This is a genomic window from Pseudomonas sp. H11T01 (assembly GCF_048515765.1).
Classification (GTDB): domain Bacteria; phylum Pseudomonadota; class Gammaproteobacteria; order Pseudomonadales; family Pseudomonadaceae; genus Aquipseudomonas.
Map to the genome: position 1 here is coordinate 223,743 of NZ_JBLYED010000004.1, position 55,917 is coordinate 279,659.

The window sequence follows — 55,917 nt, forward strand, 5'->3', positions numbered from 1 at the left end:
CCCAACACCACCAGCATGGCGGCAACACCATCGCTGATGCCCTTGCTGAAGTTCCCGGTTTTGAAGGCTGGCGTGATGACCTGATGGATGATCACCGAGGTTTGCGCATCGGTCAGGCGCTCTTCCAGACCGTAACCGACTTCGATACGCAGCTTGCGCTCATCCCGAGCGACGATTAGCAGTGCGCCATTGTTCTTGTCTTTCTGACCAATCCCCCAGTATCGCCCCAACTGATAACCGAAATCTTCGATGCTGGTGCCTTGCAGGTCAGGCAGGGTAACCACCACCACTTGCTCGCCAGTGGCCTGTTCGTGGGCTGTGAGCTGTTGCGTCAACTGCTCGCGCACGGACGGCTCGATCATTTGGGCGTTGTCCACCACCCTTCCGGTCAATGCCGGAAATTTCAGTTCGGCCTGGGCCGTGACTGCAAATACCCAGAGCAACAGCACCAGGCCAACTCTCAACACGCGCATTGGAACCTCATCCGTGGTAACGCCTGGCATGATCCCGGTGCCGCACTACCGACAACCGGGAACCCCGCGCAAATCAGAACTTTACTTGCGGCGCTTTATCAGCATCCGGGCTGGTCGCTTCAAAGTTCTCGCGGATCGGCAGATCGCTGTACATCACGGTGTGCCACAGACGACCGGGGAAGGTGCGGATCTCGGTGTTGTATTTCTGCACCGCGAGGATGAAATCACGACGCGCCACGCTGATTCGGTTCTCGGTGCCTTCAAGTTGCGATTGCAGGGCGAGGAAATTCTGGTTGGCTTTGAGGTCCGGATAGCGCTCGGAAACCACCATCAGACGGCTGAGGGCGCCGGTCAACTGGTCCTGAGCCTGCTGGAATTGCTTGAGTTTTTCCGGGTTGTCCAGGGTTCTAGCATCGACCTGGATCGAGGTGGCCTTGGCACGGGCTTCGACCACCGCTGTCAGGGTGTCCTCCTCGTGTTTGGCATAGCCCTTGACCGTTTCTACCAGGTTGGGGATTAAGTCAGCGCGGCGCTGGTACTGGTTCTGCACTTGCGACCAGGCAGCCTTGGCCTGTTCGTCGAGGGTCGGAATGGTGTTTATTCCGCACCCGGCGAGGAATGTGCTCATCAGCATCAATACCGTGATCTGCCAGCCCGAGCGATAGCGCTGTTGTACATTCATGTTGGTGACGCTCCCTTGTACAACCCTTATGGAATAGAACCGGTGACCCTTTAAATCGAGCTCTTGGGACATAATCTGCCGCCACCACTGGATTGCATCGAGCCAATCGGCTAAAAGATGCCCAGTGCGAAAACAACGCTCAGAAACATACGTTCAGAAGTGTGCTGCATTTAACCGAACAACAATAGTCGCTCCCTAAATTTTGGCTGACCGGCGTGTATCCACCGCCGTTTGGGCCTTTGAGAAAACTATTCATGAAGAAGCTGTGTTTGCTGGGCCTTGTCATGGGTCTGGCCAGTCACCCTGTCTTGGCCGACACAAAGTCGGCATCCATTCAGAACAAGGATGCTTTCGTCGCCAATCTGATGAAGCAGATGACCCTCGACGAAAAGATCGGCCAGTTGCGCCTGATCAGCATCGGGCCGGAAATGCCCCGCGAGATGATCCGCAAGGAAATCGCTGCCGGGCGCATTGGCGGTACGTTCAATTCGATTACCCGCCCGGAAAACCGTCCAATGCAGGACGCGGCCATGCGCAGTCGGTTGAAGATCCCGATGTTCTTCGCCTATGACGTGATTCACGGCCACCGGACCATTTTCCCCATCAGCCTGGCCCTGGCCTCGAGCTGGGACATGGACGCCATCAGCCTGACCGGGCGCATTGCCGCCAAAGAAGCCAGCGCCGACGGCCTCGACATCACGTTCGCACCGATGGTCGACATCTCCCGCGACCCGCGTTGGGGGCGCACTTCCGAAGGTTTCGGTGAAGACACTTATCTGGTCTCGCGCATCGCCAAAGTGATGGTCAAAGCCTTCCAGGGCGCTTCCCCGAGCGCTGCGGACAGCATCATGTCCAGCGTCAAACACTTTGCCTTGTACGGCGCGGTCGAGGGTGGTCGTGACTACAACGTCGTCGACATGAGCCCGGTCAAGATGTACCAGGACTACCTGCCACCTTACCGCGCGGCCATCGATGCCGGTGCCGGCGGAGTGATGGTTGCCCTGAACTCGATCAACGGCGTGCCGGCCACCGCCAATATGTGGCTGATGCAGGATTTGCTGCGCAAACAGTGGGGATTCAAGGGCCTGGCGGTCAGTGACCACGGGGCGATTTTCGAGCTGATCAAGCATGGCGTTGCCAAGGACGGTCGCGAAGCCGCGAAGCTGGCGATCAAGGCCGGCATCGACATGAGCATGAACGACACCTTGTATGGCAAGGAACTGCCGGGGTTGTTGAAATCCGGGGAGATAGCCCAGAGCGATATCGATAACGCGGTACGTGAAGTGTTGGGCGCCAAATACGACATGGGCCTGTTCAAAGACCCGTACCTGCGCATCGGCAAGGCCGAGGATGATCCGGTCGACACCAATGCCGAAAGCCGCCTGCACCGCAGCGAAGCCCGCGACGTGGCTCGCCGCAGCCTGGTGCTGCTGAAAAACCAGGGTGAAACCCTGCCGCTGAAAAAGACTGCCAAAATCGCACTGGTCGGCCCGCTGGCCAAAGCCCCGATCGACATGATGGGCAGTTGGGCGGCCGCAGGTAGACCGGCCCAGTCGGTCACCCTGTTCGATGGCATGACCCGCGCGCTCGGCGATCAGTCGACACTGATCTACGCCCGTGGCGCCAATATCACCTCCGACCCGAAAATCCTCGGTTACCTGAACTTCCTCAACTTCGATGCCCCGGAAGTGGTGGACGATCCGCGTCCGGCGGCCGAGATGATCGATGAAGCGGTCAAGGCCGCGCAGCAGGCAGATGTGGTCGTGGTGGCGGTCGGCGAGTCCCGCGGCATGTCCCACGAGTCCTCCAGCCGCACCGACCTGAACATCCCGGGCAACCAGCGCGAGCTGATCAAGGCCATCAAAGCCACCGGCAAACCGTTGGTGCTGGTGTTGATGAACGGCCGTCCGCTGTCGATTCTCGACGAGAAGGAACAGGCTGACGCGATCCTCGAAACCTGGTTCGCCGGCACCGAAGGTGGCAACGCGATTGCCGACGTGCTGTTCGGCGACTACAACCCGTCCGGCAAATTGCCAATCAGCATCCCGCGTTCAGTGGGGCAGATCCCGACTTACTACAACCACTTGAGCATTGGCCGTCCGTTTACCCCGGGCAAGCCAGGCAACTACACCTCACAGTACTTCGATGACACCACCGGTCCCCTGTACCCGTTCGGTTACGGCTTGAGCTACACCGATTTCAGCCTGTCCGACATGGCGTTGTCGGCCACCACCCTGAACAAAACCGGCAAGATCGAAGCCAGTGTGGTAGTGAAAAACACCGGCAAGCGTGATGGTGAAACCGTGGTGCAGTTGTATATCCAGGACGTCACCGGCTCCATGATTCGTCCGGTCAAGGAGCTGAAAAACTTCCAGAAAATCATGCTCAAGGCCGGCGAAGAGAAAGTCGTGCACTTCACCATCGAAGAGAACGACCTGAAGTTCTACAACACCCAGCTGAAATTCGCCGCGGAACCGGGCATGTTCAACGTGCAGATCGGCCTGGATTCCCAGGACGTGAAACAGCAGAGTTTTGAGTTGTTGTAAAAAGCGTTAACGGGCGAGCCCTGATACCCAACGCAAATCTAGTGTGGGAGCGGGCTTGCTCGCGATGACGATTTAACATTCAACAATGATGTTGACTGCCAGTGCGCTATCGCGAGCAAGCCCGCTCCCACACTAGACCAGGGGTGTTTGACAGGTTGTTTTACCCCCGCCGATCCAGCAGATTCACCACCACCCGATCGACCCATCCCCAAACCCGCTGTTTAACCCGTTTCCACAGCGGTCGGTTTTGCCATGCCTCAAGGCTGACGACCTGGCTCTTGGCAAAGTCCGTTTCGAAGCTCGCCGCCACCGCGCGCGTCAGCTCATGATCGAGCGCCTCCAGATTGGCTTCGAGATTGAAGCGCAGATTCCAGTGATCGAAGTTGCACGAGCCGATGCTCACCCAATCATCGATCAAGACCATTTTCAGGTGCAGAAAGCACGGCTGATACTCGAAGATCTTCACGCCAGCCTTCAGCAGACGCGGGTAGTAGCGATGCCCGGCGTAACGCACTGACGGGTGATCGGTGCGCGGCCCGGTGAGCAGCAAACGCACATCGACGCCACGCGCTGCGGCTCTGCGCAGCGAGCGGCGGACTTTCCAGGTCGGCAGGAAGTATGGCGTCGCCAGCCAGATGCGGCGCTGGCCGCTGTTCAAGGCGCGAATTAGTGATTGCAGGATGTCCCGATGCTGACGGGCGTCGGCATAGGCGACCCGGCCCAAGCCCGGGCCTATCGCCGGTACCCGGGGCAGCCGTTGCAGGCCGAAGGTCGAGGCGGGCTTCCAGGCCCGGCGATGACGGTTGGCGATCCATTGCCGGTCGAACAGCATCTGCCAGTCGAGCACCAGCGGGCCGACTATTTCCACCATCACTTCATGCCATTCGCTGATGTCCTCGCCTGGGGTCCAGAACTCATCGGTGGCGCCAGTGCCACCCACCACTGCCAGGCTTTGATCGACTAACAACAGCTTGCGGTGATCGCGGTAGAGGTTGCGCACCCAGCGCCGCCAACTCAATCGATTGTAGAAACGCAGCTCGACGCCAGCCTCGATCAATCGGCTGCGCAAACTCAACGTGAAAGCCAGACTGCCATAGTCATCGAACAGGCAGCGCACACGAATGCCGCGTTCGGCTGCCTGCACCAGCGCCTGAACCATGGCTTCGGCGCAGGCACCGGCCTCCACCAGATACAACTCAAGTTCTACCTGCCGCTCGGCGCGGGCAATCGCCACCAACATGCGCGGGAAAAAATTCGGCCCATCGATCAGCAGCTCGAAGCGGTTGCCTTCGCGCCAGGGAAAAACCGCGCCGCCCATGTCAGCGCGCCGTGAAAATCAGCACCGCACCCACCGGTACCGAGAGACTGATCGCCGACAATCCCGCGGTATTGCGTAGCGCCGTCAGGCCTGGCGCCAGATCGAAGTCCTCGGCATTCAGCACCAGCGGCTCAAGGGTGACAACCTGGAAACGTCGGTCATCCAGCCTTGTAGCCAGCAACTCTGCGTTGTAGTTCTGTTCCTTGCCATGGAGCTTTACCGTCAGCGGCAGCCGCAGTTCGAGCTGTGCGCCGGGGGCCAGATCACTGATGGGTTGTAGATTGAGTTGCGCGCTGATCAGCGCCTGCGGGAAGGACTTGATCTCGAACAGGTCCTTGCGCATGCGCTCATCACGCAACGGGATGCCGCTATTGACCGACTCCAGCTCGACCTGCACTTGCGCCATGCCCTTGGCATCAACCGTGCCGTGCAGCACCAGAAAGCGCTGAACTTCGGAGATATGGGCGTTCTTGGTGGTGATAAAGGACAGTCGTGAAGACTCTCCATCCAGATACCAATTTGCCTGGACAGGCAGGGTCGCGCAGGCCGTCAGCAGCAAAGCGCACAGTTTGAAGAACGAAGCGTTGGGCATAACAACTCATGGGTAAATAAACCTGAGCTGAACCTTAACTGGCCGCAGGCGAGTTGCAAACTATCTATTAACCCGCCAAGTCCGAGCGTGCCCCCCTGTGGCGAGGGAGCTTGCTCCCGCTCGAGTGCGTAGCAGTCGCAAAACCTGCAAATGCGGTCTATCTGAAGCATCGCCTGGTTTTGGGAGCGCTGCGCACTCCAGCGGGAGCAAGCTCCCTCGCCACAAAAGCGCGGTGTTCAAGGCAATAGTCGACAACCCTGGCGTGTACCAATCCAAGCGGCGGTATTGGTTCGGCCCATACCACTGGCCGTCACATGCTTGCTCACCGCGTCATCAAAAAAAGCGCTGGTTGGCAGATATTGCTTCACATAGGCAGCGCAATACTCCACCGGATTGTTCATCACATACCGGCAAGAGCAGTACTCCTTGGCGGTGTAGGCGCTGATAATGTCCGGAAACGCCTGCAACGCCAGCCGCTCCTGCCAGCCCCAACCCAGTAGCGCCACCACCAGCAAAATCAGCAGACTGCTGAACGGCCTGCGGCGGACAAACCTTTGGCGGCTCATGGCTGCACCTGCGGGGCAAAGGCGGCCAAGGCGCGTTTGAGCAGTTCGTTGTGCCGGTAACTGCCGTCACGATCATCGCCATAGCGCACGATCACCAGATTTTCACTGGGGATGACATACATCGCCTGCCCCCAATGCCCCAGCGCGGCGAAGGTATCGGCGGGCGCGTCTGGCCAGGGTTTGGCAGCGCCATCTACTGCGCGATTAAGCCACCATTGACCGCCCGGCACAGCGTCATCCTGGTTCGCTTGATAGTGAGCAAACGGTTGGCGATTGAACTCGACCCAGTCCTTGGGCAGCACCTGCCGATCGCCCCAACGACCGTCGCGTTGCATCAGCAGACCGATCCGCGCCAGATCGCGGGCGGTGAGGTAGGCATAGGACGAGGCAACAAAAGAGCCGCTGGCATCGGTTTCCCACACCGCGTTGCGAATGCCCAAGGGTTCGAACAACGCGGTCCACGGATAATCCGGATACTTCGCGCCCAGCATGTTTTTCAGTGCGCCAGACAACAGGTTGCTGTCACCACTGGAATAGCGAAATGCCTGACCCGGCGCGCTGAACTCTCCATGATCAGCGGCGAACGCGGCCATATCGCTGCGGCCACGGGTGTAGAGCATGGCCACCACCGATGACTTCAGTGGGGCATATTCGTAGTCTTCCTGCCAATCCAGACCTGACGCCCAGTGCAGCAGATCAGCCATGGAAATCGCCGGATGCTTTTGCAACGGCGGATAGAATTTCGCCGCAGCGTCCTGCAATGCAAAACGCCCCTCGCCATACGCCACGCCCAACACGGCGGCCATCAGACTTTTGCTGATGGACCAGGTGAGATGCGGTGTATCGACGCGGGTCGGCCCGGCATAGCGTTCGTAAATCAACTGACCGTCGCGGATTACCAGCAAGGCATCGGTGCGGATGCCTTTGTGGGTGATGTCGTCGCGGGTCTCAAAGGTGTAATCCTCCAGGGCTTGCGCCGGACCGGTGATCTGTGGGCCTTGGGACCATGTTTCAGTGGGCCAGTTTTCGGCGACGACTTGAGCACTTATGAAGAGCAGCGCAAGCAGCAGGGTCGAGCCTTTGAACATGGCGGGCACTCAGGAGGATGAACCTGCTGAGCCTAGTTGAGATAGATGACAGTTTTGAAAGTACCCGCAACTCCAAAGACGACACTAAACCTGTGGCGAGGGAGCTTGCTCCCGTTCGGCTGCGCAGCAGTCGCAAATCAGGCTAAAGCGATTTGTCTGATAAAACGCAGTTGCAGGTTTTGGGATTGCTACGCAATCCAGCGGGAGCAAGCTCCCTCGCCACAGGAAATTCATCGCCTTCAGCGCGCCAACGCTTTCGCTAGTCGCTTGGCCCGCGCCCCGGTGGCCAGGTCCAGCACCGCCCGATCACGCAGCCACAGCTCCGCCCATTGCGCCGGGCCATCGTTGAAGGCGTCATTCAACTCAGCCTTGAGGGAATCAAACTGCGCGAACAAACCACCCAGCAACACATGCCCGGCATTCGAGTTCGGGCTCTGCCGACTGACTTCCGCACACCCGGCCAGCAGTGCCAACAGCCTTAATTGCAGACTCTGCGGCCAGTCGCAGTCCTGACCGACGCCATACAACCAGGCGCTCATGGCACTGAGCACATAGATGTCTTCCAGCGTGCGGAACGGTTTGACGTAAGCATCCCAACCATCCCCCGCCAGCAACTCACAGAGGGCATTGTCGAGAAACAGACGACCGTGGCTGATGTCCGACATCAACGGGATGGCCGGCAGTTTTTCCAGGCGTACGCCGGGCTCACCGGGGTAAACCACCGCCAGACTCAAACGCGCCGATTCACCTGGTGCCTCGCAGCGCGCCGCAATGAGCAGCCAGTCCGCCGCGTCGCCGGCGGTAACGAAATCCTTGTGCCCGCTCAGCCGCAGGTCATCGAGACGGGTTTGCATGTCCGCCGGGCGCAGGCTGCGCTGCTCGGTCGCGCACAAGGCGCCCAGGCTCGGCGGCGCACTGGGCCACAGCATACGTAACGCGGCCTGATAGCCCACCAGAAACGCCAGCCCCGGCGTCGCCATCAACCGACCGCCGCGCACCGCCAGTTCGAACGGCGTCACGCTGCCCAACTGCTGTAACAACACCGAATAGCCTTCTGCCAGATCCGGGTTGGCGGGCAGACGTTCGCAGCGGTTCAACAAGGCTTGCCAAGGCATAAGAGGGTCCTCTGGGGGGCTGTCATATAAGCATCACCAAAGCTTAATGGCGATGACACCGGGGCTACATAGCCTGACTTTGCACAACAAATTTGCATAAAGAAAGTCGATCGGCTGCAACCCAAGACGGGTGAGTAGCCCGTACGGAGATTCGCAATGACTCAGATCGCCCGCATCAGCGACACCGGCAATGAACGCCGCCTGCAAGCCGAACGCCTGATCGGTGTCGAGGCCTTGCAGGAAGCCCAAACCTTGCGCTTCAACGTTTTCAGCGGCGAATTCAATGCCAAACTGAAAGGCGCGGAGCTCGGTCTGGACATGGATGACTATGATGTTCATTGCGCCCACATCGGCGTACGTGACCTGAACACGGGTCGTCTGGTTGCCACCACCCGCTTGCTCGACCATCAGGCCGCCAGCAGTCTGGGGCGTTTCTACAGTGAAGAGGAATTCAGTCTGCACGGCCTCGTGCACCTCAAAGGCCCGATCCTGGAAATCGGCCGCACCTGCGTTGACCCGGCATATCGTAATGGCGGCACCATCGCCGTACTTTGGGGCGAACTGGCTGAAGTGCTCAACGAAGGGGGTTACAGCTACTTGATGGGCTGCGCCAGCATCCCGATGCAAGACGGCGGGATTCAGGCCCAGGCGATCATGCAACGCCTGCGCGAACGTTACCTGTGCACCGAACACTTGCGCGCCGAACCGAAGAAGCCACTGCCTGCCCTCGACATCCCGTCCAACGTGATCGCCGAAATGCCGCCACTGCTCAAGGCTTACATGCGTCTGGGGGCGAAAATCTGCGGCGAACCCTGCTGGGACGAAGACTTCCAGGTCGCCGACGTGTTCATCCTGCTCAAGCGTGACGAGTTGTGCCCACGTTATGCACGGCACTTCAAGGCGGCAGTCTGATGAGCCGGTTGCGGGTGTACGCGCGGATTGCGCGGGTGTTGGTGGTGGTCACGCTGGGGTTGAGCATGGCCAGCGTGTTCGGCCTGTTCGAGCGCATGGGCATGGCCAATTCCATGGTCCGGCGTCAGCGCTGGTCACGGTTTTTCATGGCCCGGCTGGGCAATGCCCTGCCCTTTCGCGTGACCGTTCACGGTGAACTGCCGCAACAGCCAATGCTGTGGGTCAGCAACCATGTGTCATGGACCGACATTCCATTGCTTGGCATGCTGACACCGCTGTCGTTCCTGTCCAAGGCCGAGGTTCGCACCTGGCCGGTCGCCGGCTGGCTGGCGGCCAAGGCCGGCAGTCTGTTTATCCGTCGCGGTTCGGGCGACAGCCAGTTGATCCGCAAACAGATGAGCCGTCATCTGGAGCAGGAGCATCCGCTGCTGATGTTCCCGGAGGGCACCACCACCGACGGCCGTTCGCTGCGCACCTTCCACGGCCGCTTGTTGTCCGCCGCCATTGACGCCGACGTTGCACTGCAACCGGTGGCCATTCGGTACTTGCGTGATGGACAGGTCGATCCATTGGCGCCGTTCATTGGTGACGATGACCTGCTGTCACACCTGATGCGTTTGTTCGCCAATGATCAGGGTAAGGTGGAAATTCATCTGCTCAAACCGATTGCCTGTCACGGCCAGGAACGCGCCGCCCTGGCCTTCCAGGCACAGCAAGCGGTGCAAAAAGCGTTGTTTGGTGAAATTGTCGAGCCTGCGCAACCGCGTCGTGCCGGCGAGCTGGTCGCTGCCTAAAAAAAGATCGCAGGCTACGCCAGCTCCTACATTTAAATGGTGTACACCCTGTAGGAGCTGCCGAAGGCTGCGATCTTTTGATCTTATCTATATGCGCTGCGCCGCAAAATCCTGAAGCTGCGGATAGAACAACCGAAAGTCCTCGCTCAACGGTTCATACAACTTTTCCAATTCCTGCATCGCTCCTGCCAACTCCTCCGGCCGCGTCAAGCGCCGCGAAATCCCCCGCAGCACTTGCTCCAGCACCACAAAATCCCGGTAAGAACCCAACCAGTCATTCGCCGCCATGTGGGGAGCGATCTCGGCCAGGCGCCCTGGCAATCGGGGTTCAGCGGCCAGCACTCGGTAAACGTCCGAGGTGAAATGCTCCAGCGGCCGGTCAGCATACAACGCCCAATCCCGGGCCAGGCAGTGATCGAAAAAAACATCGAGCACGATGCCGGCGTAACGCCGCCGCGTAACCGAAAACCGCGACAGCGACACGTCCACCAGCGGATGGCGATCGGTAAACATGTCGATGCTGCGGTGCAATTGAATCGCGGCCTCGATCTCTGGATCGAACTGTCCTTGCAGCCGACCTTTGACGAAGTCGCCATACAGGCTGCCGAGCAGTTGACCCGGGCGCTGACCGCCAAGGTGTAGATGTGCGAGATAGTTCATAGAGCGCAGCTTAGCACCACGCCGACAATATCGTTATAACCCGATATATCGATTTACGCTGATCTCAGATCAAAATCATATTGGTATATCGCGAAATACCGATTTAAAGTTCGCCCCATCGCGATATAACGTTTTACCCACCCCGAGCACTGCCATGACCATCGACCTCGACGAAATAATAAAAGCCCTGGCGCACCCAGTACGGCGAGAAATCCTTCACTGGCTCAAAGACCCGACGGTCGAGTTTCCCGACCAGAGTCACAGCAACGAGCACGGCGTCTGTGCCGGACAGATCGATCAACGCTGCGGCCTGTCGCAATCGACCGTGTCCGCGCATTTGGCGATCTTGCAGCGTGCCGGTCTGATCAGCAGCCGGAAAGTCGGCCAATGGCACTTCTTCAAACGCAACGAGGAAACCATTCAGGAATTCCTCCGCGCCATTAGTAAAGAGCTCTGACCCAGAGCTTTACAAAGGACTGCACAATGCCCCTCTCGCTACTTATTCTGGCCCTGAGCGCCTTCGCCATCGGCACCACCGAGTTCGTCATCATGGGCTTGCTGCCTGAAGTGGCGGCTGACCTCGGCGTGTCGATTCCCGGCGCCGGCTGGCTGGTGACCGGCTACGCCCTGGGCGTGGCCATCGGTGCGCCGTTCATGGCACTGGCCACCGCCAAACTGCCACGCAAGGCTGCACTGGTCGCGTTGATGGGCATCTTCATTATCGGCAACCTGCTGTGTGCGCTGGCCAGTGATTACGACGTACTGATGTTCGCCCGGGTCGTGACTGCTCTGTGTCACGGCGCCTTCTTCGGTATCGGTTCCGTAGTAGCTGCTGGCCTGGTGCCGGCTAACAAACGCGCTTCGGCGGTGGCCTTGATGTTCACTGGCCTGACCCTGGCCAACGTTCTCGGCGTACCGCTGGGCACCGCACTGGGCCAGGAAGCCGGCTGGCGTTCGACCTTCTGGGCCGTGACTGTTATCGGTGTGATCGCGCTGATCGGCCTGATCCGTTTCCTGCCCGCCAAACGCGATGAAGAGAAACTCGATATGCGCTCGGAGCTGGCCGCCCTGAAAGGCGCCGGGATCTGGTTGTCGCTGAGCATGACCGCGTTATTCGCAGCGTCGATGTTCACCCTCTTCACCTACGTTGCACCGCTGCTGGGTGACGTCACTGGCGTCTCGCCAAACGGCGTGACCTGGACATTGCTGCTGATCGGCCTTGGCCTGACCGTCGGCAACATCATCGGCGGCAAGCTGGCGGACAAACGCCTGGCCGCCACCTTGATCGGCGTCTTCATCTCGATGGCGGTGGTCTCCACTGTACTGAGCTGGACCAGCGTCGCGGTGATCCCGACCGAAATCACCCTGTTCCTCTGGGCCAGCGCCTCGTTCGCCGCCGTTCCGGCCCTGCAAGTGAATGTCGTGACCTTCGGCAAGGCCGCACCGAACCTGGTGTCGACCCTGAATATCGGCGCCTTCAACATCGGCAACGCACTCGGCGCCTGGGTTGGCGGCAGCGTGATTGCCCACGGTTTCGGCTTGACCAGCGTGCCTCTGGCCGCTGCAGCACTGGCGGTCCTCGCACTGCTGGTGACCCTGATTACTTTTCGTCAGAGCGGCAATGCCGAGCTGGCCCCTGCTACCAACTAATCATCAAGAGGGTTGTATCCATGACCACTATTTTCGATCCCATCACACTCGGCGACCTGGAGCTTTCGAACCGCATCATCATGGCGCCGCTGACCCGCTGCCGCGCCGATGAAGGCCGTGTGCCGAACGCGCTGATGGCTGAGTACTACGTACAACGCGCTTCCGCCGGGCTGATCCTCAGCGAGGCCACTTCGGTCACGCCGATAGGCGTGGGCTACCCGGACACTCCCGGTATCTGGTCCAACGACCAGGTGCGCGGCTGGAGCAACGTGACCAAAGCGATCCACGGTGCTGGCGGCAAAATATTCCTGCAACTGTGGCACGTGGGTCGGATTTCCCACCCGTCTTACCTGAACGGCGAAGCACCGGTCGCTCCGAGTGCCATCCAGCCTAAAGGCCATGTCAGCCTGGTTCGTCCGTTGGCCGACTTCCCGACCCCGCGAGCCTTGGAAACCGCTGAAATCGCCGACATCATCGACGCTTACCGTGTGGGTGCCGAAAACGCCAAGGCCGCCGGTTTCGACGGTGTGGAAATCCACGGCGCCAACGGTTACCTGCTCGACCAGTTCCTGCAAAGCAGCACCAACCAGCGCACCGACCAATACGGTGGATCCCTGGAAAATCGTGCGCGCCTGTTGCTGGAAGTGACTGACGCTGCGATCGAAGTCTGGGGCGCCGGTCGCGTCGGCATGCACCTGTCACCACGTGCCGATCTCCATGACATGGGCGACGACAACCTGTCCGAGACTTTCACCTACGTCGCTCGCGAACTGGGCAAACGTGGCATCGCCTTCATCTGCTCCCGCGAGAAAGACGCCGGCGACAGCCTCGGCCCACAACTGAAAGAAGCCTTCGGCGGCCCGTACATCGCCAACGAGCGTTTCACCAAAGACAGCGCCAATGCCTGGCTCGCCAGCGGCAAGGCCGATGCGGTTGCCTTCGGTGTGCCTTTCATCGCCAACCCGGACCTGCCGGCGCGCCTGAAAGCCGATGCACCGCTGAATGAAGCGCGTCCAGAACTGTTCTACGCCAAGGGTCCGGTCGGCTACATCGACTACCCGGTGCTGTAAACCGTATTCAGGACGCGTCTGCGTAAAACCAAAAAGCCCCGACTCGAAAGAACCGGGGCTTTTTTAGTGGTCGGCGATCAGGATTTTGAAGCCAGGGCTTTTTCCACCGCTTCAATAAACTCCGGACTGTCGGGTTTGGTCAGGCTGGAAAAATTGGCAATCACCTTGCCCTGGCGGTTGACCACGTACTTGTAGAAATTCCACTTCGGCGCACTGCTCTGCTCGGCGAGGATCTTGAACAAATGGGTCGCGTCGGGGCCTCGAACTTTTTGCGGCTCGGTCATGGTGAACGTTACGCCGTAGTCCACATAACAGACTTTGGCCGTTTCGGCGCCGTCCTTGGACTCTTGCTTGAAATCATTGGAAGGAACGCCGACCACCTCCAGCCCTTGTTCCTTGTAACTCTGGTACAAGGCCTCAAGGTCTTTGAACTGTGGAGCGAAGCCGCAGAAACTGGCGGTATTGACCACCACCAGCGGCTTGCCGGCGAAGCGCTCGCACAGATCGACGGATTCCTTGGCATGTAATTTCGGCAATGAGCCTTGCAACAGCGACGGACACCCGGCAGCCAGTGCCGAACCGCCGAAAGCCACGAGTAGAGTTGGAACCGCAAACCAGCGCATCAGCATTGTTCAGTGTCCTTGTCAGGTCGTCAGACGGCGAAGTTACTCGTCCTTGAGCCGAGCTAGTAAGTGGCTTTCTGTAGGAGCAGCCGGTCGACGCTCGATTGGTCCGGGCGGCGTTCCGACGATGACGGTCTCAAGTACGCCATCGCCGGCAAGCCGTGCTCCTACAGGTGTTGCGGCGAAGACGGGGCAGCCCCTCCTAACAAGTGCCCATGCCCAGTTGCATCAGTGCCAGGCCGCCCTGATGCCAGCCCCACCAGGCCAACGCCAGGAGCAACGCGCCGACACTCAAGCCCACGCACCATGGCCAGAACCTGTTCACACCGCACTCATCTGTGTTTGCAGACGCGCAACCGGTCGTTCACGCACCGGCCAGTTCAACGCAGCAGCCAACACACTTAAGAGAATCGCCACCTGCCAGATCAAGTCATAGCTGCCGGTTCGGTCGTAGACAACCCCACCCAACCAGCCACCCAGGAACGAGCCCAACTGGTGAAACAGGAAAACGATACCACCGAGCATAGACAGATTCCGCACACCGAACAGTGTCGCCACCGTGCCGTTGGTCAGCGGAACGGTCGACAGCCATAAGAAGCCCATGGCCATGCCAAACAGGTAGGCGCTCACCTGCGTGACCGGCGCCCACAGGAATAGGCCAATTACCACGGCACGCAACAGATACAGCCCGGTCAGCAGGCGCGGTTTTGACATCCGTCCGCCGAGCCAGCCAGCGGTGTAGGTCCCGAAGATATTGAACAGGCCGATCAGCGCCAACACCGTGGTGCCCGTGGTTGCCGGCAGATGCTGATCCACCAGATAGGCCGGCAAATGCACGCCGATAAACACCACCTGAAAACCACAGACAAAAAAGCCGAACGCCAACAGCCAAAAACCAGAGTGCGAGCACGCTTCATGCAAGGCCTCGGACAAGGTCTGCTCATGGCCCGATACGGGCAACGGGTTGTCCTTGAGCATACTCACCAGCGGCACGATCAGCGCCACCAGCAAACCCAGCACCAACAGCGCCGCGGACCAGCCAAGCCAGCCGATCAACCCAAGCGTGCCGGGCAACATGGCGAACTGGCCGAAGGAGCCGGCAGCACTGGCGATCCCCATGGCCATGCTGCGTTTTTCTGGAGGCACGGCACGCCCGACCACGCCCAGAATGACCGAGAACGAAGTACCTGACAGGCCGATCCCGATCAACAAACCGGCACTCAGCGACAACGACCAGGCCGAGTCGGACAACCCCATGAACACCAGCCCCAAGGCGTAAAACACGCCGCCGATCAGCACCACTTTCGCCGCACCGAAACGGTCGGCCAGCGCACCGGTAAAGGGTTGCGCCAGACCCCAGATCAGATTCTGCAAGGCAATGGCGAACGCAAACACCTCCCGCCCCCAGCCAAATTCAGTACTCATCGGCGCCAGAAACAGTCCGAAGCCATGCCGCACACCCAAGGACAACGCGAGGATCAGCGCACTCCCGAGAAGAACCCAACCGCTGGTACGCCACATCGATGTCATTCTTATTCTCCACTAACGGGTATATACCCGCTTATGATCGGACTTATTGCCTTCAGGCAAGCTCATCCAGCAAGGCCAGCAAGGTTTCCCGCTTCTGCGCCCCCAGTTTCTCAATCAAACGCTGTTGCGCCGCTTCCCACGCCGGCAAAGCCGCCGCCAGTCGCTCTCGCCCGGTTTCGGTGAGCAGCACGACGCGATTGCGATGATCTTCACCTTCGACCAGCGTGACCAGACCTTCGCCCTCCAGCACCCGCAGATTACGCCCCAAGGTGCTGCGGTCCAGGCCCATGGCGTGGGCCAGGGTCGAAATGCTCGGTTGGTCCAGACGTTGCAAATTACACAGCAAAGAATACTGCGCAACATTGATCCCGAAGCCGTCGAGAGCGCCGTCGTAATGCCTGCTGACGCCTCGAGCGGCGCGACGCAGGTTGGTGCATAAACACTGGGAAGGAAGCATAGTGCGTGTATATACCCGCGGTTAAATGAAAGCAAGTTTTGAGCGATTACTACCGCACTTCTGTACCGTCTGATCGATAGCAATCGCGAGCAAGCCCGCTCCCACATTAGTTCTGCGCCGTTCACGCCATCGTGGACTGACACAGATCAAGTGTGGGAGCGGGCTTGCTCGCGATGACGGCAGACCAGTCAGAAAATACCTGTCAGACCAACGCCAACCCAACCAACACCGCAACCTCCAACAATTCCAGCATCGCCCCCGCCGTATCACCGGTAGTCCCGCCCAACCGCCGCATCATCACTTGCCGCAACCAGAAGAACACCACCACCGCCAGCACCACGGCAAACACACCACTGAACCCTGCGATCAGCACACAGACCAGCGCACTCAGCAGCAATACCTGCTTGCCGGCCACACGCGGCAGATGATCCGCCAACGCTTGTCCCAATCCACCGGCGCGCACATAAGGCGTGGTCAGGAACAATCCGAGCAAGGCGCTGCGGCCGATCAATGGCGCCAGGATCAACAAGACGCTGTGCTGCTGCTCGATCAACGCCAGCAACGCGGCGAATTTGAGCAACAGCACCAACACCAGCGTCACGACCGCAATCGGCCCGCTGCGTGGGTCCTTCATGATCGTCAGAGTGCGTTCACGATCACCAAAACCACCAAGCCAGGCATCAGCGCTATCGGCCAGGCCATCCAGATGCAAACCGCCACTGAGCAAGACCCAGGCCGTCAGCAGCAATGCGGCGTGCAGCAATAACGGCGATCCAGCGAGCACCCCGTTCAATACCCACAACAGCGCACCGAACAGCAACCCGACCAGCGGATAAAACAGCAAGGAACGGCCCAGCTCCTGCGGCTGCGGCATACCCGGCAGACGAATCGGCAAGCTGCTGAGAAATTGCAGGGCGATCCAGAAAGGCAGCATGTTCAGACCTCTTCACTCAAGGTCGCATTGGCCTCGACCCGCAGCGAAAACAGCGCACCGTGGCCGACTTCAACGTTGAGCAATTGCTCGCGAGGCAAACCTCGAGCCTGAGCCAGCAGCAAACGCATCACGCCGCCATGGCTGATCAACAATACTCGTTCACCGGCATAGGCGTGGTGCAGCCGCTCAACCGCCGCCAGCACCCGCGCCGAAAACGCTATGACCGGCTCGCCCTCTGGTGGGGTGAATCCGTAAGGATCAGACCAGAACATACCCAAGGCTTGGGCGTCGGTTTCCATCAGTGCCGCTGCACTCTGCCCTTCCCAGGCACCGAAATGCAGTTCTTGCAGGTCTTTTTCCAGCTGCACCGGCAACCCGAGGCGCTCGCCCAGTTCCTCTGCGAAGCGTGCGCAACGTTGCAACGGCGAGCTGACCAGCCGATCCCACGGCCCCTTTTCCAGCACCGCCGCGCGCATCTGCTCCCAGCCTTTGGCCGTCAACGCATCATCCAGACTGCCACGCAAGCCACCACCGAGTTCGGTTTCGCCGTGACGCAGCAGGTCCAGGTGCATCATGCCGGACGATCCGCCACGGCCGCTTCAGCGAAGGTCGCCATCTGACCGTGCAGGTCGCAAGCCAGTCGCAACAACGGCACCGCCAACGCGGCACCACTGCCCTCGCCCAAGCGTAAACCGAGATCCAGCAACGGCTCGGCCTTTAAGGCCTCCAGCACATGACGATGACCCGGCTCGGCACCGCGATGACCGAACAGCAACCAGTCGCGACAGGCCGGATTCAAGCGCACCGCGACCAATGCCGCGACACTGCAGATGAAACCGTCCACCAGCACCGCCACGCCTTCCTGCGCGCACGCCAGGTAAGCACCGACCAGCGCTGCGATTTCGAAACCACCGAGGTTGAACAGAGTTTGCAACGCATCACCGCGCTGAGCGGCATGCAACGTCAGGGCTCGCTCGATGACCTGCGCTTTATGGCTGACACCTGCGGCATTCAGACCAGTGCCCGGCCCAGCCAGATGCGCCACCGGGCAATCGAGCAACGCGCAAGCCAAGGCGCTGGCGGCGGTGGTGTTGCCGATGCCCATCTCGCCGCCGATAAACAGTTCAGCCCCTGCCGAAATGGCACGGCGCACGCTGTCACGTCCGGCTTCCAGGGCCAATTCGCCTTGGGTTTGAGTCATGGCCGGGCCGTTGACGAAGTTCTGTGTACCAGCGCCAATCTTCAGATGACGCACGCCCGGAAGATTCAGCGAAGGGGTGACGGTGCCCAGATCGACCACTTCCAGCTGCGCGCCCAGCTGCCGCGCCAGTACGCTGATAGCCGCACCGCCGCTGACGAAGTTGTGCAGCATCTGCCCGGTAACTTCCTGGGGGAACGCAGACACACCTTCGGCGACGACACCGTGGTCACCGGCAAAGATCGCAATCCATAGCTGATTCAGGCTCGGTTTGACCCGCCCCTGCAACCCGGCCAATTGCACCGCAACGCTTTCCAGTTGCCCAAGAGAACCGGCCGGTTTGGTCAGTTGCTGCTGACGAGCCGCCGCCTGCTCGTAAGCTTGGGTGTCGATCGCTTTGCACGGATTCAGCCACCAGGAGTTACTCATAACGCAGTTCCTTTCAAAGTCAGGGGCAGGCCGGCGACGGTCAGTACGACACGCTGACAGCGCTCAGCCAGGGCTTGATGCAACCAACCGGCTTCATCGACATAGCGGCGAGTCAATTCGCCCAGCGGCACGACACCGAGACCGGTCTCGTTGCTGACAAAAATGATTTCACCCGGCAACGATGCCAGGCTCTCCAGAAGCGCTTCACGCTCGGCCGCCAGACGCTCGGGGTTGTCCAGCATCAGCAGATTGGTCAGCCACAAGGTCAGGCAATCCACCAGCAGGCAACGCTCGGTGCTCGCGGTTTCGCGCAGCACACGGGCCAGCTCCAGCGGCTCTTCGATCAAAGACCATTCAGCGGGACGGCGGGCACGGTGATGAGCAACCCGCTCGTTCATCTCGCCATCCAGCGGCTGGCTGGTGGCGATATAAGTCACCGCCAGGCCGCTGTCGGAAGCGAGTTTTTCAGCCAGACGACTTTTGCCGGAGCGAGCGCCGCCGAGGATCAGTTGCAGCATGTTTGAAATCCTTAATTTAGCGGTGAGGCCGCTGGCCTCATCGCGAGCAAGCTCGCTCCCACAGGGATCTGGTGAACGCTGGAGATCCAATGTGGGAGCGAGCTTGCTCGCGGTGGGGACATAACAATCGGACTAAATCCCACAGAGTTCACGCAACAGACCCGTATTCAAATGCTGCTCGACCAAATCAGCCAACCGCTCAATGTCACGCTCGCGCAGGCCGTGGTAATCCACCTCCTGCACATCCTGCAAACCTGCCCAACGCAAGAGCGCACTGCAGGCCGCCGGCGATTCGAACAAGCCATGCAGGTAGGTGCCGAAAATCTGCCCGTCGGCACTTTGTGCGCCATCACGGCGACCGTCGTCCAGATGCACGGCAGCCAGCTCCAGCGCGGCGCCGGTAGTGACGCCGGCATGAATTTCATAACCGCTGACGGGCGCGTCTTCCAGGGCCAAACGGCCACGGACGTTGCGCAATTGCTTCTCTTCTTCAAGGACCGTGGCAAATGCCAACAGGCCCAGACCGTCACTCGAGCCTGCCGCCCCTTCAAGGCCCAACGGGTCGTGCAGGTGCTCACCGAGCATCTGCAAACCGCCGCAGATCCCCAGCAGTTTGCCGCCGTAACGCAGATGCCGAGCGATGGCCGTGTCCCAGCCGTTGGCGCGCAGGTACGCGAGGTCGCTGCGTACGCTTTTCGAGCCGGGAAGAATAATCAGGTCAGCGCTCGGAATCGGCTGGCCGGGGCCGACGAATTGCAGATCGACTTGCGGGTGCAAGCGCAGCGGATCGAAATCGGTGTGGTTGCTGATGCGCGGCAAGACCGGCACAACGACTTTCAGCACCTGCTCGACCTTGTCGGTCTGACGTTGATCAATGCCGTCTTCGGCTTCCAGGTGCAGGTCCATGACATACGGCAACACGCCGATCACCGGCTTGCCGGTGCGCGCTTCGAGCCAGTCGAGACCGGGTTGCAGCAAGGCAATATCGCCTCGAAAACGGTTGATGATGAAGCCTTTGACTCGTGCCTGTTCGCTGGCCGACAGCAACTCCAAAGTCCCCACCAAATGGGCGAACACCCCGCCGCGATTGATATCGGCGATCAGCAGCACCGGGCAATCCACCGCTTCGGCAAAGCCCATGTTGGCGATATCGCCAGCACGCAGATTGATCTCGGCCGGCGAGCCGGCGCCCTCGACCATCACCACTGGGTAAGCGGCACTCAAGCGTTGATGAGAGGCCAGCACCGCCTGCATGGCGATGGCTTTGTAGTCGTGATAGGCCACGGCATTCATGCTGGTCACCGCGCGACCATGAATGATCACCTGTGCGCCGGTATCGCTGTTGGGCTTGAGCAGCACCGGGTTCATATCAGTGTGCGGTTCAAGATTGGCGGCCTGAGCCTGCACCGCTTGGGCACGACCGATTTCGCCGCCGTCCGCCGTTACCGCGCTGTTAAGCGCCATGTTCTGCGGTTTGAACGGCACGACGCTGACGCCCTGGCGGGTCAGCCAGCGGCACAGCGCCGTTACCAGCGTACTTTTACCGGCGTCCGAAGTGGTGCCTTGCACCATCAGCGTGGTCATGGCGCTTCCTTGGTGTAGGCCTCGAAGGCTTGCTCGAGGCGCAGCCAATCGGCTTCATCGGCCGGCAAGCCGAAACGCAGGCTGCTGTTGTGGGTGAACAGGCGCAGCAGAATGCCGCGTCGGGCCATGAACTCGTGCAACTGTTCAGCGCGGGCGGTGATCAGCCATTGGAACAAGGCGCAACCACCTTGCGGTTTCAGGCCATAGCGCTCAAGTACTTGCGCCAAACGCTGACTGGCCTCTTCGCTGCGCTGGCGTTGCCGGGCATGCCCGTCCGTATCGCGCAGGCAAACCTGCCCCACCACCCGCGTCGGCCCGCTGACCGCCCATGGTCCGACCTGCTCGGCCAACAACTTGAGCAGTTTGCGCTCGGCCAGCACGAAGCCAAGCCGTACACCGGCGAGGCCGAAAAACTTGCCGAACGAACGCAAAACGATCAACCCGACCTGATTGGCATGCGCGGCCAGGCTCAAGTGCGGTGTGTTGTCCATAAAGGCTTCATCGACCACCAGCCAGCCACCGCGCTGCGCCAATCGCGCATGCCAATCTAGCAAGCGCCCCGGGGTCAGGCTCAGGCCAGTCGGGTTATTCGGGTTGACCACCACCAGCACGTCGAGGTGGTCGACAAAGAAGTCAACTTCCTGTTCCAGCACTTCCCGCACGATGTAGCCACCACGACGCCAGGCCTCGGCATGCTCGGCGTAACAGGGCGAAAGCACGCCCACCTTACCGGCGCGGCGCAAACGCGGCAGCAACTGAATCGCTGCTTGCGAACCCGGTACCGGCAGCACTTGAGCCGCACCGTAATACTCGCAGGCCGCCTGTTCGAGACCATCATCGGTTTCCGGCAAGCGCGCCCAGGCCCGCAGCGGAATTTCCGGTACCGGCCACGGCCAGGGCGCGAGGCCGCTGGACAGGTCCAGCCAATCGGCTTCGGCAATGCCGTAGTGCAGCGCTGCCTTGCGCAACCGCCCACCGTGCTCAAGCATAGAACTCAGCTCCCACGCAGAGAATCAGCAGCCACAACCACACACCACGCTGCACCAATTGCCAGCCTCGGTCGATAGAGTTGGCGTCAGCCGGCGCACCCTCACCGAGTTGCGGACGCTGATGCAGTTCACCGTGGTAGATCGCCGCCCCGCCCAACTCGACGCCCAAGGCACCTGCGCCCGCCGCCATCACCGGACCGGCGTTCGGGCTGTCCCAGGTGGAGCCCTGAGTCCGCCAGCATTTCAATGACAGACGGGTTTTGCCCAACAGCGCGTAGGTCAGGGCAACCAGACGGGCAGGAATATAGTTGAGCCCATCGTCGATCTTCGCCGCAGCCCAGCCAAAGCGTTCGAAACGTTCATTGCGATAGCCCCACATCGCGTCCAGGGTATTGCTCAGGCGATACAGCACCACGCCCGGCGCTCCGGCGACGGCAAACCAGAACAACGCGGCGAACACTGCATCGCTGCCGTTTTCCAACACCGATTCGGTGGCGGCCCGGGCGACTTCTGTTGAATCCAGCTCGCTGGTCTGACGGCTGACCAGATAACTCACTCGCCGCCGTGCTTCGTCCAGGTCATCGCTGCGCAACGCTTGAGCGACCGGCTCGACATGCTCGCCGAGGCTGCGCAGGCCAAGGGCGCAATACAGCGCAAGAATCTCGACCAGCCAACCGACATAGGGCAGCCAGGAAAAGGCCGTCACTAACAGAGTCAGCGGCAGAACCGCCAGCACCCAGGCGGTGACGCCATGGCTGCGCCAGCCACGGCCGCCGGAGTTGAAACGTTGCTCGATGCGATCAGCAAAACGGCCGAACGCCACCAGCGGATGCCAGCGTTTGGGTTCGCCCAGCAGCGCATCCAGCGCAACCGCAGCGACACTCAACAACGCCACACTCATTGACTCACTCCCCAATAATTCTCATACAGCAATTCACTCAGCGGACGCGGCTGCGCCCAGCCTTCGAGCACCAGCATGGGCGCCGGATAAAATGCTTTCACCGGTCCCAGACACAACACCGCCAGCGGCTTGGCCCCGGCCGGCAAGCCGAGCAGATCAGCCAGAGCCTGGGGTTCGAACAACGACACCCACCCCATGCCCAGACCTTCGGCGCGGGATGCCAGCCAGAGATTCTGAATGGCACAGGACAACGAGGCCATGTCCATTTCCGGCAAGGTCCGGCGACCAAAGATATGCCGCTCGCGATCATCCATCAGCGCGGCGACCAGCACTTCGGCGCAGTCGTTGATGCCTTCGACTTTCAACTTCATGAATTCGTCGGACCGTTCGCCCAGCGCCTCGGCGGTGCGCACGCGTTCCTCTTCCACCAGTTGCTGGATCTTGCCGCGCAATGGACGGTCGGTGATGCGGATAAACCGCCACGGCTGCATCAGGCCAACACTGGGGGCTTGATGGGCGGCTTCGAGCAGGCGTCTGAGCAGTTCAGGCTCGACGGTGCCGCCAGCGAAGTGGCGCATGTCGCGGCGCTCGCCGATGACTCGGTAGACCGCCGCGCGTTCGTGCGCAGAAAATGCGTTGTCAGTCATGTTGGATCAGGCGCAAACAGCGCGGCCACTGCCGACGGGTTGGAAGGAAAATAGAAGTGCACGTAGGACGCGGTCATTCGACCGTCACGATAAACCGCTTCTGCACCCCGTCCACCATTAGGGCTCAGGCCACGGGCAATCGGCTCCAGCTCCGTACTGGTCAGCGAATGGTGATAGGTGTGACCGCGCAACGAACCTTCCGGCAGATCAACCGCCTGCAAGGCCAACGCCGCCAGACGCTTTTGCATCACCGCGTCGCCCGCCAACAATCCCACCAGTTCGGCGCGTTGCCCCTCGACATCGGTCAAGGAGTCGAGCAAGTACAACATGCCGCCACATTCAGCCAGCAACGGCTTACCGGCAGCATGGTGTGCGCGGATCGTAGCCAGCATCGTGGCGTTTTCCGCCAGCGCCACATGATGCAATTCCGGGTATCCGCCCGGCAGGTACACGCTGTCAGCCTCAGGCAATTCACGGTCATGAATCGGCGAGAAGAACAGCAACTCGGCGCCCATCGCCCGCAGCAGGTCCAGACTCGCGCCATAGGTGAACGCGAACGCTTCATCGCGGGCCACGGCAATCCGTACTCCGGCCAATAAGGGTTCCGCGACTACAACGTCAGGCGCAGCGAACTCGACCGCAGGCGGCAACGCCACTTCGCAACTGCTGGCCAAGGCGTCGGCCGCCGCGTCGAGGCGCAGGTCCAGATCATTCAATTCGCTGGCCTGCACCAGGCCCAGGTGACGGCTCGGCAGTTCGATCCCGGTTTCCCGGGACAACGCACCATACCAGCGCAGGCCCTCGGTCAGGCTGCCTTCGAGCAATTGCGCATGGCGCAAGGTGCCAACACGGTTGGCCAGCACACCGGCAAACGGCAAGTCCGGCTGATAACGCGCCAGGCCCAAGGCCAGGGCGCCGAAGGTCTGGGCCATGGCCGTGCCGTCGATCACTGCGAGCACCGGCACACCAAAGTGCCGCGCCAGATCGGCGCTGGACGGCGTGCCGTCGAACAGGCCCATGACCCCTTCGATCAGAATCAGGTCAGCCTCGCCCGCCGCTTCCCACAGCAAACGACGGCTTTCTTGTTCGCCGACCATCCACATGTCCAGTTGATACACCGGCGCACCGCTGGCGCGCTCGAGAATCATCGGGTCGAGGAAGTCCGGACCACACTTGAACACCCGAACCTTGCGTCCCTGATTGCGATGCAAACGGGCCAGCGCGGCGGTCACGGTGGTCTTGCCCTGACCGGAAGCCGGCGCGGCGATCAATACCGCCGGGCAATGACGTGCATCACTCATGCTTGAATACTCACAGCTCGATGCCTTTTTGCGCTTTGATCCCGGCCTGGAACGCATGTTTGAGCACGCCCATTTCGGTGACCGTATCGGCCAGGTCGATCATCTCTGGCTTGGCGCCGCGGCCGGTGACCAGCACATGCTGCATCGCCGGGCGAGCCTGCAAGTCGCTGAGCACCTGGTCCAGGTCCAGATAGCCGTGCTTGAGGGCGATGTTCAATTCGTCGAGCACCACCAGGCCGATGGCCGGGTCTCGCAGCAGTTCACGGGACACTTCCCAGGCTGCTTCAGCCGCAGCGATGTCACGCTGACGGTCCTGGGTTTCCCAGGTAAAGCCTTCGCCCATCACGTGAAAGCGCACTTGCTCGGGAAAGCGTCGAAAGAACAGCTCCTCACCGGTGCTGTTGCGACCCTTGATGAACTGCACTACGCCGCATTGCATGCCGTGACCCATGGCCCGGGCAAGCATGCCGAAGGCGGAACTGCTTTTGCCTTTGCCGTTGCCGGTCAGCACCAACAACAATCCGCATTCGTTTGGTGAGTTGGCAATGCGCTCGTCGATGACGGCTTTTTTGCGCAGCATGCGCGCCAGATGGCGTTCGTCACGATCGGGGGATTCAGTCATGGCAGCTCTCCACTAGGGTGGATAATGGGGGGCAGGAATAGAAATAGACGGCATTAAGCCTGGCATCGCCCACCGTGATGCCGTTGGATGAATCAGGCCGGTCTCCGGGCTCATGAGTGGGTTTACCCCGGACCGCACGCCTTCCCATGTCGACACTCGACACAGTGGCACAAAGCACAGTCTTGACTCATTTACCGTTGCGGGGGCAGCGCCGGGATCGCTGCCCGTTCTGTTAAAGAACGCGCACTCACCGGCTTCCCTGTTTCACTCTGTCGACCGTCGGCCACAGAGCACCTGAAACAAGTCGCGAAGGTTAGAGGGTTGGGGGTGGAGCGTCAATTAAACCCGGGACGTTCAACCACGATTGTGTGCCGTCGATCAAAAAACTGACGCCAATCTTGTGCCACACTGAAAGCAGTGATATCAAAGAGCCACAACACTAACATTACAAGAATAAGGGTGAGCAACATGCAAGGCATGATCATCAGCAATCCGAAACTGGAGTTCCTGCGCCCGGTGCTGGAGCGTTGGTTTGACTGTATCGATCGCTACAACCAGATGCGAGGCGATAACGAATCCCCTTATTGGTTCGATGAACGCGCCAACATTGGCCTGCTCTCAGCTGCCGCCTGGATGGCGGAAATGGTGACTCTGGAACAAGCCGCGACCAAGAAACAGCAGGAAGACGGCAATCGCAACGGGCGGGCCGACCTCTTCATCGCCACCCAGGAAGAACGGGTCTACATCCAGGCCACCCAACGCTGGCCACGGGTCAATAACCTGAATCTCACGCAAGCATTGGTCGACATCGTTAGCGATGCGAAGAAAATCAGCTACGCCAGTGACCTGAAGCTGGGTTGCCTGTTCGTGGCGCCACAAAAGGCCCAACAGAGCGCCACCCCGGAAGAACTCCAGGACATGGTCGACGACCTGCAAAAGGAACACACCTGCGCTGTGGCCTGGTATTTCCCCTATGGCTACCGCAAGTTGCGCAACGAATCCGGCAATTATTATCCCGGCATTGCCGTACTGCTCAAAGAGGCACGCGGCTGAAACGTTGAACCAACCGGCAGCGATGCTCCTCTACTGATTACATCAGTGCAGTCATAGGGAGTTCAGCATGCTCAAGCCTCAACTTGCCCTCCTCATTGTCCTCACCGGAGGGCTTGCAGCCTGTGGTGAAACCGCCACGCTGCAAGTCTCGGACGGCACCGGGCCATCGCCAAAGCTGCCGGAACCCAACAACACTCTTGTCCCGACCGTCAACGTTGCCCCGGCAATCGGCTGGCCCAAAGGTGTCAAGCCGACCACCGCGCCTGGCACTCAAGTGGCAGCGTTTGCCGAAGGGCTCGATCATCCGCGCTGGCTTTACGTGCTGCCTAATGGGGATGTGCTGGTGGCCGAAACCAACTCGCCACCCAAACCGGATGATGGCAAAGGTATTCGTGGCTGGATCATGGGCAAAGCCATGGCCCGCGCCGGTGCCAAAGTACCGAGCCCCAACCGCATCATCCTGCTGCGGGACAAGGACCACGACGGCGTCGCCGAAACCCGTACGGTGTTCCTGGAAAACCTTAACTCGCCGTTCGGCATGACCTTGGTTGGCAATGACCTGTACGTGGCCGACACCGATCAGTTGCTGCGTTTTCCCTACCAGAGCGGCGAAACCACCATCAGCGCACAACCGACCAAAGTGGTAGACCTGCCTGGCGGCACCTTGAATCACCACTGGACCAAGAACGTGATTGCCAGCAAGGATGGCAAGAAGCTCTACGTCACCGTCGGCTCCAACAGCAATGTCGGAGAAAACGGTCTGGAGCGGGAAGAAGGTCGCGCAGCGATCTGGGAAGTCGACCGTGCGACGGGTAAGCACCGCATCTTCGCTTCGGGGCTGCGTAACCCCAATGGCATGGCCTGGGAGCCGCAGAGCGGGAAACTCTGGACCGCAGTCAACGAACGGGACGAGATCGGCAGCGATCTGGTGCCGGACTACATCACTTCGGTCAAGGACGGGGCCTTCTACGGTTGGCCCTTCAGTTATTACGGCCAGCACCTCGACGTGCGCGTCACCCCGCAAAACCCGAAGCTGGTGGCCAAAGCCATTGCCCCGGACTACGCCGTTGGCCCGCACACCGCGTCGCTGGGCCTGACCTTCGCTGAAGGCAGCACGTTGCCAGCGCCGTTCACTCAAGGCGCATTCATCGGCCAGCACGGCTCCTGGAACCGCAAACCTCATAGCGGCTACAAAGTGATCTTCGTACCGTTCAGCGCCGGCAAACCGACCGGACAACCGATTGACGTGCTGACAGGTTTCCTCAATGCAGACGACAAAGCCATGGGCCGCCCGGTGGGCGTGGTAATTGATCAGCAAGGGAATTTGTTGGTGGCGGATGATGTGGGGAACAAAGTTTGGCGGGTGTCGGCTAAATAAAAATGACCTACAGTTTGCGGCACAACGTCAGCCCATCACCTAACGGCAACAGCGACAAGTCGACACGCGGGTCATCCTTCAAGGCGCGGTTCAGCGCCTGGATAGCTCGGGTATCTTCACTCTCGGGATTCACCTCAAGCACCCGCCCGCTCCACAACGTGTTATCGAAAATCGCCAGCCCACCACTTCGCAACAGACGCAAGGCACTCTCCAGATAGGCCGGATAGTTGGCTTTGTCGGCATCAATGAAGATCAAGTCGAAACAGCCACCCTGCCCTTGCTGCTCGATCTGAGCCAGGGTTTCCAGCGCAGGTGCCAGGCGCAATTCAATCCGCTGCGCCACACCCGCCTCCTGCCAGTAACGGCGGGCGGTGGCGTTGTAATCGCCCGGGATATCGCAGCAGATCAACGTGCCGTCTTCCGGCAAGACTGAAGCCATGCACAAAGCGCTATAGCCGGTGAAAGTACCGACTTCCAGCAAGCGCCTGGCACCGGTCAGCTTGACCAATAGCGCGAGGAATTGGCCCTGCTCGGGCGCCACCTGCCAGCGGGCCATGGGTAACGCCTGGGTTTCGTCACGCAAACGGCGCAACAACGGCGTCTCGCGCAGGGAAACATCCAGCAGGTAGCTGTAGAGGGAATCGTCAAGATTGAGAGTGCGAGCGGTCATGACAACCTCTGCAAGCTGTGGCCTAAGGGTTGTGCGCCAGACGTTCCGGCTGCAATACCCGCTTGGCGCTGAGATAGGCTTTCTGCCAGTAGGCTTTGGACAGGCTGTCCAGCTTCACCGTTCCGCCGGTGGCCGGCGCGTGAACAAATCGACCTTCGCCGACATAGATCCCGGCGTGGCTGACTTGCGAGCCGCCATTGGTGGCAAAAAAAATCAGGTCACCGGTCTGTAGTGCGTTTTGGTCGACATCCTGCGCACTCATGCCGATCATCTCATGGGTCGAACGCGGTAGCGTGACACCGGCTACATCGCGATAAACATAACCGATCAAGCCGCTGCAATCGAAACCCGAATCCGGCGTATTACCACCCCAACGATACGGCGTCCCCACCAGGCCCAGCGCACGGAATAGCACGTCTTCGGCCGCAGGCGAAAAGGTTTGGGGGGAAGCGAAAACAGGCGTCCGAATCACCGGAGCAGGCGGCGGAGTGCGGCTGGCGCAAGCACTGAGCAGTGCAGCGAACACGAGAAGTGCGAGGCGGGCCGACGTCGACATATGCAGAACAATCCTGATCCGGATGCGGCTTTCTCTGCCGTGAGGCTGAAAACAAAACCGCGTAAGCAGGGCTTACGCGGTTAGTTGTTCAACAATATGTCAGGATTCTAGCGTCTACCTGTCAAACTTCAAGTAAGACTTTAAGTTGGCCTTACAAATAGCCTGATTACTGGCGAGCCATGACTGTGGTCGGGGCCATTGCAAGAGCACGCTTGGCTTCGATGAAGGTCTTGCTCCAGTAGCTATCACCCAGGCTATCGACTCGAACGCCACCGCTACGGCGGCTGCTGGAGTGGATGAACTGGTCATCACCGAGGTAGATCCCGGCGTGGCTGACACGGCCACGGCCATTAGTGCTGAAGAACAGCAGGTCACCTGGTTTGAGATTGTTGCGAGCGACCAGCGGTGCGTTCACGTTGATCATTTCGCGAGTGGAACGCGGCAAATTCACGCCGGCCTCTTCACGAAACAGATAACCGATGAAACCACTGCAATCGAAGCCTGCCTCGGAGGTGCCGCCAAAACGGTAACGGGTACCGATCAGGGACATGCCGCGTTCGAGGATGCTGTCGGCCAGAACAGGCAGCTGATAAGGCTTGTTACCAGCGAAATCGGCCAGTTCTTTTTCGGTTGCCAGCTCTTCCTGGTAAATAGCGGAAGACTGAGCAGTAACAGAGTTTTTAACCTGTTGTTGTTGCTCTTGCTGAGACACTGGAGAGTGAGCAGCGCAACCAAACAACAGGGTGACGAGTGCGAGAGGCACGAGGGGTGCGAAGCGCTTTAGCATGGGCACGACCGTGGCTGATAGTTCTAAAGAAGCCGAGACTATGCCTTCTATCATCCTCATTTGCAAATTCAATCGATGCAAATGTGACTTATCGGTTTCTCGTTTACATCTAAGGCCTTAAGCCCAATATAAACGCTCGAGCGCCCTGGAAGCATCCTCGACGCGCGCTTTCTGGTGCCTGAAAAGTGCCAAAAAAGCGCTGCAGGCCTTGGTTTTACCAGCCCAGGGTTTCTTTCAGAAAGGGAATGGTCAGCTTGCGTTGCGCCTGCAACGAAGCCTGATCGAGGCGCTCGAGCAGCTCGAACAACGCACTCATGCTGCGGGTGCCGCGAGTGAGGATAAAGTGCCCGACTTCATCGGTCAGGTGCAGACCTCGACGCGAAGCACGCAATTGCAGAGCACGCAGCTTGTCCTCATCGGACAGCGGACGCATCTGGAAAATCAACGCCAGAGTCAGGCGTGATTTCAAGTCTGCCAGCTTCACCGGCAATTCACGTGGGGAGGTTGAAGCGGCGATCAGCAGACGCCGACCACTGTCACGCAATCGGTTGAACAGATGGAATAGCGCTTCTTCCCAGTCTGCCCGCCCCGCTACTGCCTGCAGATCATCCAGACAAACCAGTTCGTATTGCTCAAGATTGTCGAGGATTTCGATACCGCGATCCAGCAGTTCCGCCAGCGGCAAGTACACCGCTGGCTCACCCATCTGCTCAAACCGCAAGCAAGCGGCTTGCAGCAAGTGTGTACGTCCTACGCCGTCCTTGCCCCAGAGATAGATCAGACTTTCGGTCCAGCCGGCGTCGGCTTCGCAAAGCCGCTCGACATAGCCGAGTGCAGCGGCATTGGCGCCTGGGTAGTAGTTGATAAAGGTGGCGTCATCACGCAGACGCACACCTAGGGGCAGCTGAATCGGTTTCATGCTGACTGAACGATTCCAAACGAACCGTTAGTGGCCTCTGTGTAAAGTTTGCAAAGTTTATACCCGTGACGCCGGGCGCACAATGCAACAGACCATAAGCAAAATCAAAGGTTTGCGTTAACTTGCAGGAATCAGCGGGGTTTATTTGCCCGCGTTTGTGACAGCCGCAAGAGCAGCCAGGGCAAACCCGGCACTGAGCCGGACCACCCTGGGCAGCCAATCAGAAGGCCTTATAAATCAAGATCATCCACGCCGCTATAGATATCCGAGTCTTTGTACAAATCGTGCACATGGCGCACCAGCACCATGATCACCGCCGCTACCGGCAATGCCAGCAGGATCCCGGTAAAGCCAAAGAGCTCGCCGCCCGCCAGAATGGCGAAGATCACCGCCACCGGGTGCAGACCGATTCGGTCCCCCACCAGCAACGGGGTCAAAACCATGCCTTCCAGTGCCTGACCGACCATGAACACCGCAACGATGCCGATCATGGGGTACAGGTCGCCACCAAACTGGAACAGACCGGCCACAAGGGCCGCACCAATCCCGATAACAAAACCCATATACGGCACGATGGCCGCCAGACCGGCAATCAGACCGATCAACAGCCCCAACTCCAGCCCGACCAACATCAAGCCTGCCGCATAGATCACACCCAACGCCAGCATCACCAGCAACTGACCGCGAACAAAGGCCCCGAGCACTTCGTGGCACTCGCCAGTCAATGACATCACGCGCTCTTCACGATCGCGAGGCAGCAGGCTGCGGATCTTCGCCATCATCAGGTCCCAGTCCCGCAGCAGATAGAACGTCACCACCGGGATCAACACCAGGTTGGCCAGCCAACCGATCAACGCGAGACCGGAAGCCGTTGCATGGCTCAGCACCACGCCGACAATGTCAGTGGTCTGGCCCATGTGCTCGCTGATGGCAGCCTTGACCTTGTCGAACTTCCAGAAGCCTTCCGCAAAGCCCAGCTTCGACTGCGCCCAAGGCATCGCCGTGTGCTGCAACCAATCGAGCATTTGCGGCGCCAGTTCATACAACCGGAACAGCTGCTTGGCCAGCATCGGTACCAGAACCAGCAACAGCGTCATGACGATCACGGTAAACAGCGCGAACACCGCCACTACGCCCCAGGTTCGCGAGAGACCGAGCTTTTCCAGCCGATCCACCAGCGGGTCGAACAAATAGGCCAGCAGCAGCGCCACCAGAAACGGGGTAAGGATAGGATGAAGCAGGTACACAAACGCGCACAGCAGGACGATCCCACCCAACCATACCCAACGACGCGTATCAGCCATTAACCACTCCAGCTTCTATATAAGGAAAGAACAACTTACCAACGGAAACGCAATTGCGCGGTCGGTGCAGGTGCAGTAACCGGCGCTGCGCCTTGTACCACCGGTTGAGCAGCCGCGACCGGTGCAACGGCCTCACCTGCGGGAACCTCTTGCAACTTCGCCAACCCTAACTGCGCTCGCAATTGCTCAGCGCTGCCATTGACCCGGTAAATGGCTCGGTCTCCCTCGACACGTTGCAATTGCGCACCAAACGGCTCAAGTAAATGCCCAAGCGCCGCATAGCGTTCCAGAGTCATGCCTTGCACTTCCAGCAGCTGCTCGGTCGACACTCCCGCCTTGGCAACGAAGCGTGGTGCCAGCTTCTGACTGACGGCCAGCAAGACCGCATCGGCCAGGGCCGCGGTATCGGCGCCCTGCACACTGCCCTGCTCGCGCTGATCGCCCAGCCACAAACGCCACTTGGCCTGCCACTGCCCACCCTCCTCGCGGGCATGTACTGCCAGTAAGGCGTCAGTGGCGTAGCGTTGTGAAGCCGCACGCAGCGGCGCTGGATCGGTTCCTTCAAGATTCGGTGCGGTGGCGACAATCTGCTCACTCAGATCACCCATCGGCAAATGCAACGGCAAACCACGGTGCTGGGCGGCACGACGCAGTGGCACTGCGCTGGCCTGACCGTCGCCCACCAGGCTCGAGCCTTCAGCCGAATCGTTCAGCCACCAACCGAGAATCGATGGACGATTGCTACCCCACAACGCCAGCCCGGCCTGACGCAATGCGCGGTCAGTGCTGACCGGATCGAAATCGACTTTCAGGCTTTCAGGTGGACCGGCGTCATAGCCGTATTGGCTGATGATCTGCTGCGGATCCTTGCGAATAGCCGCCAGCCCCGGGCTCTGCGCTGCTTTGACGTCACCGGTCAAACGCAGCACCAGGGTATCCAGGGCCTTTTGCGTGGCTTGATCACGCTCCTCAGGGGTTTGGCCGCTGACCGGTTCGCGCACCTGGTACAAACCATTGAGGGTTTCGGCATGACTCGCCAGGCTGACAAATGACAAACAGCCAACAATTAGAAATTTACACAGACGCATGGAAGATTCCCGACGGCTAAAAGCGGAGACCGCATGAACACAATTGAGCAAGGCTGTGACCACACGCCTAAGCAAAACATTCACACGACCTTGGTAAGTTTTCGTACTGCCATAACGATAGTCGGTTAAAGGCTATACCTTATACAGCCATGGGCGAGGCGACCAATACGCGCAATAATGATTTTTTTAACGTGATATGCCCCTGCCCGTCGGCCTGAGGATGGCCGCTGCCCCTCAAGCCTGATAAAATCGCGCGCCTTCGCAGACCGGCAACAGCTGGGCACCCTGAAATTCTCGCGCAGTACACGCGCATTGGTTTTTTCAGCGGTCTCACTGGACTCGGTCGATACCCCTGAATCCCCCCTAAAGGCCTGGATCATGAGCAAGCAACCCTCCCTGAGCTACAAGGACGCCGGTGTAGACATCGACGCCGGTGAAGCATTGGTCGAACGCATCAAGAGCGTCGCCAAGCGCACTGCGCGCCCGGAAGTCATGGGCGGCCTGGGCGGTTTTGGCGCCCTCTGCGAGATCCCGGCCGGCTACAAACAACCGGTTTTGGTCTCCGGCACCGACGGCGTCGGCACCAAGCTGCGCCTGGCGCTGAATCTGAATAAACACGACAGCATCGGCATCGACCTGGTCGCCATGTGCGTCAACGATCTGGTGGTGTGCGGCGCAGAGCCGCTGTTCTTCCTCGATTACTACGCCACCGGCAAACTGAATGTCGAAACCGCTACCCAGGTAGTGACCGGCATCGGCGCTGGCTGCGAATTGTCCGGTTGCTCGCTGGTCGGCGGCGAAACCGCTGAAATGCCTGGCATGTACGAAGGCGAAGACTACGACCTGGCCGGTTTCTGCGTCGGCGTGGTCGAGAAGTCCGAAATCATCGACGGATCGAAAGTCGCCGCTGGCGATGCCCTGCTCGCCCTGCCATCTTCCGGTCCGCACTCCAATGGTTACTCGCTGATCCGCAAGATCATCGAAGTCTCCGGCGCCGACATCGAAAACATCCAGCTCGACGGCAAACCGCTGACCGACCTGTTGATGGCCCCGACCCGTATCTATGTGAAGCCGCTGCTCAAGCTGATCAAAGACACTGGCGCCGTCAAAGCCATGGCCCACATCACCGGTGGCGGCCTGCTCGACAACATCCCACGCGTTCTGCCTAAAGGCGCTCAAGCCGTGGTTGACGTCGCCAGCTGGCAGCGCCCTGCGGTCTTCGACTGGCTGCAAGAGAAAGGCAACGTTGAAGAAGTGGAAATGCACCGCGTACTAAACTGCGGCGTTGGCATGGTGATCTGCGTCGCTCAGGAGCACGTTGAAATTGCCCTGAACGTTCTGCGTGAAGCCGGCGAGCAACCGTGGGTCATCGGCCAGATCGCCACTGCTGCTGAAGGCGCTGCGCAGGTCGAGCTGAAAAACCTCAAGGTTCACTGATGCAAGAGCCGATGCCAGCAACCTGTGATGTAGTGGTGCTGCTTTCCGGTACCGGCAGCAACTTGCAGGCGCTGATCGACAACTGTCAGGCCGGGGACAACCCGGCCCGCATCCGCGCGGTGATCTCCAACCGCGCCGACGCCTACGGCCTGCAACGCGCCTTCGATGCGGGTATCGAAACCCGCACTCTGGATCACAAGGCTTTCGAGGGCCGCGAGGCCTTCGACGCTGCCTTGATCGAACTGATCGACGCCTTCGACCCCAAGCTTGTCGTCCTTGCCGGATTCATGCGCATTCTCAGCGCTGATTTCGTGCGTCATTACCAGGGCCGCTTGCTGAATATCCATCCTTCGCTGCTACCCAAATACAAAGGGTTACACACTCATCAGCGAGCGCTGGAGGCCTGCGACACGGAGCACGGCTGCAGCGTGCACTTCGTGACCGAGGAACTCGATGGCGGACCACTGGTCGTACAAGCAGTGATCCCGGTAGAGTTAGACGACTCGCCGCAGAGTCTGGCGCAGCGAGTCCACGTCCAGGAGCACCAGATTTATCCGATGGCCGTGCGTTGGTTTGCCGAAGGTCGGTTAACGCTTGGTGAACATGGTGCATTATTGGATGGTCAGTTACTTGCGGCCAGCGGCCACTTGATTCGAATCTAGGAGATTTTATGCGTCGTGCCCTGCTCTTCGCTTGTGCTCTGTTCGCCCTGCCGGTTGTGCAGGCAGCAGACCTTCAACCTTTCTCCGCCAGCTATACCGCCGACTGGAAGCAACTTCCCATGAGCGGCACGGCTGAACGTAGCTTGACAAAGAACGCCAACGGCTCATGGACCATGAGCTTCAAGGCCTCCATGATGATTGCCAGCCTGACCGAAGAAAGCACGCTGACGCTGGACAAGGACACCTTGCTGCCGCAGTCGTATCACTTCGAGCGTGGCGGGCTGGGCAAAGCCAAGAAGTCCGACCTGGATTTCGACTGGACGAACAAAATGATCACCGGCACTGATCGTGGAGACCCTGTCAAAGTGCCGCTCAATCGTGGCATGGTCGACAAATCCACCTATCAGCTTGCCCTACAGCAAGATGTGGCTGCCGGCAAGAAGAGCATGAGTTACGTTGTCGTCGATGGCAGTGAAGTCGACACCTACGATTTCCGTGTGCTGGGTTCAGAGAAGGTCGACACCAAGGCCGGCCAGATCGATGCGATCAAAGTCGAGCGCGTGCGCGACCCGACACAAAGCAAACGCATCACCGTCATGTGGTTCGCCAAAGACTGGGATTACCTGCTGGTGCGCCTGCAACAGGTTGAGACCGACGGCAAGGAGTACAACATCATGCTCCTGGACGGCAACGTCAACGGCAAGGCTGTCAAAGGCAGCTGATCCGGATCGAATCAAAAAAGCCTCGCGATTGCGGGGCTTTTTTTCGCCTGTGGTTTGCACACGCTCTTGTGGGAGCGTGGCTTGCCCGCGAAGAATATGACGCGGTGAACCTGTCAAAACGCGTTGTGCCCTTCGCGGGCAAGCCTGCTCCCACGAGAAGAAACCTGCCATTAACATGAAGCTTTTGTCATAAAACTCAGGCGCCTGCGACCGAATGTCACGCCTTTCGCGGCCTGCGGGACTTTTGCATTTTCTGCAAAAGACCCTTACAAAATCCGCTCATTTACTTAGCAAGCTAACAAAATATATAAATAAGTCCTGCACACGCTTTGCTGCAGATCAATTGAAATTGGAGCTAGCAGATGACTGTAAAAGTAACTGAACGCGACGATTCACATATGTCCCACGAAGGCGTAGCCGCCGGTATACGAATCTGGGATGTGCATCAACAAGACATGCTGGTGGGGATGTTTCACTCCGAAAGTGACGCCCACAGCTATAAGGCAGAGCTGGAAAATCTAGAGAGCAAACGCGAGAGCGTCAGCAGTTGAAATGACCGTATTGGTAAAACGACAAACCCCGCCGAAGCGGGGTTTGTTGTTTCTAATCCCTTACCACATCAGATCATCCGGGATCTGATAAGCCGCGTACGGATCATCTTCATCCGGCGCTTCGGTCACCACGTTGAGCTGGACGATACGTTGCGGATCGCGCTCCTGGATTTTTAGCGCCGCCTCACGAGGGATCACTTCGTAACCACCGCCATGATGGACGATCGCCAGCGAACCGTTGCTGAGCTTGTTGCGCATCAAGGTGTTCACCGACAGGCGCTTGACCTTTTTATCGTCGACGAAGTTGTAGTAATCCTCGGTGGTCAGCTTCGGCAGGCGCGAGACTTCGATCAATTGCTTGATCTGTGCGGCACGGGCCTTGGCCTCGACCTTTTCCTGTTGCTGACGATTGAGTTCCTGGTCGCGCTTGACCTTCTCGGCCAAGGCTTCCTGGGCCAGTCGCTGCTGGGTATCGTCCTGTTCAATCTGGCCTTTGTGAACCAGGCGCTGTTGTTTCTGTTTTTCTTTGCCGACCTGTTTGGCCTGCTTTTGGTTGACCAGCCCTGCTTTGAGCAACTGGTCGCGAAGGGAAAGGCTCATGTACTTACTCACTTAGGCAACGGCTCAGCCGCAGCTGGGCAAATTCTTTTCCTGGCGTTTGGCTTCGCCCCACAAGGCGTCCAACTCTTCGAGGGTGCAATCTTCTATGGGACGGTGGGTATCGCGCAATGCCTGTTCGATAAATCGGAAGCGTCGCTCGAATTTGACGTTGGCACCACGCAAGGCGGTTTCCGGATCGACCTTGAGGTGCCGGGCCAGATTCACCACGACAAACAGCAGATCACCCACCTCATCGGCGATGGCCGCAGAGTCGTTGTCGGCCATGGCTTCGAGCACTTCATCGAGCTCTTCACGAACCTTGTCGATTACCGGCAAGGCGTCAGGCCAGTCGAAACCGACCTGAGCTGCACGCTTCTGCAATTTCGCCGCTCGGGACAACGCAGGCAGCGCACCAGGTACATCATCGAGCAAGGATAATTGCTGCGGAGCGTGGGACTTCTCGGCCCGCTCCTCGGCTTTGATCTCTTCCCAGCGCTGCTTGACCTGCTCTTCGTCAAGCCGCGCAATATCCAGCGGCGCATACAGATCGCCGGTCGGAAACACATGGGGATGACGCCGAATCAGCTTGCGGGTAATGCTGTCGACAACACCATCGAATTCGAAACGCCCCTCTTCCCGGGCCAACTGGCTGTAATAAACCACCTGGAACAGCAAGTCCCCCAGCTCGCCCTGGAGGTGATCGAAGTCACCGCGCTCGATAGCGTCAGCGACCTCGTACGCTTCTTCCAGGGTGTGAGGGACGATGGTTTCGTAAGTCTGCTTGATATCCCAAGGGCAGCCGTACTGCGGATCCCGCAGACGGCTCATCAGGTGCAACAAGTCTTCAAGGTTGTACATCGATTTCATGGCGTCCGGTTACGGCGGGTTTCAATGATGTTCGGCAATTGGGAAATACGCCCCAACAACCGCCCCAACGCATCCAGCCCCGGAATTTCGATGGTCAAGGACATCAACGCGGTGTTGTCTTCCTTGTTCGAGCGGGTGTTGACCGCCAGCACGTTGATCCGCTCATTAAGCAGCACTTGCGAAACATCGCGCAGCAAACCGGAGCGGTCGTAGGCACGAATGATGATGTCGACCGGATAGGTCAACACCGGCACTGGCCCCCAACTGACCTGAATGATCCGCTCCGGCTCACGACTGCTCAACTGCAGCACTGACGCGCAGTCCTGACGGTGAATGCTGACGCCCCGGCCCTGAGTGATGTAACCGACGATCGCATCCCCCGGTAGCGGCTGGCAGCAGCCAGCCATTTGGGTCATCAGGTTGCCGACGCCCTGGATCTGGATGTCGCCGCGCTTGCCGGGCTTGTAACCCGTGGCCTTGCGCGGAATCAGTTCCAGCTGTTCGTTGCCGCGCTCCGGCTCGACCAGCTGTTGGGCCAGATTGACCAACTGCGCCAGACGCAAATCACCGGCGCCCAACGCGGCAAACATGTCCTCGGCGGTTTTCATGTTGGCCTTTTCGGCCAGCTTGTCGAAATCAACCTGCGGCAAGCCCAGACGACCTAACTCACGTTCGAGCAAGGTTTTACCGGCGGCCACGTTTTGATCACGAGCCTGCAACTTGAACCAGTGGACGATCTTCGCCCGGGCCCGCGAGGTGGTGATGTAACCCAGGTTCGGGTTCAGCCAGTCGCGGCTCGGCGTGCCGTGCTTGCTGGTGATGATCTCGACCTGTTCACCGGTTTGCAGGCTGTAATTGAGCGGGACAATTCGTCCGTTGATCTTGGCACCGCGGCAGTTGTGACCGATTTCGGTGTGCACGCGGTAGGCGAAGTCCAGCGGCGTCGCACCTTTGGGCAAGTCGATGGCGTGGCCGTCCGGGGTGAAGATGTACACCCGATCCGGTTCGATATCGACCCGCAGCTGTTCGGCCAGACCACCGATGTCCCCCAGTTCCTCGTGCCACTCGAGCACCTGACGTAGCCAGGAAATTTTCTCTTCGTAGTGATTGGAGCCGGATTTGACGTCGGTGCCTTTATAGCGCCAGTGAGCGCAAACGCCCAGCTCGGCCTCTTCGTGCATCGCATGGGTACGAATCTGGACTTCCAGCACCTTGCCTTCAGGACCGATCACCGCAGTATGCAGCGAGCGATAGCCGTTCTCTTTAGGGTTGGCGATGTAGTCGTCGAACTCTTTCGGGATGTGCCTCCACAAGGTATGGACGATGCCCAGCGCGGTGTAGCAGTCGCGTATTTCCGGCACCAGCACGCGTACGGCGCGCACGTCGTAGATCTGACTGAACTCCAGACCCTTGCGCTGCATTTTGCGCCAGATCGAATAGATGTGTTTGGCCCGACCGCTGATATCAGCGTCGACGCCGGTCGCCTGCAATTCGTTCTGCAATTGGTTCATCACATCGGTGATGAAGCGCTCGCGATCGAGGCGACGCTCATGCAGCAACTTGGCAATTTGCTTGTACTGATCGGGCTCCAGGTAACGGAAGGACAAATCCTCCAGCTCCCATTTGATATGCCCGATACCGAGACGGTGAGCCAAGGGTGCATAGATGTCGAAGACTTCACGGGCGACCCGGTTGCGTTTTTCGTCATCGGCGGTTTTCACCGCACGAATCGCGCAGGTGCGCTCGGCCAGCTTGATCAGCGCGACGCGAACGTCGTCGACCATGGCCACCAGCATCTTGCGAAGGTTTTCGACCTGCCCCTGGGTGCCGAGCACCAACGACTGGCGCGGGCTCAAACTGGCACTAATCGCGGCCATGCGCAGCACGCCGTCGATCAGCTTGGCCACCACCGGGCCGAAACGTTGACTGACCACCGGTAACTGGATCTGACCTTCGCGGACACCGCGGTAAAGCACCGCAGCCACCAGCGAATCCTGGTCCAGTTTGAGATCAGCGAGAATTTCTGCGATTTCCAGACCGGTACGGAAACTTGACATCCCCTCGGCCCAGAGATTCTTCGCCGCATTGTCTTGCTGTTCAGCCTCGCGAGCGAACTCGCAGGCTTCTTTCAAGGCTTCGCGGTCCAGCGCCAGATCGACACTGACCGCATGATCGAGCCATGCCTCGAGATTGATACTGCCGTCGGTGTTGATCGGCTGGTGTGCTCTCACCTGTACCATCTTGCTTACCTTCCCTACGACGCACATTCAATGCGTCAAAATCGCTGACCTTCGTTGCCAATGTTCCCTCGCTGGGCTGGCGAGGGGTCATGCATTAGCGGGCCAGTCGGACCAGACGAGCCATCCTAGCTCGCTTCAAATAACGCCATGGCCTCGACATGTGCCGTCTGAGGAAACATATCGAGGATCCCGGCACGTTTTAACCGGTAGCCCTGCTTGATCAATTCAACCGTGTCGCGAGCCAGAGTTGCCGGGTTGCACGACACGTAAACCAACCGTTTGGCACCCAGGGTAGAGAGCTTGCGCACCACCTCGAAAGCACCGTCACGGGGTGGGTCCAAGAGTACCGCAGAAAAGCCCTCGCTGGCCCATTTGGCATCAGCCAAAGGCTGGGATAAATCGGCGTGAAAAAACTTCGCGTTATGCACATTGTTGCTAACCGCATTGTCGGTGGCACGTTCGACCATTGCCGCTACACCTTCGACGGCCACCACTTCGCGAACTTTTTTTGCCAGAGGCAACGCAAAGTTACCCAAGCCGCAGAACAGATCGAGCACGCGCTCATCGGCCGTCGGTGCCAACCACTCCAGCGCCTGAGCGACCATCGCTTCATTGACCCCGGCGTTGACCTGGATGAAATCTCCCGGCCGATAAGCCAGCTGCAAATCCCACTGCTCCAATCGATAGCCTAGCTGCTGATCCGGTTCGACCGGTTGCGGCTCACCTTCACCATGCAGCCACAACTGAGCCTCATGGAATGCACAAAATTCTTTGAGTATCGTCAAATCAGCTTCAGACAATGGCGCCATGTGCCGCAGCAAAAATGCGCTGGACGAACCATGGAACAACTCCACATGACCCAACGCCTGAGGTTTGCTCAAACGCCGGAGCATTTCCGGCAAGTGCTTCATGATCGGTTGCAAGGGCTGTACCAGCACCAGGCAATCATTGATGCCGACGATGTCCTGACTCGCTGTCGCACGAAAACCCACTTCGAGTTTTTTCGCCTTGGCGTCCCAACGTACCGCCACCCGGGCGCGACGTCGGTAGCCGAATTCCGGCCCACTCAAGGGCGCTGCCCACTCTTCAGGCTCGACCCCCGCGACCCGCGACAATTGCTCGGCGAGCATGCGCTGTTTCAGGGCAAGCTGTTCAGTGTGGGGCAGATGTTGAACGCTGCAACCACCACAGCGCCCGGCATGGACACACGGTGCCGGGCGGCGCAGATCACTGGCCACCAACACCCGCTCAGTACGTGCTTCGACGACTTTACCGTGGGCGCCCAAGACCCGCGCTTCGACTTCTTCACCGGCCAAAGCACCCGCGACGAACCAGGTACGGCCTTCAAAAAAGGCAATGCCCCGGCCATCGTTGGCCAGACGTTCAATCGTCAACCGTTGCTTTTTACCGGTGGGCACTTGCGGTGCCCGGGTGCCGCCGCTCGGTTGGAAGCGCAGGCCTCTCTCTTGCTTGGCCATCAGTTGGGCGCGTCGAAAATGCCGGTCGACAAGTAACGGTCGCCACGGTCACAAATGATCGCGACCATGACCGCGTTTTCGACTTCCTGGGACAAACGCAGCATCGCTGCCACCGCACCGCCCGAGGACACACCACAGAAAATGCCTTCTTCGCGGGCCAGACGACGGGTTACGTCTTCGGCTTCGCTTTGGGCCATATCAACGATTCGGTCGACCCGATCGGCCTGATAAATCTTCGGCAGGTATTCTTGCGGCCAGCGACGGATACCGGGAATGGCCGAGCCTTCCATCGGCTGCAGACCAACGATCTGCACCGCCGGGTTCTGCTCCTTCAGGTAGCGCGAAACGCCCATGATGGTGCCGGTGGTGCCCATGGAGCTGATGAAGTGGGTAATGCTGCCTTCGGTCTGGCGCCAGATTTCCGGGCCAGTGCCGGTGTAGTGCGCCTCGGGGTTATCACCGTTGGCGAACTGGTCGAGCACCTTGCCGCGACCCTCGGCCTGCATCCGCTCGGCGAGATCGCGGGCGCCCTCCATGCCCTCTTCCTGAGTGACCAGAATCAGTTCGGCGCCATAGGCGGTCATCGCTGCCTTGCGCTCGGCACTGGAGTTGTCGGGCATGATCAGGATCATCTTGTAACCCTTGATCGCCGCGGCCATCGCCAGGGCAATCCCGGTATTACCCGAGGTCGCTTCGATCAGCGTATCGCCGGCATGGATCTGCCCGCGCAACTCGGCACGCGTGATCATCGACAGCGCCGGACGGTCCTTGACCGAACCCGCGGGGTTATTACCCTCGAGCTTGAGCAGCAGGGTATTGCTGGTGGCGCCGGGCAGGCGCTGCAAACGGACCAGCGGGGTGTTGCCGACGCAATCGGCGATGGTTGGGTACTGCAAGGTCATGGCGTATTCGCAATCCAGACTGCGGGGGCGCCTATCATACCGGCAAACGTCTGGAGTCCATATCACGCAAAGTGTGGTGCTTATGGCTTATGGGCATAAGCAGGGGATTCGGGGGCTGATCGTTCCCACGCTCTGCGTGGGAATGCAGCCCGTGACGCTCCGCGTCACAAAAACGGACGCAGAGCGTCCAGTGAGGCATTCCCACGCGGGAGCATGGGAACGATCACCCAGCGATCACGCAGTCCGGGCCAACAACCGCATATTCAACCGCAACCCCTGCCCCGTGTTTTCCGCCCACAAACTACCCCCCTGACGCTGCACGGCATTGCGGGCGATGCTCAGGCCCAGGCCAAATCCACCGTCGCCGGGACGCGAGCCGTCGAGACGGGTGAACGGCGCGAAAATTCGCTCCAGCTCTTGCTCTGCGACGCCACCGCCCTGATCTTCCAGCCAAAGATGCCAATAGGCACCTTCCCGACGACCATGGAGGCGCACGATACCGCCTGCCGGAGAATGGCGGATGGCGTTGCGCAGGATGTTTTCAAGTGCCTGCGCCAATGTGTTGAGGTGACCGCGCACCCAGCACGATGAATCAACTGCGCAGTGCAATTGCTCGGACGGCCAGCCGCTTTCGAAACAAGCGTTTTCCGTGAGCATTTCCCATAAGGCCTGAATCTGGATGTCTTCTTCGGGCAACGGCGCGCGCTCGGTGTCGAGCCAGGCCAGCTGCAGAGTGTCTTCCACCAGCCGCTGCATGCCGTCGACTTCCCGTCCCAGCCGCTCACGCAATTGCGCCAGGCTCTGTTCGCTTTCACTGGCCACACGCAAGCGGCTCAAGGGCGTTCGCAGCTCGTGAGACAGGTCGCGCAGCAATTGTTGCTGCAGCGCCACGGTACTTTGCAGGCGTTCGGACATTTGATCGAACGCTCGCCCCAGTTCACCCAATTCATCCTGCCGGCTGGTGGTTTGGGTGGACAGTCGCACGGTCAGTCGATCGGCGCGCCAGGCATTGGCCTGCTCACGCAGGTTGTTCAGCGGCACGACCAACAAGCGATACAAACCGACGCACAGCAGCAACGTGAACAACCTCGGAATCACCCCATTGGTCACCACCCGCCAGAACACCCGATAACGCCCAGGCATAAACCGCTGGGGCAATTCAATCACCAGGCTGCCCGCGGCAGGATCGTTGGGGAATGGAATTTTCAACCAGGGCAAACCACGGGTATGGCGACTGACGGGCCAATCCAGACCACGCAGAAATGTCAGGCGTTGGTTCTCCGACGTCTTTAGCGGGTAGCTGCTCAGCGAATGCAAATCGTGACCGATGACACCGACCCAGCTGCGCTCACGCAGGCGCACTGTCTGCAACCAGCCATCGACGCCAGGGCTCTGTCCTTGAGTCCAGGCACGTTCGGCCTCGGCGGCGTAGCCACTGAGGGTGGCTCGAGCTTCGTCGGACAAGAACAGATTCTTCTGCTCCATATAACGGCCCCAGGACCAGCTCAGCCAGATCATCAGCAAACAGAACGCTATTAATAGAAAGGCCAACCTCCAGAACAGCGAGTGTTTACCTGGCAGGTCAGACCATTTCATCGATCGCGCTCAGCACATAGCCCTTGCCCCAGACCGTGCGCACTTCACGTTCGCTGTAGCCGATCGCCTTGAGCTTGCGGCGAATCTGGCTGATATGCATGTCCAGGCTACGGTCGTGGGGGGCATAGCCGCGTTGCAGGACCTGTTGATAAAGGAAGGCTTTGCTGAGCACTTCATCACCATTACGGTTCAACGTCTCCAGCAGGCGGTATTCGCTGCGGGTCAGGCCGGCCCATCGCTCACCGTGGTGGACATCGCACCGCTCATCGTCGAAACGAAGGCTCTGGGAATCATTGTTGAGCGGCGCCGGAACCGGAACTTGGTGGCGGTCGAGCGCCACACGACGCAGGATGGCTTCGATGCGCACCCGCAACTCGGCCATGCTGAAGGGCTTGGGCAGGTAATCATCGGCCCCCAGACGAAAACCGCTGATGCGATCCGCCTCGGCGCCCAACGCCGACATCAGAATCACCGGAAGCGAGTGGCTTTCACGCAAATGCGTCAGCACCGACAGGCCATTCATGCCTGGCAAGAGAATATCCATCAGCACCAGATCGAAGACCTGCTGCCGGGCAATCGCCAGTCCCTCCATGCCGTTTTGGCACCAGATCACCTGAAAGCCATAGCGCCCCAGGTGCTCATGGACATAAGCGCCCAGCACGAGGTCGTCTTCAATCGCCAGAATACGGGGATGGCCAATAGATACGGGAGTCATTAGCTTCTGCAAGTCATTCTCAGTTACCAATTATTCAAGATTGCTCCCCGGTGAGCAACCTGAGCGCGCTCATCATGGGTATGACACTTGCAGCGCCAGGCTGAGCACGGCGTTAATTTACGAAGATTGCCTGCATGCAAATGGCTACACTGCGCAGGTGATGCGTGCAGGATGTGCGCGTCAGTCATCCGTGCGTCATTCAAAAAAACAGTGTGCTAGCAGGAGAGTTGCGTGCTTAAGAAACTGGGGATAAAAGGCCGCGTGCTTTTGCTGACCTTGTTGCCGACCAGCTTGATGGCATTGTTGCTGGGCGGCTACTTCACATGGATGCAGCTGTCCGACCTGCAAACCCAACTCCTGCAACGTGGCGAGATGATCGCCGAACAACTGGCGCCACTGGTGGCCCCTGCCATGGGCCATAACAACACCGATTTACTGGAACGCATCGCGACCCAATCCCTCGAACAGGCGGATGTTCGCGCCGTGTCTTTTCTCGCGCCTGATCGCACGCAATTGGCCCACGCCGGGCCGAGCATGCTCAATCAGCCGCCGATCGGTAACAGCACCCACATGTTGCAACGCAGCGGCAGCGACGCGACCCGCTATCTGTTGCCGGTGTTCGGCCGGCACCGCAACCTGGCTGGCGACTTGATCCCGGAGGAAACCGACCGTCTACTGGGTTGGGTCGAACTCGAGCTTTCCCACAGCGGCATGCTGCTGCGTGGCTATCGCAGTTTGTTCGCCAGCCTGATGTTGATCCTCGCGGGCCTTGCCGGCACTGCCCTGCTGGCGCTGCGCATAAGCCGCACCATTAACGCGCCGCTCAGTCTGATCAAACAGGCTGTTGCGCAACTCAAGGACGGCAACCTGGAAACCCGCTTGCCGCCGCTCGGCAGTCAGGAGCTGGATGAACTGGCATCGGGCATCAACCGCATGGCTGGCACCCTGCAAAACGCCCAGGAAGAATTGCAACTCAGCATCGACCAAGCCACTGAAGACGTTCGGCAGAACCTGGAAACCATCGAAATCCAGAACATCGAGCTGGACCTGGCGCGTAAAGAGGCACTGGAAGCGAGCCGGATCAAATCCGAGTTTCTGGCCAACATGAGCCACGAAATCCGCACGCCCCTCAATGGCATCCTCGGCTTTACCCATCTGTTGCAGAAAAGTGAGTTGACGCCCCGTCAGCTGGATTACCTGAGCACCATCGAGAAATCCGCCGACAGCTTGCTGGGGATCATCAACGAGATTCTCGACTTCTCGAAAATCGAGGCCGGCAAGCTGGTACTCGACAGCATTCCCTTCAACCTGCGTGACCTGCTACAGGACACCCTGACCATCCTCGCCCCGGCGGCCCACGCCAAAGAGCTTGAACTGGTGAGCCTGGTCTACCGCGATACACCCTTGTCGCTGGTCGGCGATCCCCTGCGCCTCAAACAGATCCTCACTAACCTGGTCAGCAACGCGATCAAGTTCACCCGTGAGGGCACTATCGTCGCCCGCGCCATGCTCGAAGAAGAGCATGAAGACAGCGTACAACTGCGCATCAGCATTCAGGACACCGGCATCGGCTTGTCCAATCAGGATGTACGCGCCCTGTTTCAAGCCTTCAGCCAGGCTGACAATTCGCTGTCCCGGCAACCCGGCGGCACCGGCCTGGGGCTGGTGATTTCCAAACGCCTGATCGAGCAGATGGGCGGCGAGATCGGCGTCGACAGCACGCCCGGCGAAGGTTCCGAGTTCTGGATCAGCCTGAGCCTGCCTAAAACCCGCGACGACGCCGAAGACCTGCCGTCGGCGCCACTGCTCGGCCGCCGTGTCGCCGTGCTGGAGAACCACGAACTGGCCCGCCAGGCGTTGCAGCACCAACTGGAAGACTGTGGCCTGGAAGTCACCCCGTTCAATACACTGGAAGCGTTGACCAACGGCATTACCGGCGCCCATCAGACCGATCAGGCAATCGACTTGGCGGTGCTCGGCATCACCACCAAGGACATGCCACCCGAGCGTCTCAATCAGCACATCTGGGACCTCGAGCATATGGGCTGCAAGGTACTGGTGCTGTGCCCGACCACTGAACAAACACTGTTTCATCTCTCGGTGCCCAACCCCCACAGTCAATTGCAAGCCAAACCGGCCTGCACCCGCAAGCTGCGCCGAGCCTTGGCCGACCTGGTCAATCCGCGCCAGATGCGCAACGATCCTGGTGAACCCCTCTCCAGCCGCGCGCCGAAAGTGCTCTGCGTCGATGACAACCCGGCCAATCTGTTGCTGGTGCAAACCCTACTTGAAGACATGGGGGCCAAGGTGGTCGCGGTCGAGAGCGGCTATGCCGCGGTCAAGGCCGTGCAGACAGAAACCTTCGATCTGATCCTGATGGACGTGCAAATGCCCGGGATGGACGGACGCGAGACCACCGAAGTGATCCGCCAATGGGAAAGCGAGCGGCACAGCACCCCGCTGCCGATCGTCGCCCTGACCGCCCATGCCATGGCCAATGAAAAGCGCGCCCTGTTGCAAAGCGGGATGGACGACTACCTGACCAAGCCTATCAGTGAGCGCCAACTGGCCCAGGTGGTGTTGAAATGGACCGGCCTGGCGCTGCGCAACCATGGACCGGAGCGCGCCAGCGAGTCCTACATCAATGGCGCCGAATTGCAGGTGCTTGATCATGAGGAAGGGCTGCGTCTGGCCGCGGGCAAAGCCGATCTGGCCGCCGATATGCTGGCGATGCTGCTCGCATCGTTGGAGGCTGACCGTGAAGCCATCCGCGTCGCCCGAGCAGCCAATGACCAGAATGCGCTGATCGAACGGGTCCATCGCCTGCACGGCGCTACCCGCTACTGCGGCGTACCGCAATTGCGCGCAGCTTGCCAGCGCAGTGAAACCCTGCTCAAGCAAGAAGACCAAAAGGCCTTTACCGCGCTGGATGAACTGGACCGGGCCATTAATCGCCTGGCCACCGAAGCCCGCATCAGTGCCTGACCCACGGCAATAGCGGCGATGCCGATGAGCGTTAAGCTCATCGCCCCCGAACAAGGATGACGCCATGCGCACGATTCTCTTCAGCAGCCAGACCTATGATCGCGACAGCTTCCTCGGTGCCGAGCTGCCGGCTGGTGTCCAATTGCAGTTTCAATCCGCGCGGCTGTGCCTGGACACGGTGGCGCTGGCCGAACACCACGAAGTGGTCTGTGCCTTCATCAATGATGACCTCAGCGCGCCGGTGCTCGAACGGTTGGCGGCCGGTGGCACCCGGCTGATCGCCCTACGCTCGGCCGGCTACAACCATGTCGACCTGCCTGCAGCCAAACGTCTGGGGCTGAGTATCGTCCGGGTCCCGGCCTACTCGCCCCACGCGGTGGCCGAACATGCGGTGGCGTTAATTCTGGCGCTGAACCGGCACCTGCATCGCGCCTACAACCGGACCCGCGAAGGCGATTTCAGCCTGCATGGGCTGACCGGTTTCGATCTGGTGGGTAAAACCGTCGGCGTGGTCGGCACCGGACAGATCGGTGCTACCTTCGCCAAAATCATGGCGGGGTTCGGCTGTCAGCTACTGGCTTACGACCCTTATCCCAACCCGCAGGTAGAAGCCCTCGGCGCTCGCTACCTGAGTTTGCCCGACCTGCTGGCGCAAGCGCAGATCATCAGCCTGCATTGCCCACTGACCGCCGACAGCAAACACCTGATCAACAGTCAGTCACTGGCCCATCTGCAGCCGGGCGCCATGCTGATCAACACTGGTCGTGGCGGCCTGGTGGACACACCGGCGCTGATCGACGCCCTGAAAAACGGTCAACTGGGTTATCTGGGTCTGGATGTATATGAAGAAGAAGCGCAGCTGTTCTTCGAGGACCGCTCAGACCTGCCGTTGCAAGACGATGTGCTGGCGCGCTTGCTGACATTTCCTAACGTCATCATCACCGCCCACCAGGCCTTCCTGACCCGCGAAGCCCTGGCCGCGATTGCCGCGACCACTTTGCAGAACATTGCCGCCTGGGCCACGGGCACACCGCAAAACCAGGTGGAAGGCTGAGCCACGGATCGGCTGCCTGATCGAAGGTCACACGCCTGGGCCATGCTGGATTCCTCCGCGTGCTAGCATACCGCCCATATTTGGAGGACCCATGGTCGAACACGATTTCCGCTATACCCTGATGAGCCCGCAACACACCCTGATCGAATGCCGCGCCCTGATGCCAGGCCGCTATCAAGTCACCGGTAACGGCGGCTCGATACAGAGCAACGATGTCCTGGTGGTCACCCTCAAAGGCAGCAAGGACTTGTCCATGCGCCTGACCGTGGAAAAAGTCCGTCACCTGATCAACCCGATCGGCCAATGGGTCGCCGTGGCCCGTGGCCCGGTGTTCGGTGAACTGGCCATTCACACGTGGAAGGTCAACTGTGACAGCTGTGCAGCCGAGCTGAACTTTGAGTTCGCGGTGGATGCCAAACTCGGCAACAAGGCGCAAAAGCCTGCCGCCACAGCGCGCATTGCCGAGCTTGGCTGGGTGACCACTGGCGAGAAACACCTCTGCCGCAAATGCCAGGGCTCTGTCTGATGAAACGTCTGGCCCTTATTGGGACGGTTGGCGCCAGCCTGTTATCGGGCTGTGCTGCTGAGCCGGTGAAACTGCAACAGGAGCACAGCTATGTTCTGGAGTGGATCGGCGAACGCCCGCTGATCGACAACAGCCATCTGACCATCACCCTCGGTGAAGACGGTCGGGCCTATGGCACTGGCGGCTGCAACCACTGGTTCGCGCCTTACACCCTGGAAGGCGACAAGCTTAGCTTCGGCAAGGTCGGCAGCACCCGTAAAATGTGCGCGCCGGCACTGATGGAGCAAGAGAGACGCTTCCTGCAAGCACTGGAAACCGTGCAACGTTGGGACATTTCGCCGATCGAGCAGACGCGTTTCTGGCCTGCCGAAGGCAAGCCGTTGCGCTGGTGGCTGGAAGAGGGTTGATCGCCCTGTAGATCGCATTCGCGGGCAAGCCCGCTCCCACGGGTTCATGGTGATCCTTGTGGGAGCGGGCTTGCCCGCGAAGAAGTCCCCCTGACTCTCAATTCTTCGCCTGCAACGCCGCAAGCTTCGCCATCACTCCCGCCGCCGTCTGCTCGCCCATGAGCTGCTCACGCACCTTGCCCTTGTCATCGATGATGTAGGTCACCGGCAGTGCCTCGCTGCGTGGCAAATCGAAAAGGTCGGCCGGGTCCTGGGCCATTACGGTGTATTTGATCCCCAGTGCTTCACTGGCCTTCTTCAATTCCTCGCCCTGCACATTGTCGAAGTTGATCCCGAACACGTCGATCGACTTGCCTTTCAATTGTTCAGCCAAGGCATTCAGCTCGGGAATCTCGGTTCGGCACGGGCCACACCATTCAGCCCAGTAATTGAGCACCACCCATTGCTTGTCCAGACGCTCGGAGGCGATTTTCTGCCCCTGCTGATCGACACCGTAGTCATTGCCACAGCCGCTGAGCAACAAGGTTGTGATGATTGCCAATGCTGTTACCAGTCGCCTAGTCATGTCTTGGTCCTTTGAAAAGATTGGTTCTGAATCCACTTTGACTGCTACCCATCGCCTCCCCAAGGTTCAGGACTGCTCGCCACACAGGTAGAATAGCCGCCACCTTACGCAAGATGCGAACCGCACATGACCGATCTGACGCTTTATCACAACCCGCGCTGCTCGAAATCCCGCGGTGCGCTGGAACTGCTGCAAGCTCGTGGCCTGACCCCGACCGTGGTGCGCTACCTGGAAACCCCATTGGACGCCACGCAACTGCAAGACCTGCTGGAAAAACTGGGCATCAGCGCCCGCCAGCTGCTGCGCACCGGCGAAGACGAGTACAAGACCCTCAACCTGGCAGACAGCAGCCTGACCGAGGCGCAGTTGATCGCCGCCATGGCCGCGCATCCAATACTGATCGAACGGCCGATTCTGCAGGTCGGCGACAAAGCCGTCATCGGCCGTCCTCCGGAGAAAGTGCTGGAGATTCTTCCGTGAGTGCGCCGTACGTTCTGGTTCTGTATTACAGCCGCAGTGGCTCCACCAATGAAATGGCCCGGCAAATTGCACGCGGTATCGAGCAAGGCGGTCTGGAAGCACGCTTGCGCACAGTGCCGGCGATCTCCGCCGACTGTGAAGCGGTAGCACCGAGCATTCCGGAAGAAGGCGCTTTGTACGCCAGTCTCGATGACCTGAAAAACTGCTCGGGCCTGGCCCTCGGCAGCCCGACCCGCTTCGGTAACATGGCCGCGCCGTTGAAATACTTCCTCGACGGCACCAGCAATTTGTGGCTGACCGGCGCACTGGTCGGCAAACCGGCCGGCGTCTTCACCTCCACCGCCAGCCTGCACGGCGGCCAGGAGACCACTCTGCTGTCGATGATGCTGCCATTGCTGCACCACGGCATGCTGATCACCGGCCTGCCCTACAGCGAATCGGCTCTGCTGGAAACCCGCGGTGGCGGCACCCCTTACGGCGCCAGCCATCACGCGGGGGCCGACGGCAAAAGTCCGCTGAACGAACACGAAGTCGCTCTGTGCCGTGCACTGGGTCTGCGCCTGGCGAAAACCGCCCTGCAACTGGAGAACAACCGTGGCTAAAAAGCCCAAGATCCTGCCTTCGATCCAATGGCTGGAGCCACGTGTGCGGGTCGCCCGCGTACTGAGCCTGATCTGCTTTCTCGGTTTGATCGGCCTGTTGTGCGCCTATTATCTGATCGTCGCCGATCTGCATGGCGCTCGGCCCTGGGTGATTCTGCTGATCGAACTGGTGCCTTTGCTTGTGCTGGCGCCGGGCATGCTCAGCGGCAGCGCGCGTGGGCATTCATGGATGTGTTTTGTGGTGAATTTGTATTTCATCAAGGGCGCGCTGGCCGCCTACGATCCCAATCGACAAATGTTCGGTCTGCTGGAAATGGCCGCGAGCCTGGCAGTGTTCTGCAGCGCGCTGCTGTATGTGCGCTGGCGATTCCAGCTCAATCGCAAATTGGCAGGGGAAGGTGAAGCGATGGCTTGATCGATGAATGTCGCCTGAGCAACCGTACTCGGCGACCTGACTTCATGTCTCAATTTTCGAAGCCTGAGAGCTTCCAGTTTGGAGAGGGCATGCACGACTACAAATGGCTAAACGAATACTGTCTCAATCGCTTCGGTTCGGCGGCCGCCCTTGAGGCACACCTGCCCTCCCCTGAATCTGCACAACAACTGAGAAAAATCACCGCCGATCGCTATCTATCGACCTTGGCGCTAAGGGTTTTCCGTGCCGGGTTGAAGCACAGCCTGGTGGATGCCAAATGGCCGGCATTCGAACAGGTTTTTTTTGGATTTGATCCTGAGAAAGTCGTGCTGATGGGGGCTGAACACCTTGAACGCCTGATGCAGGACGCTCGCATCATCAGGCATTTGGGCAAGCTCAAAAGCGTACCGCGCAATGCCCAGATGATCCTCGATGTTGCCCATGAACATGGCAGCTTTGGCGCCTTCATCGCCGACTGGCCCACAACCGATATCGTTGGCCTCTGGCAGTACCTTGCCAAGCACGGAAGCCAACTGGGTGGCCTCTCGGCGCCGAGGTTCCTGAGAATGATCGGTAAAGACACCTTCATTCCGACATTTGACGTGGTTGCTGCGCTGAACGCCCAGAACATCATCGACAAAGTGCCGAGCAGCAAGCGGGATCAAGCGAAGGTTCAAGAGGTTTTCAACCTCTGGCATAGCGAAAGCGGACGACCGCTCTGTCAGTTATCCGCGATGCTGGCTTATACCGTAAACCATTGAGCCGGGATCAAACCCGGCCACCTGGCCGGTGAGCCCATCTAACTGCCATAAAGTTCGATACTAAGCACACTAACTTGTAGCGTAACTTTTCCGGCAAAACAATGGAGCAGGAATGCGCATCAAGCCAGGACTCAGCCCCTTACCTGAGTGAAATTTGCCTGGCTTGGAAAGGCTTCAACACCCCTCCAAATTTTTCACATTCCTTTCACCAATCCCCCACCTGACCTGCTCTAGATTTGCGTTCAAGTTACTGCTCAAGGCCTCGCGCGCTGTAAAGTTCTCGTTCGAAAATCACACACGGGTGAACAATGTGGTTAATTCTGTCCCGGCCGGGCTGCCGTCAAAAAGAGTCATCACAACCAGACTCAAAAAGCAGCTACTGGGGGCTGGCGCTGCCATAGCCAGTATGGTTCTGGCCACAGGATTCATGTTATGGCCAAAAACGCCATTGAACCTGGGAGAGGGCGACCACATGAGCAGCGCTGGTGTTTATGAACACTGGCGGGCCGGTGACGTTATCGTCCTGGTCAGACATGCCGAGCGTTGCGATCGCTCCAGCAATCCCTGCCTCGGCCCGGCAGACGGCATTACCCATATTGGCAGCATTAGCGCTGCCGAGGTGGGCAAGGCCTTCAAGACCATCGGGATGGATAACGCCGATGTGCTGAGCAGCCCGGCGACCCGCACGCTGCAGACATCCTCGTATATGTTCGGACATGCAGCCCCCGCTCAAGACTGGCTGGTCAGCTGCGGTAAGCCCCTGCGCGATGATGCACTGGCCCACAAGGCTGCCCATCGCAATCTTGTGTTGGTGACCCACAGTGGATGCATCAGCGACCTCGAAAGTCAGTTGGGTTTTAAACATGCACGCTCAAGCGAGTACACCAGCTCTCTGTTTGTTTCCGTCGCAGCTGATGGCCAGCTAAATGTGCTGGGTGTCATGAATGAGCAAGATTGGGCGCCCACACTCAAAAAAATCGCTAAATAATTTGTTACTATTTTTAGGCCTCCAATAATCAAGTCGCTGCAGCAAAATGACAGCCTGAGTGCACTACGCTTATTGACTTTGCAGGAATGACTACTAACACCCACTTGACGATAAAAACTTCAAGGGTCTTTTACTCTAACCAAACGAAATTTTTACGACGATCCACTGATTTTTTTGTTTATAGGTTTGAGTTTCCTTGATTAAGTTTGATCTTTCATCTATGGCAGCACGTATGTTTAAAACAATGAGCGGCGCAGGGAGCCTAAATGCAAAACGCTAAAACGACACATGCAGAGGTAGAACGAATTCTGATGATCAGACGCTGGGCGTTGCCATTACTGCTATCGGCCTTCGGTTTGTTCTATCTACTGCCGCTGGCCTTCCACGGGCTGTGGATTCCAGACGAACCCCGTTACGCGCAAATCAGCCAGGAGATGCTGCTGCGCGGTGATTGGGTTTCCCCGCACTTCATGGGTATTCGATATTTCGAGAAGCCTGCTGCTGGCTATTGGTTGATTGCCATTGGTCAAGCCATCTTCGGCGACAACCTGTTCGGAGTGCGCATCGCTTCTGCGGTGAGTACCGGACTGAGCGTGCTGTTGACGTACCTGATCGCCCGACGCCTGTGGAACGACCCGCGCAAGAGTTTCGCTTCGGCCTTGCTGTACATGAGCTTCGGCCTCATCGCCGGACAAGCCGGGTATTCCAACCTCGATCCGCAATTCACCTTATGGGTCAACCTGAGCCTGGTTGCTCTGTGGTTTGCGATCGACAGCACCACGCAACGGGCCCGATTGATGTCGTGGGCAGTACTCGGCTTCGCCTGCGGCATGGGCTTCATGACCAAGGGTTTTCTCGCCTGGCTGCTGCCTGCGTTGATCGCCCTGCCCTATATGCTCTGGCAACGGCGCCTGGGGGAACTGCTGCGCTACGGTCCGCTGGCGGTCATCGTTGCAATCATCGTCAGCTTGCCTTGGGTACTGGCCATTCATGCTCACGAACCCGACTTCTGGAATTTTTTCTTCTGGAATGAACACATTCGTCGCTTCTCCGCAGAAGATGCTCAGCACACTCGCCCATGGTGGTTCTATCTGCCGATGCTAGTGGTCTCCAGCCTGCCTTGGGCGGCATTGCTGCCCTCTACGTTTACGCAAGCGTGGAAAAACAAGCAACAATCGGGCACCGGTTTCCTGCTGCTTTGGCTGGTGCTGCCGCTGGTGTTTTTCAGCCTTAGCCGGGGCAAACTGCCGACTTACATCATGCCGTGTCTGCTGCCGCTGGCGGTGCTGATGGGCAACACGTTGATAGACCGGATAACACAAGCGCAAGGCCGCGCTATCCGTATCAATGGGCTACTCAATCTTGTCATCGGTACGGGAGCGTTGCTCGCGCTGATCTATCTGCAATTAGCGAAGCCGGTATACGGTCAGCAAGAAATGCTGAGCCTGTCGCTGACATTCATCGTGCTGATGGGCTGGATCATGGCCAACATGCTGCAAGCCTTCAGACCATTGACTATGTGGGCCACTCCCGCACTGGGTATCTGGCTGCTGGTGGCATTGCTACCGGCCGGCATGCCCAATAGCATTGTCCATAGCAAAATGCCCGACCAGTTCATCAACGAGCACATCGACGAACTGAAACAAACCTCAACCCTGCTGAGTAACGATCTGGGTGCGGCCTCTGCCCTTGCCTGGCGCCTGCAACGTCCTGACGTCGCGTTGTATAACACCATAGGCGAATTGAAATACGGCCTCGAATACCCTGACTCGATCCAGCGCCGGGTCGATATGGACAAGGTCCAGCAGTGGATGACCGAAGCTCGTAAACAGGGCTCAGTCGGGGTGGTCATGCGAGTCAAAAACGTGCTGGAAATGCAGGAGGTCGAACTGCTGCCCGTGGATGGCAAGCGTTACCAGCAAGGCGAAATTGCGATCCTGATCTTCCCGAAAAGTCAGCCATGACTTTGTGTAAATCCTGATGACATTGTTTTCGCCATTTCCTGAGGAATATCGGACGAACCGCTGATTTGCATCGGCGGCCTATCGTCCATGGCGCCCGACTGGGCGCCTCTACCCTCAACGATCCATTTTTCGCTCATGGAATGACTAAATTGAAGCTCTGGAACAGTGAAAATAAAGCGCTGGTGCTTTTGCTCGGGGTATCAGCATTAATCCTGCTGCTGGGGTTGGGAACCAGGGAGCTCTGGGGCGCAGAGACCCGCTGGGCAAACATTGCATTGCAAATGCTGCAGTCGGGGGATTACTACGACCCCTATCTCAAAGGCCTGCCGTATTACGACAAACCATTGCCTTCCTACTGGCTGATAACCGCTACTGCCTGGCTGATGGGCGGCCTGGATCATTGGTCGCTACGCCTGACTTCGGTCATCGCCGCCTGGCTGAGTATC

At 59.3% G+C, this 55,917-nt stretch carries 59 protein-coding genes and 1 riboswitch (2 of these 60 running past the window's edge); of the genes, 23 read left to right on the top strand and 36 right to left on the bottom strand.

Annotated features, from left to right (window positions below; genetic code table 11):
• On the bottom strand, positions 1–473 hold the 5' portion of the coding sequence (locus ACN1C3_RS07285) for a TPM domain-containing protein (RefSeq protein ID WP_419115131.1). 280 nt of this gene lie to the left of the window's left edge; 473 of the gene's 753 nt are visible here — the first part of the coding sequence; its start codon is at positions 471–473; the stop codon falls past the left edge of the window.
• Between the two features lie 73 nt (positions 474–546).
• The gene (locus ACN1C3_RS07290; protein WP_419115132.1) at positions 547–1,155 is read right to left on the bottom strand and encodes a LemA family protein; all 609 of its coding nucleotides are present in this window, start codon (positions 1,153–1,155) and stop codon (positions 547–549) included.
• A gap of 254 nt (positions 1,156–1,409) precedes the next feature.
• Between ACN1C3_RS07290 and bglX the strand changes: the two genes are divergently transcribed.
• Positions 1,410–3,701: a beta-glucosidase BglX gene (gene bglX, locus ACN1C3_RS07295; protein ID WP_419115133.1), complete on the top strand. Its 2,292-nt coding sequence runs from the start codon at positions 1,410–1,412 to the stop codon at positions 3,699–3,701.
• Positions 3,702–3,861: 160 nt separating this feature from the next.
• Here bglX and ACN1C3_RS07300 read toward each other — a convergent pair whose 3' ends face one another.
• From ACN1C3_RS07300 to ACN1C3_RS07320, 5 genes are all read right to left on the bottom strand, one after another.
• Positions 3,862–5,019: a phospholipase D-like domain-containing protein gene (locus ACN1C3_RS07300; protein WP_419115134.1), complete on the bottom strand. Its 1,158-nt coding sequence runs from the start codon at positions 5,017–5,019 to the stop codon at positions 3,862–3,864.
• A 1-nt stretch (position 5,020) separates the two neighbouring features.
• On the bottom strand, positions 5,021–5,611 hold the full coding sequence (locus ACN1C3_RS07305; RefSeq protein WP_419115135.1) for a YceI family protein: 591 nt from the start codon (positions 5,609–5,611) through the stop codon (positions 5,021–5,023).
• Positions 5,612–5,847: 236 nt separating this feature from the next.
• Positions 5,848–6,177: an amidase gene (locus ACN1C3_RS07310; protein WP_419115136.1), complete on the bottom strand. Its 330-nt coding sequence runs from the start codon at positions 6,175–6,177 to the stop codon at positions 5,848–5,850.
• The gene (locus tag ACN1C3_RS07315; protein WP_419115137.1) at positions 6,174–7,265 is read right to left on the bottom strand and encodes a serine hydrolase domain-containing protein; all 1,092 of its coding nucleotides are present in this window, start codon (positions 7,263–7,265) and stop codon (positions 6,174–6,176) included. The genes ACN1C3_RS07310 and ACN1C3_RS07315 overlap by 4 nt, the downstream gene beginning before the upstream one ends.
• 239 nt (positions 7,266–7,504) lie before the next feature.
• Entirely contained in the window at positions 7,505–8,380 is an 876-nt protein-coding gene (locus ACN1C3_RS07320; RefSeq protein WP_419115138.1) for an acyl-CoA dehydrogenase, read from the bottom strand.
• Between the two features lie 156 nt (positions 8,381–8,536).
• On the opposite strand from ACN1C3_RS07320, the gene olsB reads away from it, so the two are divergent.
• Both olsB and ACN1C3_RS07330 read left to right on the top strand, forming a co-directional pair.
• Complete coding sequence (olsB, locus tag ACN1C3_RS07325; RefSeq protein ID WP_419115139.1) at positions 8,537–9,292, top strand: L-ornithine N(alpha)-acyltransferase; 756 nt, start codon at positions 8,537–8,539, stop codon at positions 9,290–9,292.
• Positions 9,292–10,086, top strand: coding sequence for a lysophospholipid acyltransferase family protein (locus tag ACN1C3_RS07330; protein WP_419115140.1), 795 nt, complete (start codon positions 9,292–9,294; stop codon positions 10,084–10,086). The genes olsB and ACN1C3_RS07330 overlap by 1 nt, the downstream gene beginning before the upstream one ends.
• 87 nt (positions 10,087–10,173) lie before the next feature.
• On the opposite strand, the gene ACN1C3_RS07335 is transcribed toward ACN1C3_RS07330, so the two are convergent.
• Positions 10,174–10,746: an ACP phosphodiesterase gene (locus tag ACN1C3_RS07335; RefSeq protein WP_419115141.1), complete on the bottom strand. Its 573-nt coding sequence runs from the start codon at positions 10,744–10,746 to the stop codon at positions 10,174–10,176.
• 154 nt (positions 10,747–10,900) lie between these two features.
• On the opposite strand from ACN1C3_RS07335, the gene ACN1C3_RS07340 reads away from it, so the two are divergent.
• Genes ACN1C3_RS07340 through ACN1C3_RS07350 form a run of 3 tightly spaced genes read left to right on the top strand, consistent with a single transcriptional unit; the run spans position 10,901 to position 13,466 of the window.
• Positions 10,901–11,203 carry an ArsR/SmtB family transcription factor gene (locus ACN1C3_RS07340; RefSeq protein ID WP_419115142.1) on the top strand — a complete coding sequence of 101 codons (303 nt, stop codon included), beginning with the start codon at positions 10,901–10,903 and terminating at the stop codon, positions 11,201–11,203.
• 26 nt (positions 11,204–11,229) lie between these two features.
• On the top strand, positions 11,230–12,396 hold the full coding sequence (locus tag ACN1C3_RS07345; RefSeq protein WP_419115143.1) for an MFS transporter: 1,167 nt from the start codon (positions 11,230–11,232) through the stop codon (positions 12,394–12,396).
• A gap of 20 nt (positions 12,397–12,416) precedes the next feature.
• Positions 12,417–13,466 carry an alkene reductase gene (locus tag ACN1C3_RS07350; protein ID WP_419115144.1) on the top strand — a complete coding sequence of 350 codons (1,050 nt, stop codon included), beginning with the start codon at positions 12,417–12,419 and terminating at the stop codon, positions 13,464–13,466.
• 77 nt (positions 13,467–13,543) lie between these two features.
• Here ACN1C3_RS07350 and ACN1C3_RS07355 read toward each other — a convergent pair whose 3' ends face one another.
• The 14 genes from ACN1C3_RS07355 to cobO form a co-directional block, all read right to left on the bottom strand.
• Positions 13,544–14,095 (bottom strand): glutathione peroxidase, encoded by a 552-nt coding sequence (locus tag ACN1C3_RS07355; protein WP_419115145.1) that lies wholly within the window; start codon positions 14,093–14,095, stop codon positions 13,544–13,546.
• 196 nt (positions 14,096–14,291) lie between these two features.
• Complete coding sequence (locus ACN1C3_RS07360) at positions 14,292–14,414, bottom strand: hypothetical protein (RefSeq protein ID WP_419115266.1); 123 nt, start codon at positions 14,412–14,414, stop codon at positions 14,292–14,294.
• Positions 14,411–15,619, bottom strand: coding sequence for an MFS transporter (locus ACN1C3_RS07365; RefSeq protein WP_419115146.1), 1,209 nt, complete (start codon positions 15,617–15,619; stop codon positions 14,411–14,413). Before ACN1C3_RS07365 ends, ACN1C3_RS07360 begins: the two co-directional genes overlap by 4 nt.
• Positions 15,620–15,671: 52 nt before the next feature.
• Positions 15,672–16,076 carry a MarR family winged helix-turn-helix transcriptional regulator gene (locus ACN1C3_RS07370; RefSeq protein ID WP_419115147.1) on the bottom strand — a complete coding sequence of 135 codons (405 nt, stop codon included), beginning with the start codon at positions 16,074–16,076 and terminating at the stop codon, positions 15,672–15,674.
• Between the two features lie 202 nt (positions 16,077–16,278).
• Complete coding sequence (locus ACN1C3_RS07375; protein ID WP_419115148.1) at positions 16,279–17,010, bottom strand: adenosylcobinamide-GDP ribazoletransferase; 732 nt, start codon at positions 17,008–17,010, stop codon at positions 16,279–16,281.
• A gap of 2 nt (positions 17,011–17,012) precedes the next feature.
• Positions 17,013–17,585, bottom strand: coding sequence for an alpha-ribazole phosphatase family protein (cobC, locus tag ACN1C3_RS07380; protein ID WP_419115149.1), 573 nt, complete (start codon positions 17,583–17,585; stop codon positions 17,013–17,015).
• A complete protein-coding gene (cobT, locus tag ACN1C3_RS07385; protein WP_419115150.1) occupies positions 17,582–18,637 on the bottom strand; it encodes a nicotinate-nucleotide--dimethylbenzimidazole phosphoribosyltransferase in 1,056 nt (351 codons plus the stop codon). The genes cobC and cobT overlap by 4 nt, the downstream gene beginning before the upstream one ends.
• Positions 18,634–19,155 carry a bifunctional adenosylcobinamide kinase/adenosylcobinamide-phosphate guanylyltransferase gene (gene cobU / locus ACN1C3_RS07390; protein ID WP_419115151.1) on the bottom strand — a complete coding sequence of 174 codons (522 nt, stop codon included), beginning with the start codon at positions 19,153–19,155 and terminating at the stop codon, positions 18,634–18,636. The genes cobT and cobU overlap by 4 nt, the downstream gene beginning before the upstream one ends.
• Positions 19,156–19,287: 132 nt before the next feature.
• Positions 19,288–20,739: a cobyric acid synthase gene (locus ACN1C3_RS07395; protein WP_419115152.1), complete on the bottom strand. Its 1,452-nt coding sequence runs from the start codon at positions 20,737–20,739 to the stop codon at positions 19,288–19,290.
• A complete protein-coding gene (gene cobD, locus ACN1C3_RS07400) occupies positions 20,736–21,728 on the bottom strand; it encodes a threonine-phosphate decarboxylase CobD (RefSeq protein ID WP_419115153.1) in 993 nt (330 codons plus the stop codon). Before cobD ends, ACN1C3_RS07395 begins: the two co-directional genes overlap by 4 nt.
• Positions 21,721–22,629, bottom strand: coding sequence for an adenosylcobinamide-phosphate synthase CbiB (cbiB, locus tag ACN1C3_RS07405; protein WP_419115154.1), 909 nt, complete (start codon positions 22,627–22,629; stop codon positions 21,721–21,723). The genes cobD and cbiB overlap by 8 nt, the downstream gene beginning before the upstream one ends.
• Positions 22,626–23,276, bottom strand: a complete 651-nt coding sequence (gene bluB / locus ACN1C3_RS07410; RefSeq protein ID WP_419115155.1) for a 5,6-dimethylbenzimidazole synthase — start codon at positions 23,274–23,276, stop codon at positions 22,626–22,628. The genes cbiB and bluB overlap by 4 nt, the downstream gene beginning before the upstream one ends.
• Positions 23,273–24,577, bottom strand: a complete 1,305-nt coding sequence (locus ACN1C3_RS07415) for a cobyrinate a,c-diamide synthase (protein WP_419115156.1) — start codon at positions 24,575–24,577, stop codon at positions 23,273–23,275. The genes bluB and ACN1C3_RS07415 overlap by 4 nt, the downstream gene beginning before the upstream one ends.
• A 10-nt stretch (positions 24,578–24,587) precedes the next feature.
• Complete coding sequence (cobO, locus tag ACN1C3_RS07420) at positions 24,588–25,199, bottom strand: cob(I)yrinic acid a,c-diamide adenosyltransferase (protein ID WP_419115157.1); 612 nt, start codon at positions 25,197–25,199, stop codon at positions 24,588–24,590.
• Between the two features lie 77 nt (positions 25,200–25,276).
• Positions 25,277–25,512: riboswitch (cobalamin riboswitch) on the bottom strand.
• Between the two features lie 155 nt (positions 25,513–25,667).
• Here cobO and ACN1C3_RS07425 point away from each other — a divergent pair.
• Together ACN1C3_RS07425 and ACN1C3_RS07430 are read left to right on the top strand one after the other, a co-directional pair.
• On the top strand, positions 25,668–26,252 hold the full coding sequence (locus tag ACN1C3_RS07425) for a hypothetical protein (RefSeq protein WP_419115158.1): 585 nt from the start codon (positions 25,668–25,670) through the stop codon (positions 26,250–26,252).
• Between the two features lie 67 nt (positions 26,253–26,319).
• The gene (locus tag ACN1C3_RS07430; RefSeq protein WP_419115159.1) at positions 26,320–27,630 is read left to right on the top strand and encodes a PQQ-dependent sugar dehydrogenase; all 1,311 of its coding nucleotides are present in this window, start codon (positions 26,320–26,322) and stop codon (positions 27,628–27,630) included.
• Positions 27,631–27,637: 7 nt separating this feature from the next.
• On the opposite strand, the gene ACN1C3_RS07435 is transcribed toward ACN1C3_RS07430, so the two are convergent.
• From ACN1C3_RS07435 to ACN1C3_RS07460, 6 genes are all read right to left on the bottom strand, one after another.
• A complete protein-coding gene (locus ACN1C3_RS07435) occupies positions 27,638–28,300 on the bottom strand; it encodes a class I SAM-dependent methyltransferase (protein ID WP_419115160.1) in 663 nt (220 codons plus the stop codon).
• A gap of 22 nt (positions 28,301–28,322) precedes the next feature.
• Complete coding sequence (locus ACN1C3_RS07440; RefSeq protein ID WP_419115161.1) at positions 28,323–28,856, bottom strand: C40 family peptidase; 534 nt, start codon at positions 28,854–28,856, stop codon at positions 28,323–28,325.
• 166 nt (positions 28,857–29,022) lie between these two features.
• The gene (locus tag ACN1C3_RS07445; RefSeq protein WP_419115162.1) at positions 29,023–29,643 is read right to left on the bottom strand and encodes a C40 family peptidase; all 621 of its coding nucleotides are present in this window, start codon (positions 29,641–29,643) and stop codon (positions 29,023–29,025) included.
• 214 nt (positions 29,644–29,857) lie between these two features.
• A complete protein-coding gene (gene hda / locus ACN1C3_RS07450; RefSeq protein WP_054049492.1) occupies positions 29,858–30,562 on the bottom strand; it encodes a DnaA regulatory inactivator Hda in 705 nt (234 codons plus the stop codon).
• A gap of 230 nt (positions 30,563–30,792) precedes the next feature.
• Positions 30,793–31,866, bottom strand: coding sequence for an AI-2E family transporter (locus ACN1C3_RS07455; protein WP_419115163.1), 1,074 nt, complete (start codon positions 31,864–31,866; stop codon positions 30,793–30,795).
• Positions 31,867–31,901: 35 nt separating this feature from the next.
• Positions 31,902–32,954: a DUF2066 domain-containing protein gene (locus ACN1C3_RS07460; RefSeq protein WP_419115164.1), complete on the bottom strand. Its 1,053-nt coding sequence runs from the start codon at positions 32,952–32,954 to the stop codon at positions 31,902–31,904.
• A 378-nt stretch (positions 32,955–33,332) separates the two neighbouring features.
• Between ACN1C3_RS07460 and purM the strand changes: the two genes are divergently transcribed.
• From purM to ACN1C3_RS07480, 4 genes are all read left to right on the top strand, one after another.
• Positions 33,333–34,391, top strand: a complete 1,059-nt coding sequence (purM, locus tag ACN1C3_RS07465; RefSeq protein ID WP_419115165.1) for a phosphoribosylformylglycinamidine cyclo-ligase — start codon at positions 33,333–33,335, stop codon at positions 34,389–34,391.
• An 11-nt stretch (positions 34,392–34,402) separates the two neighbouring features.
• On the top strand, positions 34,403–35,053 hold the full coding sequence (purN, locus tag ACN1C3_RS07470) for a phosphoribosylglycinamide formyltransferase (RefSeq protein ID WP_419115262.1): 651 nt from the start codon (positions 34,403–34,405) through the stop codon (positions 35,051–35,053).
• A gap of 8 nt (positions 35,054–35,061) precedes the next feature.
• On the top strand, positions 35,062–35,775 hold the full coding sequence (locus ACN1C3_RS07475; protein WP_419115166.1) for a DUF3108 domain-containing protein: 714 nt from the start codon (positions 35,062–35,064) through the stop codon (positions 35,773–35,775).
• Positions 35,776–36,137: 362 nt separating this feature from the next.
• The gene (locus ACN1C3_RS07480) at positions 36,138–36,326 is read left to right on the top strand and encodes a hypothetical protein (RefSeq protein WP_419115167.1); all 189 of its coding nucleotides are present in this window, start codon (positions 36,138–36,140) and stop codon (positions 36,324–36,326) included.
• A gap of 60 nt (positions 36,327–36,386) precedes the next feature.
• Here ACN1C3_RS07480 and ACN1C3_RS07485 read toward each other — a convergent pair whose 3' ends face one another.
• From ACN1C3_RS07485 to ACN1C3_RS07515, 7 genes are all read right to left on the bottom strand, one after another.
• On the bottom strand, positions 36,387–36,926 hold the full coding sequence (locus ACN1C3_RS07485; protein WP_419115168.1) for a DUF2058 domain-containing protein: 540 nt from the start codon (positions 36,924–36,926) through the stop codon (positions 36,387–36,389).
• Positions 36,927–36,950: 24 nt separating this feature from the next.
• On the bottom strand, positions 36,951–37,784 hold the full coding sequence (mazG, locus tag ACN1C3_RS07490) for a nucleoside triphosphate pyrophosphohydrolase (protein WP_419115263.1): 834 nt from the start codon (positions 37,782–37,784) through the stop codon (positions 36,951–36,953).
• A 5-nt stretch (positions 37,785–37,789) separates the two neighbouring features.
• On the bottom strand, positions 37,790–40,033 hold the full coding sequence (relA, locus tag ACN1C3_RS07495; protein ID WP_419115169.1) for a GTP diphosphokinase: 2,244 nt from the start codon (positions 40,031–40,033) through the stop codon (positions 37,790–37,792).
• Between the two features lie 125 nt (positions 40,034–40,158).
• On the bottom strand, positions 40,159–41,511 hold the full coding sequence (gene rlmD / locus ACN1C3_RS07500; RefSeq protein ID WP_419115170.1) for a 23S rRNA (uracil(1939)-C(5))-methyltransferase RlmD: 1,353 nt from the start codon (positions 41,509–41,511) through the stop codon (positions 40,159–40,161).
• Complete coding sequence (gene cysM / locus ACN1C3_RS07505) at positions 41,511–42,413, bottom strand: cysteine synthase CysM (RefSeq protein ID WP_419115171.1); 903 nt, start codon at positions 42,411–42,413, stop codon at positions 41,511–41,513. The genes rlmD and cysM overlap by 1 nt, the downstream gene beginning before the upstream one ends.
• 234 nt (positions 42,414–42,647) lie before the next feature.
• Positions 42,648–44,009 (bottom strand): histidine kinase sensor domain-containing protein, encoded by a 1,362-nt coding sequence (locus ACN1C3_RS07510; protein WP_419115172.1) that lies wholly within the window; start codon positions 44,007–44,009, stop codon positions 42,648–42,650.
• Positions 43,996–44,724 (bottom strand): response regulator transcription factor, encoded by a 729-nt coding sequence (locus tag ACN1C3_RS07515; protein WP_419115173.1) that lies wholly within the window; start codon positions 44,722–44,724, stop codon positions 43,996–43,998. Before ACN1C3_RS07515 ends, ACN1C3_RS07510 begins: the two co-directional genes overlap by 14 nt.
• Positions 44,725–44,955: 231 nt before the next feature.
• Here ACN1C3_RS07515 and ACN1C3_RS07520 point away from each other — a divergent pair, with 231 nt between their 5' ends.
• The 4 genes from ACN1C3_RS07520 to ACN1C3_RS07535 all read left to right on the top strand — a co-directional run bounded on the left by ACN1C3_RS07520 (position 44,956) and on the right by ACN1C3_RS07535 (position 49,696).
• Positions 44,956–47,709, top strand: coding sequence for a response regulator (locus tag ACN1C3_RS07520; protein WP_419115174.1), 2,754 nt, complete (start codon positions 44,956–44,958; stop codon positions 47,707–47,709).
• A gap of 64 nt (positions 47,710–47,773) precedes the next feature.
• Positions 47,774–48,763, top strand: coding sequence for a 2-hydroxyacid dehydrogenase (locus ACN1C3_RS07525; RefSeq protein ID WP_419115175.1), 990 nt, complete (start codon positions 47,774–47,776; stop codon positions 48,761–48,763).
• A 91-nt stretch (positions 48,764–48,854) separates the two neighbouring features.
• Entirely contained in the window at positions 48,855–49,289 is a 435-nt protein-coding gene (locus tag ACN1C3_RS07530; RefSeq protein WP_419115176.1) for a hypothetical protein, read from the top strand.
• A complete protein-coding gene (locus ACN1C3_RS07535) occupies positions 49,289–49,696 on the top strand; it encodes an META domain-containing protein (protein ID WP_419115177.1) in 408 nt (135 codons plus the stop codon). Before ACN1C3_RS07530 ends, ACN1C3_RS07535 begins: the two co-directional genes overlap by 1 nt.
• 97 nt (positions 49,697–49,793) lie before the next feature.
• On the opposite strand, the gene ACN1C3_RS07540 is transcribed toward ACN1C3_RS07535, so the two are convergent.
• Entirely contained in the window at positions 49,794–50,261 is a 468-nt protein-coding gene (locus ACN1C3_RS07540; RefSeq protein ID WP_419115178.1) for a redoxin domain-containing protein, read from the bottom strand.
• 126 nt (positions 50,262–50,387) lie between these two features.
• On the opposite strand from ACN1C3_RS07540, the gene arsC reads away from it, so the two are divergent.
• The 7 genes from arsC to ACN1C3_RS07575 form a co-directional block, all read left to right on the top strand.
• Entirely contained in the window at positions 50,388–50,741 is a 354-nt protein-coding gene (gene arsC / locus ACN1C3_RS07545; protein WP_419115179.1) for an arsenate reductase (glutaredoxin), read from the top strand.
• Positions 50,738–51,343 carry an NAD(P)H:quinone oxidoreductase gene (gene wrbA / locus ACN1C3_RS07550; protein WP_419115180.1) on the top strand — a complete coding sequence of 202 codons (606 nt, stop codon included), beginning with the start codon at positions 50,738–50,740 and terminating at the stop codon, positions 51,341–51,343. Before arsC ends, wrbA begins: the two co-directional genes overlap by 4 nt.
• Complete coding sequence (locus ACN1C3_RS07555) at positions 51,336–51,758, top strand: DUF2069 domain-containing protein (RefSeq protein WP_419115181.1); 423 nt, start codon at positions 51,336–51,338, stop codon at positions 51,756–51,758. Before wrbA ends, ACN1C3_RS07555 begins: the two co-directional genes overlap by 8 nt.
• A gap of 89 nt (positions 51,759–51,847) precedes the next feature.
• A complete protein-coding gene (locus tag ACN1C3_RS07560) occupies positions 51,848–52,519 on the top strand; it encodes a DNA-3-methyladenine glycosylase I (protein ID WP_419115182.1) in 672 nt (223 codons plus the stop codon).
• A 154-nt stretch (positions 52,520–52,673) separates the two neighbouring features.
• Entirely contained in the window at positions 52,674–53,507 is an 834-nt protein-coding gene (locus ACN1C3_RS07565; protein WP_419115183.1) for a histidine phosphatase family protein, read from the top strand.
• A 311-nt stretch (positions 53,508–53,818) separates the two neighbouring features.
• Positions 53,819–55,471, top strand: coding sequence for a lipid IV(A) 4-amino-4-deoxy-L-arabinosyltransferase (gene arnT / locus ACN1C3_RS07570; RefSeq protein WP_419115184.1), 1,653 nt, complete (start codon positions 53,819–53,821; stop codon positions 55,469–55,471).
• Between the two features lie 149 nt (positions 55,472–55,620).
• Positions 55,621–55,917, top strand: the beginning of a protein-coding gene (locus tag ACN1C3_RS07575) for an ArnT family glycosyltransferase (RefSeq protein WP_419115185.1). 1,239 nt of this gene lie beyond the right edge of the window; 297 of the gene's 1,536 nt are visible here — the first part of the coding sequence; the start codon lies at positions 55,621–55,623; its stop codon lies beyond the right edge, outside the window.

Excerpts from the sequence above, each read along its gene's own strand:
- relA (WP_419115169.1), bottom strand. The coding sequence starts at position 40,033 with ATGGTACAGGTGAGAGCACACCAGCCGATCAACACCGACGGCAGTATC.
- bglX (WP_419115133.1), top strand. The coding sequence starts at position 1,410 with ATGAAGAAGCTGTGTTTGCTGGGCCTTGTCATGGGTCTGGCCAGTCAC.
- purM (WP_419115165.1), top strand. The coding sequence starts at position 33,333 with ATGAGCAAGCAACCCTCCCTGAGCTACAAGGACGCCGGTGTAGACATC.
- ACN1C3_RS07300 (WP_419115134.1), bottom strand. The coding sequence starts at position 5,019 with ATGGGCGGCGCGGTTTTTCCCTGGCGCGAAGGCAACCGCTTCGAGCTG.
- arnT (WP_419115184.1), top strand. The coding sequence starts at position 53,819 with ATGATCAGACGCTGGGCGTTGCCATTACTGCTATCGGCCTTCGGTTTG.
- ACN1C3_RS07290 (WP_419115132.1), bottom strand. The coding sequence starts at position 1,155 with ATGAATGTACAACAGCGCTATCGCTCGGGCTGGCAGATCACGGTATTG.
- cbiB (WP_419115154.1), bottom strand. The coding sequence starts at position 22,629 with ATGAGTGTGGCGTTGTTGAGTGTCGCTGCGGTTGCGCTGGATGCGCTG.
- hda (WP_054049492.1), bottom strand. The coding sequence starts at position 30,562 with ATGAAACCGATTCAGCTGCCCCTAGGTGTGCGTCTGCGTGATGACGCC.
- ACN1C3_RS07330 (WP_419115140.1), top strand. The coding sequence starts at position 9,292 with ATGAGCCGGTTGCGGGTGTACGCGCGGATTGCGCGGGTGTTGGTGGTG.
- mazG (WP_419115263.1), bottom strand. The coding sequence starts at position 37,784 with ATGTACAACCTTGAAGACTTGTTGCACCTGATGAGCCGTCTGCGGGAT.
- ACN1C3_RS07485 (WP_419115168.1), bottom strand. The coding sequence starts at position 36,926 with ATGAGCCTTTCCCTTCGCGACCAGTTGCTCAAAGCAGGGCTGGTCAAC.
- ACN1C3_RS07365 (WP_419115146.1), bottom strand. The coding sequence starts at position 15,619 with ATGACATCGATGTGGCGTACCAGCGGTTGGGTTCTTCTCGGGAGTGCG.
- ACN1C3_RS07430 (WP_419115159.1), top strand. The coding sequence starts at position 26,320 with ATGCTCAAGCCTCAACTTGCCCTCCTCATTGTCCTCACCGGAGGGCTT.
- ACN1C3_RS07445 (WP_419115162.1), bottom strand. The coding sequence starts at position 29,643 with ATGCTAAAGCGCTTCGCACCCCTCGTGCCTCTCGCACTCGTCACCCTG.
- cysM (WP_419115171.1), bottom strand. The coding sequence starts at position 42,413 with ATGACCTTGCAGTACCCAACCATCGCCGATTGCGTCGGCAACACCCCG.
- ACN1C3_RS07475 (WP_419115166.1), top strand. The coding sequence starts at position 35,062 with ATGCGTCGTGCCCTGCTCTTCGCTTGTGCTCTGTTCGCCCTGCCGGTT.
- ACN1C3_RS07480 (WP_419115167.1), top strand. The coding sequence starts at position 36,138 with ATGACTGTAAAAGTAACTGAACGCGACGATTCACATATGTCCCACGAA.
- ACN1C3_RS07355 (WP_419115145.1), bottom strand. The coding sequence starts at position 14,095 with ATGCTGATGCGCTGGTTTGCGGTTCCAACTCTACTCGTGGCTTTCGGC.
- ACN1C3_RS07350 (WP_419115144.1), top strand. The coding sequence starts at position 12,417 with ATGACCACTATTTTCGATCCCATCACACTCGGCGACCTGGAGCTTTCG.
- ACN1C3_RS07395 (WP_419115152.1), bottom strand. The coding sequence starts at position 20,739 with ATGACCACGCTGATGGTGCAAGGCACCACTTCGGACGCCGGTAAAAGT.
- ACN1C3_RS07320 (WP_419115138.1), bottom strand. The coding sequence starts at position 8,380 with ATGCCTTGGCAAGCCTTGTTGAACCGCTGCGAACGTCTGCCCGCCAAC.
- ACN1C3_RS07510 (WP_419115172.1), bottom strand. The coding sequence starts at position 44,009 with ATGAAATGGTCTGACCTGCCAGGTAAACACTCGCTGTTCTGGAGGTTG.
- ACN1C3_RS07315 (WP_419115137.1), bottom strand. The coding sequence starts at position 7,265 with ATGTTCAAAGGCTCGACCCTGCTGCTTGCGCTGCTCTTCATAAGTGCT.
- cobU (WP_419115151.1), bottom strand. The coding sequence starts at position 19,155 with ATGCTGCAACTGATCCTCGGCGGCGCTCGCTCCGGCAAAAGTCGTCTG.
- ACN1C3_RS07375 (WP_419115148.1), bottom strand. The coding sequence starts at position 17,010 with ATGCTGCCTTTCTGGATCGCCCTGCAATTTCTCAGCAGCTTGCCGATT.
- ACN1C3_RS07415 (WP_419115156.1), bottom strand. The coding sequence starts at position 24,577 with ATGAGTGATGCACGTCATTGCCCGGCGGTATTGATCGCCGCGCCGGCT.
- ACN1C3_RS07340 (WP_419115142.1), top strand. The coding sequence starts at position 10,901 with ATGACCATCGACCTCGACGAAATAATAAAAGCCCTGGCGCACCCAGTA.
- ACN1C3_RS07345 (WP_419115143.1), top strand. The coding sequence starts at position 11,230 with ATGCCCCTCTCGCTACTTATTCTGGCCCTGAGCGCCTTCGCCATCGGC.
- ACN1C3_RS07425 (WP_419115158.1), top strand. The coding sequence starts at position 25,668 with ATGCAAGGCATGATCATCAGCAATCCGAAACTGGAGTTCCTGCGCCCG.
- cobT (WP_419115150.1), bottom strand. The coding sequence starts at position 18,637 with ATGAGTAACTCCTGGTGGCTGAATCCGTGCAAAGCGATCGACACCCAA.
- ACN1C3_RS07515 (WP_419115173.1), bottom strand. The coding sequence starts at position 44,724 with ATGACTCCCGTATCTATTGGCCATCCCCGTATTCTGGCGATTGAAGAC.
- cobC (WP_419115149.1), bottom strand. The coding sequence starts at position 17,585 with ATGATGCACCTGGACCTGCTGCGTCACGGCGAAACCGAACTCGGTGGT.
- ACN1C3_RS07530 (WP_419115176.1), top strand. The coding sequence starts at position 48,855 with ATGGTCGAACACGATTTCCGCTATACCCTGATGAGCCCGCAACACACC.
- ACN1C3_RS07435 (WP_419115160.1), bottom strand. The coding sequence starts at position 28,300 with ATGACCGCTCGCACTCTCAATCTTGACGATTCCCTCTACAGCTACCTG.
- ACN1C3_RS07440 (WP_419115161.1), bottom strand. The coding sequence starts at position 28,856 with ATGTCGACGTCGGCCCGCCTCGCACTTCTCGTGTTCGCTGCACTGCTC.
- arsC (WP_419115179.1), top strand. The coding sequence starts at position 50,388 with ATGACCGATCTGACGCTTTATCACAACCCGCGCTGCTCGAAATCCCGC.
- ACN1C3_RS07310 (WP_419115136.1), bottom strand. The coding sequence starts at position 6,177 with ATGAGCCGCCAAAGGTTTGTCCGCCGCAGGCCGTTCAGCAGTCTGCTG.
- cobO (WP_419115157.1), bottom strand. The coding sequence starts at position 25,199 with ATGACTGAATCCCCCGATCGTGACGAACGCCATCTGGCGCGCATGCTG.
- ACN1C3_RS07525 (WP_419115175.1), top strand. The coding sequence starts at position 47,774 with ATGCGCACGATTCTCTTCAGCAGCCAGACCTATGATCGCGACAGCTTC.
- ACN1C3_RS07305 (WP_419115135.1), bottom strand. The coding sequence starts at position 5,611 with ATGCCCAACGCTTCGTTCTTCAAACTGTGCGCTTTGCTGCTGACGGCC.
- bluB (WP_419115155.1), bottom strand. The coding sequence starts at position 23,276 with ATGACTGACAACGCATTTTCTGCGCACGAACGCGCGGCGGTCTACCGA.
- ACN1C3_RS07455 (WP_419115163.1), bottom strand. The coding sequence starts at position 31,866 with ATGGCTGATACGCGTCGTTGGGTATGGTTGGGTGGGATCGTCCTGCTG.
- ACN1C3_RS07460 (WP_419115164.1), bottom strand. The coding sequence starts at position 32,954 with ATGCGTCTGTGTAAATTTCTAATTGTTGGCTGTTTGTCATTTGTCAGC.
- ACN1C3_RS07560 (WP_419115182.1), top strand. The coding sequence starts at position 51,848 with ATGCACGACTACAAATGGCTAAACGAATACTGTCTCAATCGCTTCGGT.
- ACN1C3_RS07335 (WP_419115141.1), bottom strand. The coding sequence starts at position 10,746 with ATGAACTATCTCGCACATCTACACCTTGGCGGTCAGCGCCCGGGTCAA.
- ACN1C3_RS07535 (WP_419115177.1), top strand. The coding sequence starts at position 49,289 with ATGAAACGTCTGGCCCTTATTGGGACGGTTGGCGCCAGCCTGTTATCG.
- cobD (WP_419115153.1), bottom strand. The coding sequence starts at position 21,728 with ATGCTTGAGCACGGTGGGCGGTTGCGCAAGGCAGCGCTGCACTACGGC.
- purN (WP_419115262.1), top strand. The coding sequence starts at position 34,403 with ATGCCAGCAACCTGTGATGTAGTGGTGCTGCTTTCCGGTACCGGCAGC.
- rlmD (WP_419115170.1), bottom strand. The coding sequence starts at position 41,511 with ATGGCCAAGCAAGAGAGAGGCCTGCGCTTCCAACCGAGCGGCGGCACC.
- ACN1C3_RS07540 (WP_419115178.1), bottom strand. The coding sequence starts at position 50,261 with ATGACTAGGCGACTGGTAACAGCATTGGCAATCATCACAACCTTGTTG.
- olsB (WP_419115139.1), top strand. The coding sequence starts at position 8,537 with ATGACTCAGATCGCCCGCATCAGCGACACCGGCAATGAACGCCGCCTG.
- ACN1C3_RS07370 (WP_419115147.1), bottom strand. The coding sequence starts at position 16,076 with ATGCTTCCTTCCCAGTGTTTATGCACCAACCTGCGTCGCGCCGCTCGA.